Origin of the sequence: Arthrobacter sp. A5 (genome assembly GCF_051131705.1) — a bacterium.
Taxonomy (GTDB): Bacteria; Actinomycetota; Actinomycetes; order Actinomycetales; family Micrococcaceae; genus Arthrobacter_M.
Genome location: NZ_CP180316.1, coordinates 2,283,038 through 2,340,708, shown reverse-complemented (window position 1 = coordinate 2,340,708; position 57,671 = coordinate 2,283,038). Strand labels below are relative to the sequence as shown.

Below are 57,671 nucleotides of genomic sequence, written 5' to 3'. Positions count from 1 at the left end.
CCGGCTGGAAACCGCTAAACTGGAACTTGCTGCCGAGCCGGAGTTCGACCACACCATCGTAAATGATGACGTTCAACGGGCGGCAGATGAGCTCGTTTCATTGATGGGACTGACGCCCAATCCACGCTGATTGCGCTGTGCACCTACCGGATTTTTGGAGAATTTGTGGCTACCAAGCTTGAAGGCATTATCAACCCGCCGATCGATTCCCTGCTTGAGGCAGCGGATTCGAAGTACGGCCTTGTGATCTTTGGCGCCAAGCGCGCCCGGCAGATCAACGCCTACTACGCGCAGCTGCACGAGGGCCTGTTTGAGTACGTCGGCCCGCTGGTCGACACCCGGCTGAACGAGAAGTCCCTCTCCATCGCATTTCGCGAAATCAACGAGGGCATGCTGGTATCGACGCCCGTCGAGGCCGCGGAGTAACAGGTTCCATACGTGGCGCCGATGAGCGTTGTTCTGGGAGTCGGCGGCGGAATAGCCGCCTACAAGGTGGCATACCTGCTGCGGCTTTTCACCGAGGCCGGGCACAACGTCAACGTCATCCCGACCGAGGCGTCCACCCGTTTCGTGGGGGTGGCGACCTGGGAGGCCCTTTCGGGCAATCCCGTCACGAACAATGTTTTTGAAGGCGTCGAGAAGGTCAATCACGTCAGGCTCGGACACGAAGCGGATCTGATCGTGGTTGCCCCGGCGACCGCGGATCTGCTGTCCCGCGCCGCGGCCGGGCAGGCAGACGATCTGCTCACGACCACATTGCTGATGGCACGCGGACCGGTGTTGTTCGCTCCTGCGATGCACAGCGAAATGTGGGGGCACGCCGCCACGGCCGCAAATGTGGCGACGCTGCGGAGCCGCGGAATCACCGTGCTGGAGCCGGCGGTCGGGCGGCTGACCGGCGTCGACTCCGGCCCCGGCCGGCTGCCCGAGCCGGAGCAGATCTTCGCCGCCGCGCTGGAACTGATGGCTTCAGCTGGGACGGCGGAACGGACGGAGTTAGCCGGCCGGACCGTGACCATTACCGCCGGCGGGACCCGCGAACCGCTGGACCCCGTGAGGTTCCTGGGCAACCGGTCCTCCGGCAAGCAGGGTGTTGCACTGGCCACCGCCGCTCTGCAGGCCGGGGCACGCGTACGGCTGATCGCCGCACACATGGACGTCCCCGCGCCGGAAGGCGTCGAACTGGTCACGGTGGAAACGGCACTGGAGCTGCGCGAGGCCGCGCTGGCCGCCGCCGCCGGCTCCGACGCGATTATCATGGCGGCTGCGGTCGCCGATTTCCGCCCGGCCCGGCTGTCGGCGAGCAAAATCAAGAAACAGGACGACGTCGCGGATCCGGTCATCACGCTGGTCCGCACCCCGGACATCCTGGCGGAGCTGGTGCGCGAGCGTGAGAGCACCGGGCGCCGCCAGGTCATCGTGGGCTTTGCCGCGGAGACCGGGGATGAGCAGTCCGACGTTCTCGGTTATGCCCGCGCCAAATTGGAACGCAAGGGCTGTGATCTACTCGTCGTCAACCAGGTCGGCGCTAACCGGATCTTCGGTGCGGACGATACTGAGGTGGTCATACTTGACCGCCGCGGCACCGAGCCCGTCACGGCGGAGGGCAGCAAGACCGACGTGGCTGCCGCCGTCGTCGGACTGGTCGGCGCCGCGCTGACCGCACTGTAACCTGCACTGCCTTCTCGTCGGACCACCCGCCGTTACCAACCATGTCCTGCGCCGGAAGGCGCAGCAGTCGAGGACGTAGAGTGTACAAGTGACTTCAGCTAACCCCTTGCGCCTTTTTACTTCCGAATCCGTGACCGCAGGCCATCCGGACAAGATTTGCGACCAGATCAGCGACGCAATCCTGGACGCGTTGCTGGCCGAGGACCCCGACTCCCGTGTGGCGGTGGAAACCATGGCCACCACCGGGCTGGTGCATGTGGCCGGGGAAGTCACCACCGATGCGTACGTGGAAATACCCGCGATTGTGCGCAACACCATCCTGGACATCGGCTACGATTCCTCCGCCAACGGCTTCGACGGCGCCCGCTGCGGGGTGTCCGTGTCCATCGGGCAGCAGTCCCAGGACATTTTTGACGGCGTCTTTAACTCCTTGGAGGTTCGCGAAGGTACGGCGGTTGACGAGGACGACGCCCAGGGTGCCGGCGACCAGGGTTTGATGTTCGGCTATGCAAGCAACGAGACCGCCTCGTACATGCCCACGCCCATCTATCTGGCGCACCGCCTGTCTGAGCGCCTGACGGACGTGCGCAAGTCCGGGCTGCTTTCCTACCTGCGCCCGGACGGCAAGACCCAGGTGACCATCGGCTACGACGGCGACTTACCCGTCTCCGTGGACACCGTGGTCATCTCCAGCCAGCACGCCGAGGGCGCCTCGCTGGACCAACTGCGCGCCGACCTGCAGGAGTTTGTGATTGCGCCCGTCCTCGACGCGTCCGGGCTGGACCTTTCCGCCGTTAAGATGCATCTCAACCCGGCCGGGCCCTTTGTGGTGGGTGGTCCCGTGGGCGACGCCGGCCTGACTGGGCGGAAGATCATCGTTGACACCTACGGCGGCATGGCCCGCCACGGTGGCGGCGCCTTCTCCGGCAAGGACCCGTCAAAGGTGGACCGTTCCGCCGCCTACGCGGTGCGCTGGGTGGCCAAGAACATTGTGGCCGCCGGGCTGGCCAGCCGGGCCGAGGTGCAGGTTGGTTACGCGATCGGCGTCGCCCGCCCCGTCGGGGTTTACGTTGAAACGTTCGGCACCGAGACCGTCGACCCGCGCCGGATCGAAGCAGCCATCGAAGCCGTCTTTGATTTGCGCCCGCGGCCCATCATCAGGGCATTGGACCTGAAGCGTCCTATTTACGCCAAAACGGCCGCACACGGCCACTTCGGCCGCGACGACCCGGATTTCACCTGGGAGAACCTCGACCGGGTTGACGCGCTGAAGTCGTTTTTCGACGCGTAGGGCGAAGGTCCGGCGCCGACGGTAGTCGCGGCGGCGGTGAGTGGATGGAACCGCCCACCGGGAACGGGTGCCCGGGAAAGTTATGGACAGTTTTGCGTGGCGGCAGCGATGTCGCTGGTCTGTGGTTAGCTGTTGGCACGGGTCACGTTATAGTCCGCGTGTCCGCACATTGCGTCTGGTGGCTGCATTTATTCCGTGGGGTGAATCCGTGCCGCCAGTTTGTACGGTGATTCCGTGCAGTGAATCGTTGAACCAAGTCCGAGGAGTAGTGAAGGAGCTGATCGTGACGGCCGAGAGCGGCTCCGTGGTCCAGCCATCGTTGCTGCAGGGATTTGTGACGCAGCATCAGACCCCGGATCCCTACAGTGCGGTGGTGCTGGCCGATCGGCTGCCCGTGGGCCGGGTTCTGATCGAATCATCCCTGCCGCACCTGGACCGGCTATTTGACTACAGCGTCCCTGCAGACCTCGCCGACATTGCGCGGCCGGGCGTGCGCGTCAAAGTGCGGTTTGCCGGCCAGGACCTGAACGGATACCTCACGGAACGCGTGGCTTCCTCGGAAAGCACCAGGCTGACGCCGCTGGGCAAGGTCTTCAGCGGTGTCCCCGTGCTCACACCGGCTGTGTTCCGGCTGGCCGAGGCCGTAGCAGCGCGCTATGCGGGCTCGGTGAGCGACGTATTGCGGGTTGCCATCCCTCCCCGCGTAGCCAAACTTGATAAGCAGTATCCGGGACCGCTGTCCGCTGAACCCAAGGTAACCGGCCCGCAGCCTGCTGGATCGACCGTACCCGGTGATCCCCGTAACGTCGTCACGGCAGCTGTCCCTGGAGAATCTGCAGCTCCTGATGTTCCTGCGGTTCCGACCCTTCCGGTGACAACGCTTTTTCAGGGCTATCACAATGCGGACGCGTATCTCGGACATCTGGCCTCAGGCGGATCACCGCGCGGTGTGCTGTCCGCGCTGCAGGGCTTCGGCGCCCACTCCTGGCATCGGCAGCTCGCGCAGGCGATTGCCGGCTGCAGCATTTCGGGGCGCGGGGCCATCGCCGTTGTCCCGGATCAGCGTGATCTGCTGTTGCTTGAGCAGGCCGTCGCCGAAGTGCTTCCTGCCGATTCCTTCGTCCGGCTCACGGCCGAGGATGGACCCAGCGTGCGCTATCGGAACTTTCTCGGGGTCCTCAGCGGAGACGTGCGAGTGGTGCTAGGCACCCGGTCAGCTGCCTTTGCCCCCGTCGCCGATCCGGGGTTGTTCTGCTGCTGGGACGACGGCGATGATCTGCACGTAGAGCGCCGGGCTCCGTACCACCATGCCCGGGACGTGCTGCTGCTGCGGGCCGAGCAGGAGAATGCGGGCCTGCTGCTGGCAGGCCATACCCGCAGTACTGAAGCCCAACGCCTGCTTAACACCGGCTGGGCACAGCCCATTTACCCCGACCGGACGCTGTCCCGGGCCGTCACGGCCAGGGTGATCAGCACGGCCGACAGCTTCGAGCAGGAACGTGATCCGCTGGCTTCGGTGGGCAGGCTCCCGCAGCGGGCCTGGCAGACCGCCAAAGAAGGCCTGAAACGCGGTCCGGTCCTGGTGCAGGTGGCGCGGGCCGGCTATGCCCCCAGCCTGGCCTGCCAGCGCTGCCGGGAAACGGCCCGCTGCGTAGTCTGCCGCGGGCCGCTGATGGAGCTGCCGGCCCGGCACGGGCAAAGACCCGTGCTCCAGTGCCGCTGGTGCGCCTCTCCGGGGAACAACTACAGCTGTTCCACCTGCGGGTCGCGCGAACTGCGCAGGGTGGTTGTCGGCGCCGCCCGGACGGCAGAGGAACTTGGCAAGGCCTTTCCCGGCGTACCGGTGCTTTCCTCAGCCGGGGATCATGTGAAGGCACATGTCCCAGATAAACCGGCACTGGTAGTGGCCACCGTGGGCGCAGAACCCCTGGCCCCAGAGGGCTATGCCGCGGCGCTCCTGCTTGACGGGGACACCCTGCTCCGGCGGGAGTCCTTGCGCGCCGGTGAGGATGCGCTGCGCCGCTGGTTCAATGCCAGCGCCCTGGTGCGCCCAGCCAAGGACGGCGGTGTAGTGGTGGTGACCGCGGAGGATTCCCAAGTGGTCGGCGCCTTGGTGCGGTGGGATCCCGCCGGCTATGCCGACCGAGAGCTTGCATTGCGACTGGAGCTGGGACTGCCGCCGGCAGTCCGCATCGCATCCATCACCGGCCCGGAAGCAGCGGTCGGCGCGTTTGTCGGCCAACTCCGGCTGGCCTCGGAAATCCGGGTGGTGGGACCGGCACCGGTGGCACCCCGCCTGCAAAGCCGCAGCATCCCGGGCTCGGATGAAGAGGGACAGTATCGGACGCTGCTGTTCTTCCCCTATGCCATCGCCTCGGCTGTCACCACCGCATTGCGCGCTCTCAAGGCGGCCAACGCTGCCAAGCGAAGCGGAGTACCTGTCCAGATCAGGTGTGACGGCCTGGATGTTCTCTAGACCCTCGTCGGCACAACCGCTGGGCGCATGGGAATCGCTCGCACATCTTGGTGCAGTGACTTCGGTGACCGTCAATCGAGCGATGACGGAATTTGCCGCCACCTCCCCGATGACTTCGAGCGGCACATTCCATGATCGGTCCAGCGGGTACATCTGGCGGGATCGGGCCAAACGGACGATCGAAAACCTGAGCACAGCGAGGGGGTGCCGCTTTCACCAAGATAAGACGGCGGCGGTGTCATACCCTCGACCAAGAGATACGCCGAAATCTGAGCGCCCGGGGACTTAGTCTCATTCGAGCGGTGCGGCGTCGTCGGGGTAGAGCCGGTCGAAACCGTTCGCGGTGGGCTGTCGGTCCGCTGGTTCCCAGTCCGGTGGACGCAGCCATTGCCGCCAAAGATTGTTTCCCCCTCGTTTGGCGGCACCGTTGGCTGGTTGACGACGCCGTAGCCCGGGTCTTGAGCGCACTGGCCATCCGCGGAATCGCCGGTATCACGGAGCATTTGCGGATCCGTCGCGAATAAGAGGCGATACCGCCGGTCCCAGGACGGATCCCAAGGAGCACCGCTGTACGCGACCTGGGGTCTGAGGAGGATCGGTACGGAAATTCACGCTAAGGGGTCCGGTGGCTGTTGAATGCGTGGCATGGCGGTCGATTTTCTAAGTGATGAGCGGGCCGCAGGGTTCGGCAGATTCCCTGATGAGGTATCGGCGGAGGACCTGGAACGCTTCTGTTGGTTGGATGATGCCGATCTGTCGGTAGTTGGTCGCCGCCGGGGAATGCACAACCGGCTGGGATTTGCTGTTCAACTGACAACGGTGCGGGTCGTGGGCCGGTTTCTGACGGATCCGCGGGCTGTCCCTTGGCCAGTGGTGGATTCCCTGGCCGGGCAGCTGGGCATTGCGGATGCTTCCGTTCTCAAGCTTTACGCGCAGCGGGACAGACCGGTTATGAGCACGCTGCGGAGATTTCCGCCGTTTATGGTGATATGGACTTTGCTGATCCGGTTAAGTATGAGGAGCTGATGCTTTTCCTTGCGGCCCGGGCGTGGACGTCGTCGGAGGTGCCGGTGCGCTTGTTTGAACGGGCGGCGCTCTGGCTGCGTGAGCGCAAGGTCCTTCTTCCCGGCGTCTCCACGTTGACGCGTCCGGCCGGCACCGAGGGTGACACGGCGGCCGAGATGATGCGCCGGTTCACCACCGTACGGTCTTTCCTGCCTGCGTTGGCATCGGCGGCACCTTTTGGGGCCACCGCGGATGGTGCCCCAACGTTGGCGGCCCTGACAGCGTTGCCAAAGGTTTTGGACGGCCGTAAAAAGGACCCGAGCGAGGTTGATCTGTCCGTCCTGTCGCCGGCCTGGCAACGCCCAATCGGCACCGCAGGAGAGCTCGATCGCAGAGCGTACACGGTGGCGGTGATGGACGCCGTCCACAGGGCGCTGCGGCGCAGGGACATCTTCGTTGTGGGCGGGCGTCGCTGGGGAGGCCCCAGGGCGCGGTTGCTGAGCGACCCGGCGTGGCAGGCGACCAAGAACGAGACCTTGAGAGCACTCCAGCTGCCAGACGAGCCCGCGGAGCACCTTGCCGGTGTCCGTCACAGCTTGGATGCCCGCTATCGTGAGGCGGCCGGTCAACTGGCCGATAATCCTGCGGTACGCATTGATGAGGCCGGCAAGGTTCATCTCTCGCCCCTGGAGGCCAAGACGATACCCGAGTCCTTGACGCAGTTGCGGGGGCCGGTGTCGGCGATGCTGCCGCGGGTGGATCTGCCCGATGTGCTGTTGGAAGTGCATTCCTGGACGGGGTTCCTCTCGGAATTCAGCCACGTTTCGGAGGCCTCCGCACGGATGGACCAGCTCAGCGTCTCCCTCGCCGCCATTTTGGTGGTCGACGCGTGCAACGTCGGCCTGACACCGGTGGTCAAGGACGGCCACCCCGCGCTGACCCGTGGACGCCTTACCCACGTCGATCAAAACTATGTGCGCGCCGCCGTCGATGGGAGGCGGTTCGTGGTTCCGGTGGCCACCGTCAATGCCGGGGCGAATCCGCGCTACTTTAGTCAGGGCCGCGGCCTGACCCGGCTGACCTATCTCAACGACCAGGCCTCAGGCCTGGGTGCCGTCGTTGTCCCGGGAACGGTCCGCGATTCCCTACACATTCTGGATGGGCTGCTCGATCTTGACGGGGGCCAGCGCCCCGAGATGGTCGCCACCGACACGGCCTCCTACTCGGATCAGGTTTTCGGGCTCTTCACCCTGCTCGGTACCGGTTCTCGCCCCGCCTGGCCGGGCTTCCTGACCAACGGTTCTGGGGCGTCAATACCACAGCTGACTACGGGAAGCTGAACGCGGTCGCCGGCCGCAATTGGATCAACATGGACCTTATTACGGCATTACGACGAACTAGCCTGACATGCTGCGTCTTGCAGGATCTTTGACTGCCGGACCGTGCGCGCCTCGGAAGTTCTGCGGGTCACTCAGGGCGGCGGGACACCAACCCTGCTTGGAAAAGCGTTGGCGGAGTACGGCAGAATAGCCAAAACCGAGCATCTGCTGGACTTCATCAATCTATGCGGATATCCGCATAGATCGACCTATGCCGAGCCGGTAACTATGCCGAGGTGCTGGGAACGCGGGTACCAGAAGAGGCCCTGCCGCTGGGGTCCGGACAAGAATCGACTGTTCCCATATCGGCATAGTTTCCGTGGGAGGACGCTGGTCATGGAAGCAACGGTGCTTCCATGAAGGAGGCGAAATCTCATGTCTGGACCGAAGAGAAATGACGGTCAACTGGGTGCGCAGGTTGAGGGGTATCGGGCATGGTTGGTGCGGCGGGGCTACACGCCGGGCACAATCCGGAACATGCTCAAGGACATTGGGCGGGTCGGTCGATGGCTCTCTTCCGAGGGGTTGAGGGCCGAGGAGTTGAATGAGCAGGTCCTGAGCGGGTTTTTGTCTGCCCGGAAAGCAGTGGTAACTCGGAGATTCCCTGGCCCGCGGGCTTTGGTGCCACTGCTGGAATTTTTGCGGTACTCCGGTATTGCCCCGGCGGCATCCCCGTTGGCGACAGCACTTGGCGAGCTGATGGATGAATATCGTTCCTGGATGTTCCAGGAACGTGGACTCGCCCCGACAACGGTGCACCGATATGAGAACACGGCACGACGATTCCTCGAGGAACAGTGTCACAGTAGTGGTGTTTTCGTGCCGTCGGCCTTGACGGGGGCGGATGTCAATGCGTTCTTGCTACGGGAGTGCAACAGGGTGTCGGCCGGCTCGGCGAAGGGCCGTGTGGCTGAACTACGGGCCGTTTTGCGTTTCCTGTATCTGCAAGGAATCACCGAGCTGCGGCTGGGATCGGCCGTACCCCCGGTGGGTGGCTGGCGGTTGGCAACTCTGCCGCCACCGACAGTCTCGGCTACCGATGTGCAGTTGTTGCTTGACAGTTTTGACCGCAGCACGCAGCTGGGCGCCCGGGATTTCGCGATTGCGATGCTGGTGGCCCGTCTGGGGCTGCGATCAATCGAGGTCGCACGGCTGGAACTGTGTGACATGGATTGGCGTGCCGGTGAACTGGTGGTTCGTGGCAAGGCCCGCCGGCAGGACCGGATGCCGCTGCTCGCCGGAGTCGGTGAAGCCTTGGTGGCCTATTTGTCGTGTGGCCGGAACCCCGCCGATGCCGTTCATGTCTTCTTGACCTGCCGCGCTCCTCGGGGACCGATCCGTGCCGACTTGGTCGGAGACGTCATTGAACGCGCCTGCAAACGCGCGGGACTACCCAAGTTTGGCCCGCACCGGCTCAGGCATGCCTTGGCTGGTGAGATGCTCAAACAGGGCGCCGGCCTTACGACGATCAGCCAGGTCCTGCGTCACCAGGATCTGGCCACGACGGCTCTTTATGCCAAGGTCGACTTTGACTCGCTGCGCCAGGTGGCCCAACCATGGCCGGGGACGGCACGATGAGCGGGCTGGAGCAGGACCTGGCGAACTATCTGCAGCTGCGCCGTTCACTCGGGCACGAACTCGCTGAAAGCCACCGGCTGCTGCCAGGCTTTGTAGTGTTCCTTGATACCCGTGGATGCACGACGATAACCACGCAGGCGGCGTTGGAGTGGTCGCAGCAACCATCGACAACGGCACCTTCGAGCGTGGGCCCGAGGCGAATGACCGCGGCACGCGGATTCGCCCGCTATCTCTCCGGGATCTATCCCGGCACCGAAGTCCCGCCCTTAGAGCTGATGCCCCACCGCCAGCGATGGCGTCTGCCATTCATCTACTCCAGTACTGATATCGGAGCGTTGATGAGCCAGGCCCGCTGCTTGATTGACCAACCATTGCGGGCGGCTACCTATGAAACCTTGATTGGGTTGTTGGCGGCAACTGGGCTGCGCATTGGTGAGGCCATCAAACTTGACCGCACGGACGTGGACTGGAGCGAGAGAGTGTTGTTGATCCGCGAGTCCAAGTTCGGCAAGTCCCGGCTCGTGCCAGTGCAGGAGAGCACCATCCAGGCGTTGAAGAGTCATGCAACCTTGCGCGATGAACTGCAGCCAACATCAATCGACGCCAGTTTCTTCGTGTCCCTGACCCGCAAGCGCCTCAGCTACCAGGTCGTGCAGCATACGTTCCGGTGCCTGGTGACTGCTGCCGGAATCGGGGCCGATTCGCCCTCCGCCCCCAGAATTCATGATCTAAGACATTCCTTTGCCATTCAAACCTTGCTTGGTTGGTACCGCAGCGACGAGGACGTGCAGGCCAAGATCCCGTCACTGTCAACGTATCTTGGCCACCGCGAACCGGCTTCCACGTACTGGTATCTTTCGGCGGCGCCGGAACTGCTTGCCGTGGCCGCCGCACGTCAAGACGCGCAGTGGATGAAGGCACGCTCATGACGCTCATCGCCTCGACCCTGCAACTGTTCTTCACGGACCGCCTCGCCCAACAGCGCCAAGCTAGTCCCCGCACCATCGCCGCCTACCGAGACACCCTCAAACTCCTTTTGGAGTTCGTGTATGAACAGACCAAGAAATTGCCAGCTCGACTCGATTGGGACGACCTGGACGCGACCATGATCTCCCGGTTTCTCAACCATCTCGAGGACCAGCGGCACAATAGCGTCAGAACCCGCAATGTCCGCCTCACCGCGATCCGTTCGCTCTTCTCCTACGCGGCACTGCGCCATCCCGAACATGCGCTCCTGATCCAGCGAGTGTTGGCGATTCCGCCCAAACGGTTCGAAAAACGCATCGTCACTTTCCTGACGGCACCGGAAGTTGACGCCATGATCGCCGCCCCAGACCAATCCACTTGGGAAGGGCGCCGAGACAAGGCGCTGATGCTGTTGGCCATTCAGACAGGGCTGCGCGTTTCGGAGATCACCGGGCTGAATTGCAATGACGTGACGCTGGGGACCGGCGCCAACGTGCGATGTGAAGGCAAGGGACGCAAGCAACGTAAGGTTCCACTCAATGTCCCCGTCGAAGCGCTACTGCGGGCCTGGTTGAAAGAACGAGCAGTCCAACCCCAGGACCCACTTTTTCCCACACGCATCGGACGCCGCCTCAGCCGCGATGCCGTCGCCCTGCGCGTCAGCACTCATGCCAAGACCGCTACGCAACAATGCCCGTCACTGGAAGGCAAGACAATTCACCCCCACGTCTTCCGCCACACCTGTGCCATGTCCCTGCTCCAAGCCGGCGTTGATACCTCAGTGATCGCATTGTGGCTTGGCCACGCGGGAGTTCGTTCCACGGACGCATATATCCATGCTGACCTCACCATCAAGGAAAAAGCACTCGCCCTCGTGACACCCACAGCGGCAACCCCAGGACGCTACCACCCGACAGACAAGACACTGGCGTTCCTTGAAAGCCTGTAACTATGCCGATATGGGAACAGCCGATTCTTGTCCGGACCCCAGCGGCAGGGCCTCTTCTGGTACCCGCGTTCCCAGCACCTCGGCATAGTTACCGGCTCGGCATAGATCGATGTTGACGAGGGCTACCGCCGGCAAATTCATACCCAGCTGACGCTGCAGGAATCCAGACACGCCCTGGCCAGACTCATCTTCCACGGCAGGAGGGGCCAGATACGCCAGGCTGGGTCGCTACTCTTTCACCGCGGACTCCACCGGAACGCAGCATCGGCCCTTTAGAAACCCCGACGAGGACCGGGAGACCTGAGCGACAACATTGCCCTGAACCTATCCCGTCCCGTTTGGGGGAACCATCTGTGGGAGCCTGAGCTGACAAGAGTTCACTGTCATCTGGTCGCGCGGCGTCGACAGTGTGTTTCACGTCGCCATCGGTATTCCGTACGTGAGCATCGATGATGGACCAGACCGACAGGATAAGTATCTGCGAGTCTGCATCGCGCATAACACGTTTGGGAGGCTCGGATGCGTTCGCTGATGCGCGTACTCCAGTTCGTTACCATCATCTGCGTCGCGCTGGTGTTCGGGCTGACGCTGACACACGTGCTGCAAGCGCCCGGCAGCCGGGCATTGACGGGTGCGGAATGGCTTACGGTACAGAACACGTTCTACGGAGGCTTCGCGACAGTCGGCGGCACATGCGAGGTCCTTGGCGCCGTGAGTGCCGGCGCACTCGCCGTTCTCAGCGTGCTGAGCGGCAAACGACGCGACGCATTGATCGCGGGGATTGTCTGCCTCTGCTTGATTGGGACGCTCATCGTGTTCTTCGTCGGCAACCTACCGGTCAACGCGAGAGTCGCCGTGTGGAGCCCGGACACCCTTCCCGCTGACTGGCGGGACTACCGAAACACCTGGGAAACCTCTCACGCGATCTCGACGCTGCTGTCCGGGATTGGCTTCCTGGTCCTGACGGGGTCGCTGGTGTGGTCTCGTAAGAGGGCAGCAGCCGGCAGTCACCACGCAAGGTGACACTGCGGCTGGCGGCACGACGCGGACCGGTCGAGCCCATCGTCGCGATTGGGCGCGCGATCCTTGAGACGGCCAGAGATGCTGCGTGACGATAGAGCATAGGGCGATCCCGGGGCCGACGGCTACATGAGGCTGAACCTTCGGAAGCCACTATCATGGCCATCCGAGGAAAGAAACCTCGAATACCCGTTCGCGTTCGCACTCGTCGCACTGGCACCCATCGCAGCCGTGCCGCTCGTCCCCACCCCCGCCAGCACAGTGACCGCCCAAACCTGCCCGTAAGCCGAACTCTCAGCGGGGCTGCAACCTGCCGGGGCGATCTCGCTGAGGGATCGTCGACGGACACCCGCGGCGTTCATCGCGTGTAGGGCATCCATCGCGTGTAGTACGACGGTCAAGCTTGAGCGAGCGATGCCTTCTCTCGTGGATCGACCGATCTGTGACCGTACGGAAACACCCAACGGAACGTGCCGAGCAACGGGCGCTGGCACCAGCAATCGGTACTGCATCCGCACCTGTGGAATCCAGCCGTCTCCGCCAGACGAGTAACTATGGCCACCAAGACGTACGCGCCGATGACCGCTCCAAACCAACGCATCTTCCGAGAGTAACTCAGACACCGCCTGGTGTCCCGGAAGCCGAACACTGACCGGACGCAGGGGAACAACACACCTCTACGGAGTCGGCCCACCGGCGACAAGCACCGCCCCGGGTCGCACGCTGACCCGGGCGCCGACACTGCGAGCCTCCCGGCCCCGACATCCGTGGTCCCATAGGATCCCTGTATGACACCCGATCGAGGGCTCGCGCTCTTCAGGTTCTGGTTTGCCCTCCTCGGATTTCTGGCCGTACTTTCCAGCTGACACACCTGCTCCAGAATGTTCCCGGCGCCTCCGCGGGGAACATTCTTCAGCTATTTCACCATCGAATCAAACATCATCGCCTTCATCACCTGGCGATCGCCGGCCGGTACGCGTGCAAAGGCGAAAGCCCCCGCTGGCTTGAACTCCTGCGCGGAGCTGCGACCATCTACATGACCATCACGGGGATCGTTTACAACCTTCTGCTGAGCAACATCGACGTCAACACTCCGATCCCCTGGATCAACGTCGTGCTGCATTACACCATCCCGACAATCATGGTGATCGACTGGCTTGTTGACCTGCCCAAAACCAGGGTCCCTGTCCGCACCTCGCTGATCTGGCTCGCGTTCCCCCGTGCTCTACCTGATATACAGCCTGGTCCGCGGTCCCATCGTCAACTGGTACCCCTACCCATTCCTGGACCCCCGGGTCAGCGGTTACGGAACCGTCGCCGTCATGTCGCTGGTCATCGCGGCAGCAGCCTTCCTCTTTGCCCTCATTGTCGCGTTCTCCACGCGACTTCACATCGCCCCGACACCTGCGGGAGTCACCGGCACCACCGCCGCACCCCCTCAACCCGACGCCGGCACCATCAACTAAGCACCGGTCATTCAGAAGAGACCCGGCTGTTTCCGCCGGGTCTCTTCTCTCGCAGGACCCTGACCCGACACGGACCGGGGGCGTTCCTGGCGAGCCGATGTCCCGCTTGAGGAACGCTCTGCGGGCAGCCGATAACCGAGGGTCGCTGTTGACCGCCAGCCGCCGGTAAATGCATAGTTGAGTATGGTCGGCCAAACTGGACAGTCAGCGAGTAGCCCTCAGCGCGAGTTTCGTGCCGGCCGGCACAGTGCGTGACATCGTCCGCCACACCGGTGAAGGGTGGGAAGACCTTCGATTCGTTTACGCACCTGAGGGCTGAACGGACGTCCCGGTCGTCCCCCAAACCGATGGTAGGGTTCAACCCCTTGCGACTTGTTTGTCCCGCTCCTCGTCCTCCAGCCCGGCCGGCCAACGCCAGGGGAACAGCCGGTGCCGGCGGCCGACCCCTGGGCTCCTCCAGGCCACCCGCGTTCCACTTGCGGAACCCTTACCGGACACCCGCCGACTCACGCCACGTGCTTCGGTCTGGAGGTCAGGACCCTTGCGGCGGTTGGGTGGGTGGCCAGAACTTCCGTTCCGGTTCTTCCGGGCTCATGAGGGCGACGCTGTTGCCGTCAGGATCATCGACGATCGCGTAACGGGCACCCCAGAAGGCGTCATAGGGCCGTTGGTGGCCTTCGTATCCTGCGCCGGTCAACTCCGTGTAGATCTGGTCCACGGCCTCGCGCGTCGGTACGGAGAACCCGAGCACCGCACTGCCCCCGGTGGTCCCGTTCCAACCCGAGTCCCATTGGGGTACGAACTCGACGCTGTCCCATTCGATGAGCATGCCGTTTGGTAGTCGGGTAGCGACATGCGGGACTCCCGGCCGGGCGTCGATCGCCAGGCCAAGGCGACGGTAGAAGGCGACGGTGGCATCCATGTCCCGAACCACCAGATTTAATTGGCCCAAGACGGGCTCGTAAGACATCACACACCGCCTCCTCTCGGTTACCACAGCGTATGCGCAGGTGGACCTGACGGGAACATCAAGCGACCGTCCGTAAGGGAACCCCCCGCCGACATTATTGGTCCAGTACTTTTGGACGACGGTTCAGCGCACTTTTTGGACGACGGTACAGCACTTTTGACCGACCGTTGACCGGCAATTCAAGGCAGCCACGGAACAGCATCTGCCCTACCTTTGATAAGTAAGCTCCGTCGCGATGTCCAGCAGTTCCCTTGCAGAGTCAGCCCAACTGAACCGGGCGGCCTGCCGGACTGAGTCCACGGAGCACTGACTCCAGACGGCGGGATCTGCGAGTTTCCGGACCTGGGATGCGAAGGCTGCGGGTGAATCGGCCGGGACGTAGCTGGCAGCGGTGCCGCCCACCTCCCGGAAGATCGGCGTGTCGCTCACCACCACGGGCGTTCCGAGCGCCATGGCCTCCACCAGGGGCAGCCCGTAGCCCTCCGCCTTGGACAGCGTGACGAGCGCCGTCGTGCGCAGCAGCAGCTCGTCGTATTCGGCATCGCTCACACCGTTGTGGAAGATAACCTCCGCACCGGTGGGAATCAGCAGCTCCAGTTCGGTGCGCCGCGGCTCCGTGATGCGGCTGAGCAGATGCAAGGCGAAGCCGTCCAACTCCGCCATCCCCCGGATCAAGGTCTCAACGTTCTTGTACGGCATGAAGGAACCCATGTAGATCAGGGTCTTTTCCGGCGCCGTACCAGGGTTGCGTGGCATGCGGTCAGCCTGCGGAGCGTTGCCCACTATCCGCACCGGCCTCTTCGTCAGTTGGTGCCGGTGCATCAGTGCCTCGGTGGTCCGGCTGATGGTGGCGACCACATCCGCACGGTTGAGCAGCAGCCTCTGTGGCCAGTAGGCCTTGTGGTACAGCCGCCAGAGCACCCGCACCGGTGCCGGCAGAAAGCCCGGCGGTGCGGGGTGTTCGTAGTAGATCAGGTCGTGCAGGGTGAGCACCAGCGCGTATCTGCGCCCCCAGCTGCCCATCGTCTGCATCGGGCAGAAGACCACGTCGGGGTCGAGTCTGTTCACCTGCCGGGCCACGAACAGCTCCCGCGGGGACAGCGGGCTGTTGATCTTCAGATAGGGAACGTCGGGCAGCAGTGCGAGCTGGTGTTCGTCGCTGATCAGCATGGTCACGTCCGCCAGAGGCGCGACGGCGGCAATCAGGCTTGCGCCGTAGCGGCTGATGCCGTCGTGGTGGTCAGTGCGGGTGAACCGGGCGTCGATGACGATCTTCAGTCTTCTGGCAGGAGGCACGGTCTCTCCTGACTCAAGGGGAGTTCTCATTCTGTGCCTCCTGCGATCGGATGCGCGGCCAGGAAGCCCGTAATCGCTGCGGCTGCCGGGACCGGTGTTTCATAGTGGATCAGATGCCCGACGCCGGGGATCACCACCAGTTGTCCGTCCGGCAACAATGTCATCAGTTTGTGCTGTGTGGGCAGGGTGGCGATCTCGTCCTGGGCTCCGGCGATCAGCAGAACTGGCAGGGTCAGTTGTGAAGCGACCTGGCGGACGGTCCCTCCCACGGAGGCGCGGAAGGATTCGAGCAGCATGCCGCGATCGGCGAAGAGCGAGAAGTAGGAGTAATGCTGTTGGTGGATGAAGCGCAGCAGCGCCTTGTCCTTGGTCTTGGCCATGGTGATGCTCATCAGGTGCACGATGGTCTTACTGCGCAGCAGCGCATTGCCGGCCCGGGCAGGCAGCCGGGCAGAGGCCAGATAATAGGACTCGGCCAGCTTGGACAATATGCCCTTGGGCCCTTCCAACGCGGGTGCGGCAATTGGGTTGATCAGGATAAGTTCGCTGACGCTCCCCGGGTGCTCTGCGACGAAGTGACTGGCGACAATCGAGCCGAAGGAATGTCCGAGCAGGACGGTGTCCGGCCCGAGCTGCAGGCCGGCCATCAGGTCTGCGAGGAACCGACTGTAGGACGGCACGTCATGGGGCGCGTCGGTGAGTGGGGCCGATGTGCCGAAGCCGGGAAGATCCGGCATGATGACCCGTAGACCGGGGAGTGCCTCCACCACCCGCTCGAGTCCGTGGTGGTCACCGCGGAAGCCGTGCACCACGAGCAATGTTCGTGCTCCCGGAGCCGCCGGCGCTGCGGAGTACTCCCAGTATTCGATCTCTGCGCCTCGGATCGTCATGGTGTGCCGGCTGCGCCGGCCGTCCAGGTCGACCGTGATGTCCCTAAAAGCCAAACCGTCCGTCGCTTTCAATTTACCCGTGCCGGGTCGGACCCGGCGCGATGGCCGCGGTCCAGGGCCGCAATGTCGGCCATCGCGCCGTCGTCGAGCATAAAATCAAAAATGTTCCGGTTCTCCCGGATCCGGGCCAGTGAACTGGCCTTCGGAATGACAATATTGCCGAGCTGAACGTGCCAGCGCAAAACCACCTGCGCCACGCTGCGTCCCAGCGCAGCGGCGATCCGGGCCAGCACGGGATCCTCCAGCAGCTGGCCGCGGGCCAGCGGGCTCCAGGCCTCCGTGCGGATCCCTGCCTCCTGTCCGAAGGCGCGCACCTCGCTCTGCTGCAGCCAAGGGTGCAGCTCCACCTGGTTGACGGCGGGAACGACGTCGGTGGCGTCAAGGAGCCTGCGCAGGTGCTCGGGTTCAAAATTGGAGACGCCGATGGCGCGGACCCGGCCGTCGTGGTAGAGCCGCTCGAGGGCCCGGTAGGTCTCGATGTACAGGTCCTGCTCCGGGCAGGGCCAGTGAATGAGGTACAGGTCCACGTAGTCGAGCTCGAGTTTGTGCAGGGATTCATCAAAGGCCGCCAACGTGCTGTCGAAACCCTGGCTGTCGTTCCAGACCTTTGTGGTAACGAAAATGTCCTCCCGGCGCAGCGGACCGCCGTCGCCCGTGGCCTGCCGGACGGCTTGGCCGACACCTTCTTCATTGGCATACAGCGCGGCCGTATCGATGCTGCGGTAGCCGGCCTCCAGGGCCTGGGTGACGAGCGAAAAGCTGTCCGCGGCAGGTACCTTGTAGACGCCGTACCCCAGCTGCCCGATCTTCACGCCGTTGTTCAGGGTCACGTTGGGCACTTGTCGCATGGCTACGACTCTACCGAGTCGGAGGTCCGGATCGGTGCAACGCCGCCAGATCAGCCGGAGGTTGGAACAGGGCGACGGCGGGTGGCCGGGTAGGCCCGGCGGCTACGGCCTGCCGTCGACGGCAGCCGTGAAGGATGACGCCCCCAGTGAGTATCCTCAGCACGGGCCATTATCCTCACACAAGCTCAGTTAACTGTGTAAGCAAGACGGCCCCTATGAAGTCGTTGCTCGACGGGCGTAAAGTTGAGCCATGACTTGCGGAATCCGAGGTTGCCCGTCATGAGTTGTTTGTCATGCACGAGGTGTCTGTCATGACCAAGGTGCGGCTACGCTGGCTGCCGGCCGTTGCCGTGCCCGCTGCAATCGCCGCCGGTGCGCTGGTCGGGCCGTTTCAGGCGAGTGCGGCGGCCACTTTGCCGATAAAAACGCCGGAGCAACTGCTGGCGATGGTCGGTGCCAACACAGTGAAATCACTGTCGGGGAAACTAGAGCAGACGTCGGAGCTGGGACTGCCGCAGCTGCCCACCACAGGCCCTTCGTCCAATACAGGCGTGGCTTCGGCTCTCGATCTGCTCACGGGTCCGCATACCGCGCGGGTCTATCTGGCCGGTCCGACAGATGCCCGCGTGCAGGTGATGGATCAGCTGGCCGAGCGGGACGTGGTGCGCCACGGCACCGACGTTTGGCTCTACAGTTCAAAGGACAACTCGGCGACGCACGAGACACTTCCTGCCGCCGGCACGGACGGGAGAACGGCTCCCTCCACGCCTGAGCTGCAGACGCCGGATCAGCTGGCGCAGCGGATGTTGGCGGCCATTGATCCCGGCACGGAAGTGACTGTGGGGCAGGACACCGTGGTGGCGGGCCGGTCAGCCTATGATCTGGTGCTCAGCCCACGCAGTTCCGACACGCTCGTCGGATCGGTGTCGATTGCCGTGGATTCGCTCACCGGTCTGCCGCTGAGCGTGGGTGTGCAGGCCAGAGGTCAGGACAAGCCCGCCTTCCGGCTGGCATTCACGGACCTCATCCTGCAGGCGCCGTCGGCTGACTTGTTCACCTTCACACCGCCGCCAGGCGCCAACGTCACGCAACGGTCGCTCCCGCAGCAGGGGGATCGGTTGCCGCCGGGACAGCCCGGTACGCCCGGCGAACAAAGTGGCAGCGCGGCCTCGCAGCACACGGTTTCCGGGACCGGCTGGGATACCGTGATCGGACTGCCGGCGGCCGCGGTGCCGGCCGGTCTGACGGCGTCGCCGCTGCTGGCGCAGGCGGCTCGGACGGTCGACGGCGGCCGCTTGCTTTCCACAGCGCTGGTGAACGTTTTGCTGACCAACGACGGGCGCATCTTCGCCGGATCGGTTCCGCTGGAGCTGCTGCAGGCCGCAGCCGCCGCCCGGTGACGGCCGGCAGCCCGTCCGCCGAACTGGCGATAGAGACCCGGGGGCTGACCAAGCGGTTCGGTCATCAGATGGCCGTGGACGGCATCGATTTGGCAGTTCCACGCGGTGCGGTGTTCGGTTTTCTGGGACCGAACGGGTCCGGGAAGACGACGACAATCCGGGTTCTGCTGGGGTTGGCCGCCGCCACGAGCGGGCAGATGCGGGTGCTGGGACAGGACATGCCGCGCAACCTTCGGGAGGTGCTGCCGCGGGTCGGTGCTTTGATAGAGGGTCCGGCGTTCTACCCGTTCCTGTCCGGCGCCGCGAACCTGCACCGGCTCGACACGGCCGACAGGGATGCACCGTCGGGAACCCGCGGCGCCCGCGTACACCGGGCGCTGGAGCGGGTCGGTCTGACGCAGGCGGCAGGCAAAAAGGTGCGTGCCTATTCGCTCGGCATGAAGCAGCGGCTGGGCATCGCGAACGCCCTGTTGGCTCCACGCGAGCTGCTCGTCCTGGACGAGCCGACCAACGGATTGGATCCGCAGGGTACCCGGGAGGTGCGGGCCTTGGTGCGGTCGCTGGCGGCCGAGGGCACGACCGTCTTCGTTTCCAGCCACCTACTCGCCGAGGTGGAGCAGATGTGCACGCATGCGGCCGTGATGAGCGCGGGGCGGCTGGTGGCGCAGGGCACTCTCGATGAGCTGCGGGGGGTGGGGGCGTCCCGGGTGCAGATCCGAACGCCGGACGCGGACGGCGCGCGCCGTGTGCTGGCGCGCCTGGGTCTCGCGCCGGAGCGGGCGGGTCAGCCGGATAACACGGGCGACGACGGTGACGGCCTGGTCAGTGCCGCGCTGCCGGACCACACCGCACCCCGGGACCCTGCAGTCGCGCCGGACCACAGCGTAGCGCCCGACCACACCGTCGTGCGTGACCACACCATTGTGCGTGACCACACCATTGAGCCGGAGGCAATCGTCGCCGCGCTGGTGGGCGCGGGCGTGCGGGTGCGCGGGTTTGCCGTGCAGGGCAGCAGCCTCGAGGACCGTTTTGTGGCCTTGACCGGGGAGGGGTTTGATGTTGCCCAGTGATTCGAGGGTGCCCAGGGATTCGATATTGCCCAGTGATTCGACGGTGCCCGGTGATTCGAGGGTGCCCAGTGATTCGAGGGTTCCCGATGAGGTGCCCAGCGATGTGCCCCAAGAGTCGACCAGTGACCCGCCGGGGGACCTCTCCTTTGACCCGCTGGTCCGCCACAGCCGCACCGCCCCAGGGTGGGCACTGCTGGCGTCGGAACTGACGGTGCTGTTCCGGCGCCGCCGGACGTGGGCGATGCTGCTGGCGCTCGCGGCGGTTCCGGTGCTGATCGCCGTCGCAGTTCGGCTATCGTCCCCCGTGGCACCGGGACGCGGTCCGGCGTTCTTGGACCGGATCACCCAAAACGGCTTGTTCGTTGGTGTCACCGGGCTCGTGGTCTCGATCCCGCTCTTCCTGCCGCTGACCATCGGAGTCATCGCGGGGGACACCATCGCCGGGGAGGCAGGCCTCGGCACGCTGCGCTATCTGCTCGTGGCGCCGGCGGGGCGGGTGCGGCTGTTGCTGGTCAAATACGCCGGCGCGGCGGTGTTCTGCGTGGCTGCCACCGTGGCGGTCGCCGTGGCAGGTGTGGTGATCGGCGTCCTGCTGTTCCCTGTCGGCCCGGTAACGCTGCTCTCCGGCGACACCATCGGGGTCGGTCAGTCGGTGCTGCGGCTGTTGCTGGTGGCCGCTTACGTGACGGTCTCGCTGCTCGGGCTGTCCGCCGTCGGGCTTTTCATTTCGACCCTGACCGAAGTTCCCGTGGGGGCGATGGCCGCCACGATCGTCCTGTCGGTCGTGTCAGAGGTGCTCGACGCCCTGCCGCAGTTGGTGTGGCTGCACCCGTGGCTGTTCAGCCACTACTGGCTCGGTTTCGCCGATCTGCTGCGCCAACCTGTCGCGTGGGGTTCTTTCGCCGACAACGCCTGGCTGCAGGCCGGGTATGTTGCTGTTTTCGGGGCGCTGGCGTACGGCCGGTTTGCCACTAAGGACGTGTTGTCCTAGTCCGGGCCACGGCCCTATGCCGAATATCCCCGACGCGGCGCTGACATGACGTCCGGACCGTTAACGGCGTCCGGGTCCACGAGCGTCCGGGCGGTGGCCTCGTCCAGAATCAGGTCCGTGGCCAGTCCTGCGGCCAGCGCGCCACGCAGCCCGTTGATCTTGGATGCACCCGAGACCACGCAGACCCGTCGGCGCACGGTCCGGAGCATCTCCAGATCGGGCCCACTGGAGCGCTGGTTCACCACAATCCCGTCCTCTGATCCGTCCGCCCGGAAGAATACCGTGGCCACGTCACCCACCACAGCACTGGCGGCCAGCGAATCAAGGTCCGATTCGTCCAGGTAGCCGCCGGAGTAGACGTGGCTTGGTATGTCCGCATCGATGGAACCGACGCCGAATATAGCCATCGTCATCCGGGCCTGCAGATCGAGGATCCGCCGCACGCTGCGTTCGGCCCACATAAGCGTCTTGGTCTCCGCATGGTCGAAGAACGCCGGAACGGGAAACTGTTCAACCTTGGCTTCATAGGCATTGCCGAAGCGGCGCATAATTTCGCTGGCGTAGGTGATGCCGGTGGTCTGAGTGTTTCCCGCGCCGTTGAGTTGCACGATGGTGCTCCCGTGCGTGATCTTGCGCGTCAGGTGACGGCTGACCGTACTGAGCGTGGACCCCCACGCGACCCCAATGATGGCGTTGGATTCCACCAGCGGTCCGATCAGCTTAGCCGCCTGGACACACACCCGCTCCAGCACCTCCGCTTCGTTCAGCGTATCCAGCACCGGCACCACATGCACATCAACCTTGAAGCTGCTCCGGATCACCCGCTCCAGTTCCGGCGCGCTGCCCCGAGGGCTGCGGATCTGGATCTGCACCAGCCCGCTCTCCCGGGCAGAGGCCAACAGCCGGGAGACGGTGGAGCGGGAAGTCCGCAGCTCGCGCGCTATTGCGTCCATCGTGAGGTCCTGCAGGTAGTACATCTGCGCCGCACGAAGGCTGTCTGACTGTTTTGTCCGCGTTACCGGCATCGGGGGGATTCCGTTCTGCACGTTTGTGCATACCTGTTGACTATATTTTCCGGCTGTCTCAACAATAGTGGGAGAAGGCGCCCAAGGGCGCGAACTTCGGGACTCGAAGGGGTCATCGCATTGAGTATCACTGGATCGGCCGGCCCATCCGCCGGCGACACCGCGCAAGACGCCACGGCAGACAATGCCACAACCCACAACGCCACAGGGCGGCCCGGGATGGACCACCTTCGCAGCAGGCCACACGCCCAGGTCCTGATCATCGGCGGCGGAATCAACGGCGTCGGTACTTTTCGGGACCTTGCCCTGCAGGGCATCGATGTGGTGCTCGTGGAGCGCGGCGATTACTGCCAGGGGGCCAGCGGCGCATCCTCGCATATGATCCACGGTGGCATCCGATATCTGGAGAATGGTGAGTTCCGGCTTGTTCAGGAATCCGTGGTGGAACGCAATGGCCTGCTCGCTATCGCGCCGCATTACGTCAAGCCGCTCAAGACGACGATTCCTATCTTCAGCACCACCTCGGGTATTTTGTCCGCGCCGCTGCGGTTCCTGACGCACAAGCGGGGCAAACACGTCGAGCGCGGCGCGTTCCTGATCAAGGCCGGGCTGACCTTGTACGATTCCTTCTCCCGTAACGGTGGATCCGTGCCCCGGCACCAGTTCATCGGGCGGACGAAGGCGCTGGCGGAGCTGCCCGCACTGAACCCGGGCATCAAATACGCCGCGACCTACTATGACGCGTCGGTTCACAATCCCGAGCGGCTGACCCTGGATGTGCTGCAGGACGGCCAAAAGGCCGGGGCCAACGGGACAGGTGGAGCCGGGAACAGCCTGGCGCGCGCCACCAACTACGTCAGCGCAACCGCTGTGACGGACGACGGCGTCGAACTTACCGACCAGCTCACCGGAGACACGTTCACTTTTACCGCGGACGTGATTGTCAACACCACCGGGGCCTGGGTGGACCAGACGAATGCGGCCATGGGGGCGGCTACGCGGTATATGGGTGGCACCAAGGGCTCGCATATTGTCCTTGACCATCCGGAACTGCTGGCCGCGTGCAACGGACGCGAGATCTTCTTCGAGCACACCGATGGCCGGATCGTGCTGATCTACCCGATGGGGGACCGGGTCCTGGTCGGCACCACCGATGTGGATGCGGATATGTCCGAGATTCCCGTGTGCACGCCGGCCGAGGTCGACTACTTCTTCGAGCTGATCGGGCACGTTTTTCCCGCGATCACCCTTGACCGGGAGGACATTGTCTACAGCTTCGCCGGCGTACGTCCACTCCCACGGCATGATGAGACCCAGCCTGGTTTTGTCTCCCGGGACTACCGGATCGAGCGCAGCGACCGGACCATCGCCGGGAAGGCCGTTCCGACGCTGAGCCTGGTGGGTGGGAAGTGGACCACCTTCCGGGCGCTGTCCGAGCACATGGCCAATGATGTTTTGGCGATTCTGGCAAAGCCACGCCAAGTCAGCACCGCCAAGCTGCCGATCGGCGGCGGAGCCGGTTTCCCCCGGTCGGACGCCGACATCGAGCAGTGGATCCGCACCCATGCCACCGGAACCATAGATGCCACACGGGTGGCTGTTCTACTGACGCGCTACGGCACCCGGGCCATGGATGTCATTGCCTATCTGCAGGCGGGCGACGACCACGTCTTCAGTTCCACCCGGGAGCTGAGCAGCCGCGAGGTCGCCTTCATGGCAGAACATGAGCAAATCGGGCATCTGATCGACGTGCTGATCCGCCGAACCTCGCTGGCATTCCGCGGACTGGTCAGCACGGAACTGATGACCGAAACCGCCGAGGCCCTGGGCGCGTCGCTGGGCTGGGATGCCGCCCGGTGCGCTGCGGAGATTCACCATGCCCACGGTATTCTGGCCCGCTTCCATGGGGTCCAGGCGGAAAGCTTGATTGCCTGACCGCCTGGACGGGGCATGGGCACAAGAAACAGGCCGTCAGCACTCGGGCCAGCCTGACAACAGAATATAGCCGGACAACAGAATAAACCCCACAACAGAATAAACCCCACAAAAGAATAAACCCCACAAAAGAATAAACAGAGGAGTCAAAGATGTCTCTTGGAATTGTGTTCCTGTCTGAGGTGATGGGAACCATGATGCTTACCCTGCTGGGTTGTGGCGTCGTAGCGAACGTGGCGCTGAAGGGGACCAAGGGTAATGCCGGCGGGTTCCTGATGGTCAACTTCGGCTGGGGTCTTGCCGTGATGGCGGGTGTGTTCGTCGCCGCCAAATCGGGCGCCCAGCTTAACCCCGCGGTAACCATCGGCGTGCTGGTCAGCGGCGCGAAGGAATTCGCGCCCGGTGTTCCGGTGGATGCCGGCAGTATTTTCACCTCGCTGGGCGGCGAAATGCTCGGTGCCTTCCTCGGCGCGGTCGTGTGCTGGCTCGCATATAAGCAGCACTTCGACGCCGAGCCGGACGCGGCAGCCAAACTGGGCGTCTTCTCCACCGGGCCGGCCATCCGCAATTACGGCTGGAACGTGGTCACCGAAATCATCGGCACCTTCGTGCTGGTCTTCGTCATCCTGCTCTTCGGCAAGAGTGCCGCGAACCTTGGCCCGCTGCCGGTAGCCCTCCTCGTCGTCGGCATCGGCGCATCCCTCGGTGGACCCACCGGGTACGCCATCAACCCCGCCCGCGACCTGGGCCCGCGTATTGCGCATGCCTTGCTGCCGATCAGGGGCAAGGGCTCCAGCGACTGGAGCTACGCCTGGGTGCCGGTGGTCGGTCCGTTGATCGGTGGAGTGCTGGCGGGCATCGGCGTGCAGATCATGCCACTGCTGGTCAAGTAAACACAGGAGTACGTTAACAGCAGACCCACCTAAAATGCAGGCATAGCAGAAGGAAACAACGATGTCTCAATATGTAATTGCTATCGATCAGGGAACCACCAGCAGCCGCGCGATCGTTTTCGACCACGACGGCAACATCGTCTCCAGCGGGCAAAAGGAGCACGAGCAGATTTTCCCCAAAGCCGGCTGGGTGGAGCACAACCCTGTCGAAATCTGGGATAACACCCGCGAGGTGATCGGGACCGCCCTGTCCAAGGCGAACCTGACCCGGCACGATATTGCCGCCGTCGGCATCACCAACCAACGGGAAACGGCCGTGGTCTGGGACAAGACCACCGGCACGCCGGTGTACAACGCGATCGTCTGGCAGGACACCCGCACGCAGCCCATCGTCGATGAGCTGGCGGCCGACGGCGGCGTCGAACGTTTCAAGCAAAAGGCCGGCCTGCCGTTGGCCACCTACTTTTCCGGCACCAAGATCAAGTGGATCTTGGACAATGTGGACGGCGCCCGGGAAAAGGCCGAGTCCGGCGACCTGATCTTCGGTAATACCGACAGCTGGGTGACCTGGAACCTGACCGGTGGAACCGACGGCGGCGTGCACATCACCGACGTCACCAACGCCTCCCGCACGATGTTCATGGACCTGGAAACGCTGTCCTGGGACGATGGAATCCTGGCAGCGTTTGGCGTTCCGCGCTCGATGATGCCCGAGATCAAGTCCTCCTCCGAGGTGTACGGCACGGTGCACACCTCGCAGTTGCTGCGGGAGGTCCCCGTGGCCGGCATCCTGGGCGATCAGCAGGCGGCAACCTTCGGCCAGGCGGCGTTTGAAAAGGGCGGTGCCAAGAATACCTACGGGACCGGTAACTTCCTGATCGTCAATACCGGCGAGGAGATTGTGCACTCGAAGAACGGGCTGCTCACCACGGTCTGCTACCGGCTCGGCGACGCGAAACCGGTCTACGCGCTGGAGGGTTCCATCGCCGTCACCGGGTCCCTGATCCAGTGGCTGCGGGACAATTTGGGGCTGATTTCCAGCGCCCCCGAAGTGGAAAAGCTCGCCCGCACGGTGGAAGATAACGGCGGCGTGTACATTGTGCCGGCATTCTCGGGCCTGTTCGCCCCGTACTGGAAGGGCGATGCCCGAGGCGTCATGGTGGGGCTGACGCGCTTCGCCAACAAGGGCCACATTGCCCGGGCTGCCTTGGAGGCCACGGCGTTCCAGACCCGCGAGGTGCTCGACGCCGCCAACGCCGACGCCGGTGTTGACATGGAGGACCTGCGGGTCGACGGCGGCATGGTCGCCAACGATGCGCTGATGCAGTTCCAGGCCGACATCCTGGGGATCCCTGTCATCCGGCCGAAGGTCACCGAAACGACCGCGCTCGGTGCGGCCTATGCGGCCGGGCTCGCCGTTGGCTTCTGGAAGGACACCGAGGAGCTGGCCAAGAACTGGTCCGAGGACAAGCGCTGGGAGCCGAATATGGACGCCGGCGAGCGGGACCGGCAGCTGCGGTTGTGGAAGAAGGCGGTCACGAAGTCGATGGACTGGGTCGACGACGACGTAAGGTAAGTGTTCGGTGCCGCTACGCGGCGGCGGACCGCTGATTTCCGGTGCCGCTACGCGGCGGCGGACCGCTGATTTCCCGGCTACTGGCCTCGTTCCTCGGCCTCTGACGTCGCCTACATAAATCAGCGGCTCCGCCGCCGCTGTCTCCTCGTTGGGGATTCTGACGTCGCCTACCTAAGTCAGCGGCTCAGCCGCCGCTGTTTCCTCGATTACGGATTCGGCCGATGCGGTAGTCTGGCTGTATGGCTTACTTCCTTGGCTAGCCCCTTGCTGCGGCGATTTGCTGCGTCGAGGGGCTTTTGTGCGTGAAGAAGGCAATCCGCCGACAGGCCAATCATGAGTGTAAAGGCAGGGTACGTGAGCGTGCAGTCCCGGACTGAGGCAGAAAAAGACGAGCAGGGCGTCTATAACTTCGCACAGATGGAGGCCAAATGGCCGGCCGTCTGGGACGCCCTAAAAATCTTCGTGCCGCTGGACGACGGTTCTAAGGAACGCCGGTACGTGCTGGACATGTTCCCCTACCCCTCCGGCGATCTGCATATGGGGCATGCAGAGGCCTTTGCGATGGGCGATGTAGTGGCCCGGTACTGGCGTCAGCAGGGCTTCGACGTGCTGCACCCGATCGGCTGGGATTCATTTGGACTGCCCGCCGAAAATGCCGCGATTAAGCGCAACGCCCATCCCAGCGAGTGGACCTACGCCAACATCGACACGCAGGCCGCGTCCTTCCGCCGGTACGCCATCTCCGTTGACTGGTCCCGGCGGCTGCAGACCTCGGATCCGGAGTACTACCGGTGGACCCAGTGGCTGTTTAAGCGCTTTTACCAGCGTGGCCTGGCCTACCGCAAGAATTCCCCTGTTAACTGGTGCCCGAAGGACCAGACTGTGCTGGCCAACGAGCAGGTGGTCAACGGGGCCTGCGAACGGTGCGGCACGCAAGTCACCAAGAAATCCCTGAACCAGTGGTACTTCCGGATCACCGACTACGCTGACCGGCTGCTGGATGACATGAACGAGCTCAAGGGGCACTGGCCCGAGCGTGTGCTGGCGATGCAGCGCAATTGGATCGGTCGTTCCGAGGGTGCACACGTGCGTTTCGTGATCGAAGCGACTCCGGATCAGCCGGAGCACGAGGTTCCGGTCTTCACCACCCGGCCGGACACGCTGTACGGGGCGACCTTCTTCGTGGTGGCCGCGGATGCGCCGCTGGCCGAACAACTGGTGTCCTCCGAACACGCCGCGGCGCTGACCGACTACCGCGAGCAGGTGAAGAAGCTCAGCGAAATCGAGCGCCAGTCCACCGAACGTGAGAAGACAGGTGTTTTCACCGGCCGCTACGCCGTCAATCCGCTCAATGGCGAGAAGCTGCCCGTTTGGGCCGCTGACTATGTGTTGGCCGACTACGGCACCGGCGCCATCATGGCCGTGCCTGCGCATGATCAGCGCGACTTGGACTTTGCCCGGACCTTCGATCTGCCGGTCCGCGTGGTCCTGCAGACCGGACAGGATGACCCGGCCGTCTCCGGCGTTGCCACTGCCGGTGAGGGCACGCTGGTGAACTCGGGGGAACTGGACGGCCTGCCCAAGAGCGAGGCGGTTCCGGCCGCCATTGACATCCTGCGGCGCCAGGGCACGGGGGAGAAGTTCGTCAACTTCCGGCTGCGCGACTGGCTCCTGAGCCGGCAGCGTTTCTGGGGCACGCCCATCCCCATCATCCATTGCGGCGCCTGCGGTGAGGTGCCGGTTCCGGATGATCAGCTGCCAGTCACCCTGCCCGCCGACCTGCGCGGTGAGGACCTCTCGCCCAAGGGCACGTCCCCGCTGGCCGCGGCCGAGGCATGGGTCAACGTCGACTGCCCGCAGTGCCACGGTCCGGCCAAACGGGACACCGACACCATGGACACCTTTGTCGACTCGTCGTGGTACTTTTTGCGCTTCGTCTCTCCGGACTACACCGGCGGCCCCTTTGATCCGCAGAAGGCCGATGAATGGATGCCGGTGGGGCAATACGTCGGCGGGGTGGAGCACGCCATTCTGCACCTGCTGTACGCGCGGTTTTTCACCAAGGTCATCCATGACATGGGAATGCTCGACGCCGACGAGCCGTTCAGCGCGCTGCTGAATCAGGGACAGGTGCTGAACGGCGGCAAGGCCATGAGTAAATCTTTGGGCAACGGCGTGGATCTGGGCGAACAGCTGGACAAATACGGTGTCGACGCCATCCGGCTGACCATGATTTTTGCGGGTCCACCGGAGGATGAGGTCGACTGGGCGGATGTTTCCCCCTCGGGTTCAGCGAAGTTCCTGGCCCGTGCCTGGCGTCTTGGCAATGACGTCACCAGCAGCCCGGGGAGCGATCCCGCTGCGGGGGACCGCGCCCTTCGCTCCATCACTCACCGGACCATTGCCGACGCGGCCGAACTAATGGAACACCACAAGTTCAACGTCGTGGTGGCCAAGCTGATGGAGCTCGTCAATGCCACCCGGAAGGTCATCGATTCCGGCGCCGGCGGAGCGGACCCGGCCGTTCGCGAAGCAGCCGAGACGGTTGCCGTCGTCCTGAGCCTTTTTGCGCCTTACACGGCCGAAGATCTGTGGAGTGCGCTGGGACATGAGGCGTCGGTTGCCACCGCCGGCTGGCCAGCCGTGGATCCGACCCTGCTGGTGCTGGCGACGGTGACGGCTGTGGTGCAGGTGCAGGGGAAGGTCCGGGACCGGCTGGAGGTGTCACCGGATATTTGCGAGGAAGAGTTGCGCACGCTGGCACTGGCTTCGCAGCCTGTACTTCGTGCCCTGGATGGACGCGGGGTGCGTACGGTGATCGTGCGGGCGCCTAAACTGGTCAACATCGTTCCGGCCTAGACCCGCGGGCCGCCGTACGCCGGTGCTTTTCACTGCTGTCCGTTCCGCGGGATCCTCCAGCGGTACGGGCAGCGCCAGATAAGGAAGGCATGAGATGCCGCAGCGCGAACCGGCGGTCCTGACCTGGCTGCGCGATCAGCTGGCCCGGAAACGGCCCGGTCAGGAGCCCGTGTCCGCCGTGCACCCGTCGGTGGCCGTCATCACGGATTCCGCGGCGGCGCTTCCGCTCGACTGGACCGGATCCCTGCCCGACGACGGCCGGCTGGCCATCGTGCCGATGCCCGTTCTGGTGGGTGATGAGACCTTTGGCGAGGGCGTGGACGATCTCGGCGAATCGATCGCGTTGGCGTTGGCGGCCGGCAAACCGGTGCGGACATCGCGCCCCTCACCGGGTCAGTTTGAACGGGCCTTTCGTTCCGCCCGCGCGCGCGGCTTCGAGTCAGCGGTTTCGGTGCACATTTCCGGCGCCCTCTCCGGCACGGTGGAGGCGGCCTTACTGGCGGCGTCCCGCACGGATTTTCCGGTCGAGGTCATCGACAGCAGAACGGCAGGCATGGCGCAGGGATTCGGTGTCCAGGGAGCGCTGCTGGCCGCCGCCTCGGGCCTGGACCGCGCCGGCGTCGCCGCGGCTGCGACGGCCCAGCTGGCCGCGGCCCGGATCTACTTTTATGTGCCGAGCCTTGACCAACTCCGGCGCGGCGGCCGGATCGGTGCTGCGGCCTCGTTGCTGGGAACCGTCTTTGCCATCAAGCCTCTGCTGTCGGTGCAGGAGGGGCGGATCATCCCGCTGGAAAGGGTGCGCTCGTCCGCCCGGGCCGTTGCCCGGCTGGAGGAACTGGTTCTCGCTGACATCGCGGCTCGGCCCGCCGGGATGGCCAAGGCAGCCGTCCACCATTTCGGGAATGAGGCGCAGGCACGGGAGTTCGCCGGCCGCCTGGCCTCCGGAGTACCGGAGTTGTCCGAGATCATGGTCACCGGGCTGCCCGCCGTGCTGGCTGCGCATGCCGGGCTCGGTGTCCTCGCCGTCATTGTGGGTGAGGACCGTGCGGATACGGTCGTGTAGCCCAAATACAGGGACCGATCCCACCGGACCGTTTTGCGTCCCTACCGCCAATCGGCTGACCGCCCCTGCCGCACGAAGGTAGGTTAATCGGTTCCGGCTTGTCGCCTGGATACGAACGTGTCGCATGGATACGAACAAAAAGGAACTGGTTGGCGTCTTCGCGGCCCCTGTTCTTGAACTGGTCCTGCACAACCGGGGCGGCGCCCGGCAGCGGTCACAGATTGTTCCTCCCGCTCACTGCCCCACATTGACGTGCCTAGCATGGTAGTCATGGTCAGTCGGGCGAGGCATTGCGGCGCGGCGTCGGAAACGGGGCCGTTCCATCGTCTGAGCGCCCTATTGCAGCCCCCGTCCGTTGTGGACCCCGGGCTGGAGAACGCAGCCGTAGCGGCCACGCCTGCGGGCCCCGAGGCGGCTGAACTGTCGGCTGCCGGCGTGACCTACCGGGAGCTGCCCGGTCCCGCCGACAGGACGGAACATCCGGTTGCCGACGCCTCGACGGTCCTTCCGGTGCAACGGGAGATGGCAAGCAGTCCTAGCGGAGTACCTCCCATGTTTGGACGACTGCGCTGGCGGGTAGGCTCGGCCGCGTTGCTGATCATCCTTGCTCTGCTGGCCAGCGGCGTTCTGGTTCTGCTGCTCCCGACGATGGGCCAGCAGCTGGCACCCCAAGGCGTGGACGTTGGCCCGTCGGTGAAGGTGAAGGTCCCCGGCACCGGCGAATCGGGTAAACCCTCGGGGGAGCCCTCGGGGGAGGCGACGGTCCCCGCCGCCACGAATACGGACGCGGGGAGGACCGGCGGCGCCGCTGTCCTGGTCCACGTCGCCGGGGCTGTGGCACACCCGGGAATTGTGGAACTCCCCTCGGGAAGCCGCGTCTACGAGGCCATCGAGGCAGCCGGTGGTGAGCTGCCGGACGCCGCCGTGGAAGCCGTCAATCTCGCGGCAGTGCTGGCCGACGGGGAGCGGATCATCGTCCCTACCCGGGACCAGGCTGCAGAGGCACCCGCGGCGGGTGCTTCCGCCGGTACGTCGTCCGGCGTCAACCCGGCCGGCGCAAAGCCCTCCGCGGTCAAGGTCAATCTGAACAGCGCCGCTGTCCAGGAACTGATGACACTACCGAAGGTAGGCCCCGTGCTGGCACAGCGGATCGTGGATTTCCGGCAGCAGCACGGCAAATTTGCCAGCACCCAGGAACTGGACGCCGTTGATGGCATCGGTCCCAAGCTTCTGGCAGCTCTGCTGCCACTCGTAACGGTGTAAGGCGAGCCGCGGTCATGACGAAAGACCGGGCACGTCCGGACGACGCGGCGGCGGAACCGGAGGCGCCCAAAGCGGCCAAGCAGCCTTGGCAGCGCTACCTCCAGGCCGCGGTGGGGAGCGGACCGCGGACGGATCTGCCGGATGAGGCGATTCGTCCACCGGTCCCCTCCGCCCGGTCCATCAGGCGCCCCGCATGGCGGAGTCCGGAATTGGTCCGCCGTTTCGCTGCCCGGGCAAGGGCGGGCGCGCCGGGCGGACGGCAGAACGACGGCGGGCCGGGAACGCCCGGTGCGCTGCGACGGATTGACATGCGGCTGGTTCCGGCAACAGTGTGCAGCTGGACTGCGGCGCTGGCCGGCACCGCCATGCCGGCAACGGACGCAGTCCGCGCAGGTCTCGTGGCCTGCCTCCTTGGTCCGGCCATCTGGGTCGGTGCTCGCATGGCGCTGGCTCCTGGCCGGAGCCGGCGCCGCAGTAGGACGAGAAAGCCCAGGCAGTCAGGGCTGCTGCGCGCGATTCCGGCGGCGGTGCTCGCGCTCCTCTGCGTTGCCGGGGTCCTGTTGGTGGCCGGTGCGCAGGCCGGCTTCAAGACCCGAGGACCGATCGGGCAGGCGATCACCGGTTCCGTGACGGTGACGGCCGTGCTGCTGGTGCGCGCCGATCCACATCCCGTCAGTGGGCCAGCTTCCGGCGGGAAGGTGATCGTGGAAGCGCTCCTAACGGAGGCAACATCCGGCGGCCTACGGTTCGAGGCGGCCGCACCGGTGCTGGTGGTGGGCGGTGCCGACTGGGACACGGTGGTGACCGGGCAGTATGTTGCCGCCGCGGGAACGCTGAAGGCCACGGACGCCGGGGCGGATACCGTCGCGTACTTCGCCGCTAAATCCGCTCCCCGCGTGATCGCCGTTCAGCAGGGCTGGACCCGCTGGGCGGCGGAACTGCGCGCGGGGTGGAGGGCCGCGGCGCAGTCGCTGTCGGGTACCGTCCTGCCGGATGCCGCCGGCCTGCTGCCGGGCATGATCACCGGGGACCGTTCGGCCCAGCCGGCGGATCTCGACGCCGCCATGAAGCAGGTGGGCCTGACCCATTTGACCGCTGTCAGTGGAGCGAACTGCACGTTGATCCTCGGCGGTCTGATCTATCTGGCCCGATGTGTGCGTTGCCCGAGGTGGCTCGCGGCGGGACTGGCTGTGACCGGTCTCGCCGGCTTTGTCGCCGTCGTCGGACCGGATCCGAGCGTGCTCCGGGCGGCCTTAATGGGGGTAATCGGCATATTGGCGATGCTGTCCGGACGGCCAAAGCGGGTCTCCGCGCTTTTGGCCGTCGCTGTAGTGGGCCTGTTGCTGGTGGATCCCTGGCTTGCCGTAAATTACGCCTTCATTCTCTCCGTACTGGCCACCCTGGGCCTGCTGCTCGTGGGGAAGCAATGCAGCCGATGGCTGCTGGCGTGGTTCCCGCACTGGCTGGCGCAGGCCGTCGCGGTGCCGCTGACAGCCCAGCTGTTCTGCGCTCCGGTTATAGTTCTGCTGCAACCGCAGCTGATGGCCTATTCGCTGCCCGCCAACATGGCCGCGGCACCGGTCATTGCCCTGGTGACAGGCATCGGGACCCTGGGCCTCGTCGCGCTGGCGCTCGCGCCGTGGGCGGTACCGGCGTTGGTGTTCCTCTCCGGGATTGGTGCACAGTGGGTGGCCTTCGTCGCACGGTTCTTCTCCGGTCTGCCCGGTGCCGCCCAGCCGTGGCCGGAAGGAGTAGCCGGAGTTACCTCGATGGCGGGGCTTTCGGCCGTCACCGTCGCGGGGCTGTGGGGCACCGTCCATCACCGGCGGATTGCCGCCACGGCGCTCCGGCTGCGGGCCCGGTTACCGCCCCGGTGGCGGGGCGCGGCCGGGCTGCCCGGCGGGGTCGCCCTGGCCTCCGTCACCGGTGCCGTCCTTGCCTGGCTGCTCAATACAGCGGGCGCACACTGAAATACCGACGTTGCCTCCAGGGGCCGGCGGATGCAGCCGGGATTCGTCGGATAGGGAATGTCGCAGCACCATGGCAGGCTGGTTATATGACCTCTCTTATCCCATTGGCGCGTCGATGACCCCTCCCGCAGCAGGGCGCGGCACCAGCTCCGCCGCATCCAAGAGTCTGTCCCGGGCAGCGGTACGCGGCACCGCCGGGACGGTCCGGATGGTGAGCTGGCGCGATGTTCCGCCCGCCAGTGTGGTTTTGGTGCACGGGACGGAAGACTTCATTGCCGGTCGGGCGCTGGAAAACCTGCGCCGTAAACTCCGCGCGGAGAGCCCGGAGCTCGAGGTCACCACAGTGGACGCCTCCGCCTACACCGCCGGCCAGCTGACCATGCTGTCCAGCCCGTCCCTGTTCGGCGAAGCAAAACTCATCGAGGTATCGGCGCTCGCCGCCATGAATGACGATTTCCTGACCGAAGCACTGGCATACCTCAACTCGCCCGAGCCGGACGTCGTCGTCGCCCTCCACCACGGCGGCGGTACCCGTGGAAAAAAACTGCTGGATGCTGTCAAAGCCAGCGGCGCGCCCGTGGTGGAATGCCTCCCGCTGAAGAAGGACCAGGAAAAGGCGGATTTCGTCGGCGCGGAGTTCCGGCAGGCCGGGCGGCGGATCGATCCGCAGGCCGTGCGCGCGTTGGTTGCGGCGGTCGGGGCCAGCCTGGCGGAACTGGCGGCCGCGTGCAGTCAGTTGATCGCCGATGTTCCCTCCGCGGAAGGAGCCGCGTCGGTGTCCGCCGACATGGTGGATAAGTATTACGGTGGCCGTGTGGAGGCCACCGCATTCAGGGTGGCCGACGCCGCGCTGGCCGGGAACGCCCCTGTGGCACTCTCCTCGCTGCGCCATGCACTGGCCACCGGAGTGGACCCGGTGCCGCTGGTGGCGGCCTTGGCTATGAAGGTCAGGACGTTGGCCAAGGTGCATTCGGCCCGGGGGAGTTCGGCGCAGATAGCGAAGGACCTCGGCATGCAGGCGTGGCAGGTTGATTCCGCGCGACGGGACATCGGTGCCTGGAGCGCCGAGGCGTTGATCAGATCCATCCAGGTCCTGGCGGACGCCGATGCCCAGGTCAAGGGGGAAGCGAAGGACCCGGTCTACGCCGTGGAACGGGCCGTGACGGTGATCGCCACCTCCGCCCGCCGGCGGTAACGCACAAACTGGCCCTTTAACGAACTGTGGCCGACACCCGAAGGTGCCGGCCACAGCCGATGCATGAGCGCTACAGCGCCCGGATACTCCCGTGAAAGGGTAGCAACGGGTCCCTAGAGGGCGTTAACCTTCTTGGAGATGGCCGACTTGCGGTTTGCGGCGTTGTTGGCGTGGATAACACCCTTGCCAACGGCCTTGTCCAGCTTGCGGCTCGCGCCAACCAGGGCAACAGCAGCGGCATCCTTATCGGAAGCCTCGACCGCGACGTGTACTGCACGGATAGCGGTCTTCAGCTCGGACTTCACTGAGTTGTTGCGCTGGCGCGCCTTCTCATTGGTAAGAATGCGCTTCTTCTGGGACTTAATATTAGCCACGTATGAACTCTCTTTTTAAAGCGGACTTCGGTCGTAGAGGGCGTAGGTTGACCATTGACAGCGGCGTGGGGATGCTCGAATTACGGTGAACGTCCGGCCAACCTGTAGTGACCGCCGACCTGCACGGGCACACAGTCACCAATGCTAACAGATCACGGTAGTCAACCGGTCAACGCCGGCGAGTGCCACCACGGCCAGGGCCAGATAGGAGGCTTTGCGGGAAGTGCGCGGGCGTGGTGCGCGCACTTCATTCGCCGGGCCAACGCCATCCTCCGTGCCCCCGACGTTTCTGTGCCCATCCTTCGTGCCCCCCGGCCTCCCTGTCCCGATCCTTTCTGCTTTCCTTTCCGTCTCCATCCTTTCCCCGCTCATGCAGTGCCGAGGCCAGCAGCTCGGCCAGGTGCACACACTAGCGGCCGGCGGCGTTGCCCTGTTCGATCTGGGTCCGGCAGCTGAATCCATCGGCCAGCACCACATCGTCCGGCGCGGACTCGCGCACGGCGTCGAATCCCGTGACCGCGTGCTGGTGGCAGCGCGTCTGGATCAGGGCGCGCCGTGCCGGCGGCGGCGGCTCCCAGCCCGGGCTGTGTTCTGTGAGCAGCTCGGCCAACGTGACGGTCTGCTGCAGTGGTCCCGGCACCGGTGAAATATCTGTTGGGGTGTTCCCAGAACCCGGCTGCGGTTTCTCTTTTCTCATACGTGAGGATTTCGGTATAAGCCAATCCTGAGTGGTCATCGTGGGTATTGTGCAGAACGTCGTCGCCAGGGCGGCGGTTCGCGGCCATTTTGGTTTTGTTGTGGGTTTCTGGCGGCCTTGCCCAGAACCTTATGGCCGCTACCGTCAGGGATTCGCCCGAGTTCCTTGATGCCCACGTGGACCAGGCCCCCAGTTACGGGGTGTTCGTTGTGGCGGATGGCCAGTCCTCTAGCCCGGGTCCAGCTACGCCAGCCTGTACTGGGTGGGGACCTTGTACGTAGTGGGAGGTGGGAGGAAGCACAAACGTCGTCTCGAACAGGTTGGTCCACCGGGCCAGCCGCGCCATGGCCTGCTCGCTCACGCCGTCGTCGGCCAGGACGACGGCGACAGGGTTGCCCAGGCACGGGGTGGGGGAGAAGACATCAACTTGGGCGAACTGGTACTCGGTCAATTCAGGGGTCCCTTCGAGACGGCGGAGGCGCGCAATGCAGGCTACTGCCTATCACCACGGTCCGGCACCGGCGTCAACGGTCACTTGGGGGAAATTGGTCGGGACGGGGCTGCTGCAGCAGTTAGCCGGCGGATTCGCTCACGTCGGGTCCTGGTCGAAAAGCGCGGCAAGCTTCAGCAGTCCGGGCTCGATCCGCTCATTGGGAATGGAGGCGAACCCGATCCGCATGTAGTTGTTGGAGGCATGCCGGGTGGCAAAATACTTTTCGCCTGAATCGAACAGGATTCCGTTCCTCTTGGCCAGGACCCGCAGTTCCCGGGTGTCCACCTGGGCGGGGGCCTTGAGCCAAAGGCCGGTTCCGCCCGGCGGGAGCGTCTGCTCGTCGGGAAATATCTCGCGCGCAATTGCTGAGGCGGTATGCCAGCGGGTGCCCAGGGCCCGCCTGTAGGACTGCATCGACGTCCTGAAATCCCCGCTTTGGTACAGGAGCGCCACAGCCCGTTGAATTTGTCCGGGCGGCTGCCTGTGCTGGTAGCGCCGGGCCTTGCGCAGGATGGCAATGAGTGGTGACGGGCCCACCAGGAATCCGATGCGAATGCCGGGTGCCAGGACCTTGGACATGGTGCCAAGGTAGATGGTCCGCCCGTTGGGGTCCAAGGCCGCCATCGCCGGGGAGGGCTGCCCCTCGTAGCGCAGCTCCGAGTCGTAGTCGTCCTCGACAATGATGAAGTTGTGGCGTGAGGCGTCCCCAATAATGTCCAGGCGCCGTTTGGCCGTCAGCGTCACGTTGGTGGGGTGCTGGTGGCTGGGGGTCAGGTAGATCAATTTTGCATGCGAATATGATTCCTGCGGTATGGCCCCCTCGGCGTCCACCGGAAGGTACCCGAGGTTGGCGCCGGCCCGGGAAAAGACGTGACGGGCGTCGAGATACCCAGGGCTTTCCACGAGAACGGAATCGCCGTGATGCAGCAGGCTTTCGCCCAGAAGCTGCAGGCCCTGTTGGCTGCCAAGGGTGATCAGCACATTGTCCGGTTCGGTGAAGATCCCCCTCGCCGGCAGGATGAGTTGGCAGATGGTCTCCAGCAGCAGGGGATCGTCCATGAGCACGTCGTCCAGGCTGGCGTGGCGGTGCTCGTCAGTGGCCAGTGAGGCCTTCAGGGCCCGAATCCAGGCTGCCGCGGGAAAGTGCGCGGGATCGTGCTGGCCGGTGACGAAGGGATACTCGAAAGTCCACCATCGCGGTTCCCTGTCCAGCTCGGGCAGGGCTGGGGCAGCCGATGACGCCAGCTGGACCCAGTCGATCTCGGCATGGCTGGCGTGCACGCCGGGACTGCTGCCGTGGTCAACGCTGATGGGGCTGATTTGGTGGTTGACGAAGAACCCTGAGCGCGACTTGGCGACGATGAACCCGTCATCGAGCAGTCCGCTATAGGCGGCCTGGACGGTGGTCCTGGAAACGCCCAGGAGCTCAGCGATTTGCCGGCTTGAGGGGATCCTTGTGCCGGTGGGCCAGACGCCGGAAGCGATGAAACCCTCCACGGTGCGGCGAACGCGCAAATGCAGCGGTGTGCCGGGCGGGGCCTGGATCAGCGCTAGGTCGTTCGGCGTTTGCTGCCGTGTTCTTGCCATGGCCCGAGGATAGCAGCCCACTGCGCCTTTCTGGACTGGTGGAAGTCAAAATACTGGACCTTGTGAGGGCCATAAAAAGTCAGAATAATGTGACACAACCCACTTCAAAGGAAGAAGCCATGATTCCCAGAACGGCGAGCGTTGTCATCCTCTGATTACACCAATCACCCTAGTGACACTTGGGGTGCTACTGCTTGGCGGGTCAACGGCAACCATCTTCGGCATACCGTTGATCCTGCTGTTCATGTTCATCATGTTTCCGGTGACGAGCCTGCTAATGTGGATCAGCTGGCGGTTGTTTGACAAGCATGCTGACTACCAGCTGGACGAGTTTGAGGATGCGGCCGCGGAGGTGGCCCCATGACCATTGTCATGTTCGTCATTGTCCTGCTGCTCGCCGTCGGGATTGGCCTGTATTCACGCGTCGGTGCCGGCAAGTCAACAGCCGACTTCCTGGTGGGCGGCAGAAGCTTCGGCTCGGTGGTTGTGTTCATCATGGTGGTGGGGGAGGTGTACTCCATTGGCACCATCATCGGGTTCCCGGGCGGTGTCTATGCGCACGGCGTGGGATTCGCGGTGTGGTTCATGGGCTACATTCTCCTGGGGTACCCCATCGGCTACTTCCTGCTTCCACTGCTGTGGAAGGCCGGGCGCCAATACAACGCCATGACACTTCCAGACATTTTCCGCGGACATTTCAAGTCCCGGCCGTTGGAACTGACGGCCGCACTGATCGGTGTTGTTTTCCTGATCCCCTGGGCCCAGCTCCAGCTGACGGGGCTGGAGGTTGCCCTCAACGGACTGGGCCTGGGCCTGACGCCGTTGGTGACGGTTCTCATTGGCGTCGGAATTTCGCTGGTGTTTGTCCTGCTCTCGGGCATCAGGGCACCAGCCTTTGTCAGCTTCCTGAAAGACCTTGCCCTGATCGCCGTCATCTTGGTCGTCGCCGGCTTCGTGCTGAACAAGGTCCCCAACGTCGCCACCATCATCACTCACGCGAATGTGGGCTCGGAGCACACCACCATCCCCGGCGGGGCTCCGATGCTCAACACCATCTCCACCCTCCTGTTCCAAACCATCGGGTTCTACATGTTCCCGTTCGTCATCCAGGCGGTGCTCAGCGGGAAATCGCCGGTCAGCATCAGGTACACCCAGATCGTCATGCCCCTCTACATGCTGATGTACCCCTTCATCCTGCTCACCTCATTCTTCGCCATCTCGGCGGCGCCAGGCCTGACCGGGGCGGACACCAACCTTGCCTTCATTGAGGTGGCACGCCAGCTTCTGCCCGACTGGCTGGTGGGCCTGGTCGCCGGGGGAGCGGCCCTGTGTGCAATCGTGGTGCTCGCCGCGTCAGCGCTGGTCATCGGCACGCTTTTCTCCAGAAATGTTTTGACCAATATCAGTGAAGCCAGGCAAAAGCCCATGACGCAGGTGGTCATCTTCGTCTATCTGGCCATTTCCATCGTGCTGACGCTGGTGGTTCCCACCATCATGGGAACCCTGATCAACACCGCCTACTACGGGCTGACCCAGCTCATTGTCCCGGTCCTGCTCATGATCTTCCCGACCCGGGTACGTCCCGGCGCCATGGCCGCAGGACTCGCGGTGGGCGCCCTGACCTCCATTGGCATCTACCTCTCCGGAGCCACGCTGGGCGGGCTTAACATCGGGGTGCCGGCGCTGGCGGCAAATCTGCTGGTTGTGGGCATCGGCCGGCTGGTCTCCCCGGCCGCCGAGCCCACCCAATCCCTTGCGGCGCGCCGGCGCCGCATCCCTGCCGATTCCGGTGCCCCGGCCGGGTGGACCCACCACACGGCCCGGAAAGAGAGCGCTTCGTAGATGTCAGCTGCAATTTTCACAAACGGAACCATTCGACTGGACGCCTGGAGCGATCCCGTGGAGGCACTCGCCGTGGACCGCGGCAGAGTCCTCAGTGCAGGGTCGCTGGAGGAGGTGGAGGCGGCTGCCGGCCCGGCGCCCAGACGCATCAACCTCGACGGCGCCACAGTGGTCCCCGGATTAATCGAGTCCCACGTCCACCCCGTGTTTTTCGGACTCACCCGGAACTGGACGGACTGCCGTAGCCCGCTCAACGGCAGCATTTCAGATATCCAGGCGGCCTTTCGCCGTGACCTGGGGGCGCTGGCCGACGGCAAGTGGCTGCGCGGCTGGGGCTATGACGACACACTACTGGCCGAGGGGCGGCATCCCAACCGCGAGGATCTGGATGCCGTCAGCCGTGACGTGCCCCTGGTTGTCTCCCACATTTCGGGTCATTTTGCCGTCGCGAATTCCCTGGCACTTGATCTGGCCGGCATACATGAGGATCGGGCAGACCCATCGGACGGGCGGTTCGTCCGGGATGAACCCGGGAAATTGACGGGTCTGATGTGGGAGATGGGCGCGGTGCATGCCGTTCTTGACGCCATCCCGCCCGTCTCTGAACAGGACGTCAAAGACGCCGCCCTCTACGCTGCGGGGGTAGCCGCTGAACGGGGCATGACCTCCATTCACGACCTAGGCGTGGGGATCATGGCCGGCGACTTGGAAATCGACACGTGGCGCAAGCTGGCAGCAGAGTCCCAACTCTCGATCCGGGTGACCGGATACGTCAGGTCGGACCTCGCCCTGCGGTATTTGGAAGGGTCACCGGACCTTTTTGCCCGGCCTGCCGTGGGCAACTACAGGGTGGCCGGGGCAAAATTCTGGTCGGACGGTTCCATCCAGGGGCTTTCGGGTGCGCTCAAAGAGCCCTACTCCTGCCAGGACACCCAGTGCGGCGAGCTGCTGTATTCCCCCGAGGAGCTGGCAGGGCTCCTGCGCCGCATTGACGACGCCGGCGGCCAGTGCGCGGTTCATGCCAACGGTGATCTGGCCATCTCCACCGTGGCCGGGGCGTTTGCGGCCTTGCGCGGCAGTTCGAACCAAAGCGATCCGAGGCACCGGGTGGAACACCTGCAGATGGCGTCGGCCAAGGACATCGCGTCGCTGGTCGAGTCAGGCTCCGTGGCGTCCATTTTCGCCAACCACGTGTACTACTGGGGGGATCGGCACCGCGACCGGTTCATTGGTGCCGAACGTGCCGCCAGGATTGATCCCACCCGTGATGCGCAGGATGGCGGCCTCCACTTCGGCATGCATTCGGATTGCCCCATTACGCCGATGGACGCGCTGGCCACTTTCCGCACCTCGGTGACGAGGCTGACCAGCGGCGGTTCGGTCCTGGGTGAAGCGCAAAAGCTTGACCAGCGCAGCCCTGCATGCATTGACGGCCGACAGCGCATACCTGACCCACGACGAGGCCCATCTGGGCACCCTGACGGCCGGCATGGATGCCGACCTGACCATTCTGGACCAGGACATCGTGGGCCTTGCCATTGAACAATCCCAGAATGTTTCAGCCGTGGCGACCGTGGTGGGGGGTGAATTCGTCTTCAACCGTGGGGGTTTTTAGCAGCCTAGGGGGCGTCGAACCTGCCCGGGCCAGCCGGTGGCGAACCTGTCTGGAACCAAATAGGGCAGACTGGAGGTTCCCTCATGAAGGGGGTTCCCTCACGAAGGGGGTTCCCTCACGAAGGGGTTCCCTCACGACAAGGCGGCAACCGCATGCTCAACCTCCGGCGGGACCAGGACGGCTTCATTCACGTGGGCCGGCACTTCCCCACCAATATGTCCATCGCCATCACGTTCACCGACGGCACCCGAGGCGAATTTTCCAGCGCCCGGCTCAACGAGCTGTACACCAGGCCCTGGCCGCCTACCCCTGGGCAACAGCCTCGATGCGAAGGGCTTTGACCGGGCACCCGGGAAAATCCACCGACGCAACGCCGTCGGGCTCGTGCCCGTCAGCCCCTGCATGGCCAGGTAGCCACAGCGGGGCATGCCTGACCGGCAACGACCGGCCCGCTACGCTGTTCCCATGAGACCCCTGAAAGTGTTCGGACTGGACATCGACAAGCTGGGCGGCGGGCGTAACGGCCACTACGTGATGGAGGAATCCATGCGGGCGCATCCGCGCACACGCCGGACCTTCCGCTGGGTGAATTGGATCCTCGGCTTGCAAGTCCTGGTGGGGCTGAGCGCCATTGTCATTGCCCTGGTCCTTGAGGTCCGCGGCACGCCGGTGGGGTTTGCGTGTGGTTCCGCGGCGTCGTGGTGCTGTTGATGACGCTGACACTTTTCTTCTTCGCCTGGCGGGCCGAGCAGGGTTAATACTGGGGCGATCGACAACCTGATCAACAGTGCCGTCGACGTAGATGAGCTGGCAGGGCTTGCGTGTCCAATCGGCATATTCTATGGAGATGTCCTCACCCGCAACATTTCCGGCGCACACTGGGAGGTCAGGGGCAACGGATCCCCCTGCGTCCGAGTCACGAAAACCCTCGCCGTTGAAGTCGTTGAAGTCGTTGAAGTCGTTAAAGTCGTTCGACTTGTCTCCACACTGGCGAATTCCGCGAGTAGGGCGCTCGGAGGATCAATTTTTGTAAGCTTCAGCACATGACGTCCGGCCATGTGAAAATCACGGAATCTCGGGACTTTTGCGTCCGGGAGGCGAAGAACGTGAGCGCAAATTGGACTTGTCTTGGCCAAATACCATCCTTCAACGTGAGCAACTTTTCGTTCAAAAACGTGAGTAAAGCGTGGATTGACCCCTCATCGCCCGTCCCTGGCGGAACATAACCGCAGGTCAGAGCCGTATTCTTGTGCCCCGGACTGGAATCGAACCAGCGACCAAGAGGATCTGACCGGCTGAGTTTTGGGAGGTGTTGTCGGCTTCTGAAATCCGCGTATTTCCGCGGATTTGGGGTGGCTTTAAGCCCGTTGAAATTTCGGTTGGGATGGTTATTTTTGGTTGAAAAGGGGGAGTAAACGGGGAGTCCGCGTGAGTTGATGGCCACCAGTGCCTCAAGCCTGCCCACGTGGATCTGAAAAACGGGCTCGTCTTTGCGCCAGTACGAGCCGCTACCCGTCTCCCCGTATCCCCGTATCCCCGTATCCACGAATCCACGAATCCACGAATCCACGAATCCACGAATATCGTCCGGCAGGGCTGCTATGGATGGCGGCCATCAGGCGGCGCGGATGTGGCCCAGCCGAAACTCCAAGAGGAGGCCAGCAGAGGCGAGGGCTTGAATGAGAGGTTAGGTGGGCCCTGCCCAGCTGGAAACAGCGTGGCCACGATGAGGCCTCCAACTTTTTTTTCGACAAGTGCTTGACGTGCAAACGTGACCTCTATCATAATAATTTATGGGATCCCAAGACGGGATCCCATGATGGGATCCCATAAATTGCCGGTTTGACCTGGACCTCCTTCGGGCAGGACTGCAGGTATCCAAGACAAAGTCTTGGGGATCCATGCGGGCACGCGGGCCACAATGAGTGTTCCCCTGACGAGAGCGCCTTATCCGCCGATGAAAGTTGTAAGGAGGATCAAGTGAGCGAGAGCACAACGAAAAGCGACGATCGTCCGCTGCGTGAAAGTGTTCGTGACACCATTCGGGCCAGAATTTTTGAGGGGCACTACGTTCCAGGCACCCGGCTGGTCGAGCGCGATCTGGCCGACGAGTTCAATGTCTCCAGGCTCCCGATTCGGGAGGCCTTGCGTATGCTTCGCCAGGAGGGGCTGGTGAGTGAGAAGCCCAACTCACGAGGCATTGTGGTGAGCAGCCTCAGTCCGGAAGAGGTTGCGGATGTGTTCGATGTTCGACAGGCACTGGAGGTTCTTGCCTGTGAGCTTGCCTCAGCTAGAGCGACGCCGGAGGATCTCGCGTACCTTGGCGGTCTCCTTGACCAAGCCGATCTCGGACTTGAACAGGGATCAATTCTTGAAGCACAAAATGCCAACAACGAATTCCATGACGCCATCACCAGCATTGCGGCCAATGACTTTCTCCGAGCCGCCCTTGAGCCTCTCCAGGGTCGTATGCATTGGCTTTTCCGTCATGCCTCTGATCTTCCCGAGTTGATTCAGGAGCACCGGCGCCTTTTCGAAGCGATCGCCACCGGCGACCCAAAACACGCTGCACTTGTGTCATACGAACATATTCAGAAATATCGCAAGCAATATTACCAAACCCACTAATCCCACCCCATCCGCACACGAACTGCATCGGCCGGTACTGATCGAGTAGAGGTCGCGGGATTTGTGTACCCAAAAACAGGAGAAGCAATGGATGAATTAGCAGATCTGGTGATTGCAGACGCTACTGTGGTCAACGCCGATGGCCGCCGCAGGTCTCATGTAGTGGTCCGTGGCAGACATGTGTCCGCCGTGTTGGACGCCGATCAACCAGCGCCGCCTGCGGTTCGAACCATCAATGCGAGGGGGCGACTTCTCATTCCGGGCGGCATCGACGGTCATTGTCATGTTGCTCAGGTAACGGGGCAATTCCGGACTCTGGACGATTATAAGATGACTTCCACCGCGGCCCTCTGGGGCGGGACCACGACAATCATGGACTTCGGAATTCCACGAGATTCTTCGGAAACACCCCTTCAGGCTGCACGTAACAAAATAGGACTGTCCCGTGATTCTCGCTGCGACGTCGCGCTGCATGGGTCGGTGGTGAGCTGGGACGAGAGCGTACCGTCACAGCTGGAGGAAATGGCGGCTTTGGGGATCCGTTCCGTGAAAATGTACGCCACCAACCGTGGAACCACGATGGCAAACAACGACACTATTCTGCGGGTCATGCGGGAAATGGTCCGACTGGACGGATTGACCTACATCCACGCAGAGCATGACTCCATCATCATCGACTGCACCGAGCAGCACGCCGCTGCCGGTGAGATCGGTATTCGACACTTGCACCAGACAAGACCTGAACTGGCTGAAGAGCTTTCCGTCAAGGAAACACTTGCAATGGCCGAATACACCGGCGCTCCGGTGTATTTCGTGCACCAATCCACGCCGGGAGCCGTAGACCTGGTCACTGAGGCACGCTCCCGCGGGTTGATGGCATTCTCAGAGACCTGCCCCCATTATCTGACGTTGGACGATACTGTTTACGCGGGACATTTCCCCGAGTGGTACGCCTGTTGTCCACCCATGCGAAGCCGTGAGACTGTGCGGGCGGTACAAGGCAGAATGCTCGCAGGTGCAGTGCACACAATTGCCTCGGATCATTCTTGCTACGACTTACGCCAGAAGCGCGAGAAAAGCGACGACATCCGCCAGATGCCTCACGGCCTGCCCGGGGTGGAGACCAGACTTCCCGTTGCATTCACCACCATGGTGAAGGAAAACGGAGACGGCGCCGAAAGATTTGTCGAAGTATTCTCAGCCGGTCCGGCCCGTATCAATGGCATTCCGGGCAAGGGAGCAGTCGCCACGGGAAATGACGCCGATCTGGTCCTTCTTGACCCGACAGAATCACGGACCGTCGAAGGCGACAAGCTGCACATGGGAACCGATTTCTCCCCATTCGACGCCATGGAACTGCGCGGATGGCCACAGATCGTAGTCTCGGCAGGCCGCGTAGTCATCGATGAAAACGGCTTCCACGACCCTGGACCCGTTGGCCAATTCGTGCGGCGTTTCGGATTTGCAAATCAGGTCCAACACCGGCCAGAAATAGCCGCTGCCGTCAATGCCTAACAAAAATCACCGTCCAACACTGATTGACAAGGGAGTCACCATGGATAACGACAATGAGTCACTTGCAACGCTGGACCCAACGGGCCGGCTCTACAACGAGGACCTGGCGCCGGCCAAAGAACGAAAATGGGGCTCGTACAGCTTTTTCGCAGTGTGGATGTCCGCCATCCACAACATTGGCACCTACACCTTCGTTGCGGGTCTTTTCGTCATGGGTCTTACCGGCTGGCAGGTCCTGGCCGCCATCCTGATCGGCACCGGAATCCTCTTTGTCTGCATGAACTGGGCTGGGAAGATGGGACAGCGTACCGGCGTGCCATTCCCGGTTCTGGCAAGAATCAGTTTTGGAATCTGGGGTGCTAACATTCCGGCCCTTGTCCGTGCGGTCATCGCCATTTGCTGGTACGGCATCCAGACCTATTTGGCTTCGATGGCCGTCGTAGTCCTTCTCCTGCGCATCGACCCGGGCCTGCAGCATTGGCAGGACCAAAGTTTCCTAGGCCTGTCGCTGCTTGGTTGGGCCTGCTTCCTGCTCCTGTGGGTCCTGCAGCTGCTCGTCATCACCCGAGGAATGGAGGCGGTTCGCCGCTTTCAGGACTGGGCCGGCCCCATCGTCTGGGCCGTAATGCTCGGCATGGCTCTCTGGCTTTTCGCCATGGCGGGCTGGAACATCCCAATGGACCTCTCCATTCACCCGCTGAGTGGACCCGAGGCGTTTCGCGGAGTGTTCACCGGCGCCTTCCTTCTAGTGGCAACCTACGCGACCATGCTGTTGAACTACTGTGACTTCACACGGTTTGCCAAATCAGGGAGGTCAGTCGTCCGCGGTAATTTCTGGGGAATTCCCGTCAATTTCGCCGCCTTCGCCGCAATCAGCATCACAATGACAGTAGGAACCGTAGTCGTGTTTGGTAAGGCCATCACGGATCCTGCTCTTATCTTGGCTAAGGTACCGAATACCTTTGTCCTCGTCGTCGGCGCGCTCATGTTTATCGTCGCAACCATCGGCGTCAACGTGGTACTGAACTTCGTCTCGCCCGCCTACGATCTGGCCAACGTCTGGCCCAAAAAGATCACGTTCCGCCGCGGCGGTATCATCAGCGCAGTGCTCGCGCTACTGGTGATGCCGTGGAATCTTTACTCCAACCCGGTTGTCGTAAACTACTTTCTGGGAGGACTCGGCGCATTTCTTGGTCCGCTGTTCGGCATTCTCGCCGCTGACTATTTTCTGATCCGCCGAGGCATCGTCAACATCAAAGACCTGTACCGTTCCGATGAAACCGGGGAATACTTCTACACGAAGGGAATCAATCCCAAGGCCATCGCAGTATTCGTCCCGACCGCAGCCATCACCGCGATCATGGCGCTGGTGCCGGCCCTTCAGATCGTCGCAGCGTTCGCGTGGCCCATTGGCGTTGTAATATCAGCCATAGCCTATTTCATACTGATGCGGGGTGCGGTAAAGCGAGGTCATCCTCAGGGTGGCTTGGAACTTGAACCACAGCTGGCAGAATAACAATCTTCGTTGCCCCTCCTGTCATGCCCGACCTGCGATCGAAGGCCGATCCCGGCAGGAAGTCCTGGTTCCAGGGGCGCCAACCCTAAGCAAAAAGGGGGAGTCCGCCATGCTGAAAAGGGGGAGCGAAATTGGAGGAGAATTTTGACGAATTGGGGGAGTTAAAGACGAATTGGGGGAGTTAAAAGGGAGTTGGCACCAAGTGGGTCTGACCTGCGAGATAAAACCGCAGGTCAGAGCCATGTTGTGCCCCGGACTGGAATCGAACCGGCGACCAAGAGATTAACAGGCCTCACTCGAGAGGCCGTGGCACTCGCCGGCGCACATGGCCACTGGCATTCTGGCGAAAAGGCCCGCACTACGTCCAGCGGTGCCGGCGGCGAAGTCCGTCGGCAACCCGGCCAAAACGCTGCGCATTCAGGACGGACCCTTCGCGGCGCATGTCGGCCGCGGAGACCTGTAGGATGCGGTCCAGCTTCACTTCGGTGGGCCGGACCTTCGCATCCCAGGGCTGGGGTACGGCGCGGAGAGCGCGGATTCCGCGGACGACGGCGAACCAGGCGTCGCGCGCGCCGCGGCGGTTGCGCGCCGGGCGGGCCCCCGGTTCTTTGCCGGGCACCCAAACGTGGGAGACTTGTAGGAATGCGTGTCCGGCGCCCAGCTCGCGGCCACAACCCCTGCACGGCCCGGCACAACGTCCGGGTTCGTGAGTCCGTGCAACAGTGAGGAACCCCAGTGTCACCCATGGCCCGCACCGCCCCGGTGCCCGCCGCGACCGATCCGGCGATCATCAGGAACTTCTGCATCATCGCCCACATCGACCATGGGAAGTCCACCCTGGCGGACCGGATGCTTCAGCTCACCGGCGCGGTTGAGCAGCGGAATATGAAGGCCCAATACCTGGACCGGATGGACATCGAGCGCGAGCGTGGCATCACGATCAAGTCCCAGGCTGTCCGGGTGCCCTGGGAAGTGGACGGCACCGCCTACTGCCTGAATATGATCGACACTCCCGGACACGTGGACTTCACCTATGAGGTGTCCCGCTCGCTGGCCGCCTGCGAGGGCGCCATTCTGCTGGTGGACGCCGCGCAGGGCATCGAGGCCCAGACTCTGGCGAACCTGTATCTGGCGATGGAACATAACCTGACCATCATCCCGGTGCTGAACAAGATAGATTTGCCGGCGGCCCAGCCGGAGAAGTACGCGGCGGAGCTGGCCGGCCTTATTGGCGGCAAAGCGGAGGATGTGCTGCTGGTTTCCGGCAAGACGGGCGTCGGCGTTGAAGCGCTGCTGGATAAGATCGTGAGCGAGCTGCCGGCCCCGCAGGGGAATCCGAACGCTCCGGCGCGTGCGATGATTTTCGACTCGGTCTACGACACCTACCGTGGCGTGGTCACCTACGTCCGCGTCGTCGATGGACACCTCAGCCCGCGTGAACGCATCCAGATGATGTCCACCCGGGCCACCCATGAGCTGCTGGAAATAGGGGTCAGTTCCCCGGAACCCACCCCAAGCAAGGGTCTGGGCGTGGGCGAGGTTGGCTACCTGATCACCGGTGTGAAGGACGTCCGGCAATCCAAGGTCGGGGACACCGTTACCACCTTGTCCAAACCCGCCACGGAATCCCTGGGCGGCTACGAGGACCCGAAGCCGATGGTGTTTTCGGGCCTCTACCCGCTGGATGGTACGGACTATCCGGTGCTACGCGATGCGCTGGATAAGTTCACGCTCAATGACGCGGCGCTGGTGTACGAGCCGGAGACTTCCGCTGCGCTGGGCTTTGGCTTCCGGGTGGGCTTCCTGGGCCTGCTGCATCTGGAAATCACCCGTGAACGGCTGGAACGCGAATACAACCTGGACCTCATCTCCACGGCACCCAACGTGGAATACGAGGTGACCCTTGAGGACAAAAAGGTCGTCACGGTCACCAACCCGAGCGAGTACCCGTCCGGAAAAATCGCCGAGGTGCGTGAGCCGATGGTCTCTGCCACCATTTTGGCCCCGAGCGAGTTTATCGGCGCCATCATGGAGCTGTGCCAGCAGCGCCGCGGCGTGTTGGGCGGCATGGACTACCTGTCCGAGGACCGGGTGGAAATTCGCTACCGCCTGCCGTTGGCGGAAATTGTCTTTGATTTCTTCGACCTGCTCAAGTCAAAGACCCGCGGTTACGGCTCGCTGGATTGGAAGGCCGACGGCGGTCAGGTCGCCGACCTGGTCAAGGTGGACATTCTGCTGCAGGGAGAGCAGGTGGATGCGTTCAGCGCCATCACGCACCGTGATAAGGCCTACGCCTACGGCGTCATGATGACCGGCAAGTTGCGCGAGCTCATCCCCCGCCAACAGTTTGAGGTGCCCATCCAGGCCGCCATCGGCACTCGGATCATCGCCCGCGAGAGCATCCGCGCCATCCGCAAGGACGTGCTGGCCAAGTGCTACGGCGGCGATATTACGCGTAAGCGCAAGCTGCTGGAAAAGCAAAAGGAAGGCAAGAAGCGGATGAAGATGGTCGGCCGGGTCGAGGTCCCGCAGGAGGCCTTCATCGCGGCGCTGTCCTCGGACGAATCGAAAGACAAATCGAGGAAGTGAGCTTCGTGCACTCCAGCCGCACGCTTGTGCACCGCGCGCTTGCCGGGACGGTCCGGCATGCCTAGTGCTCTGCCGCTGGGGGGCCCTGCCCCGGCCGACGGCGTTCTGCCGGAGCAGGCGCTGAACGGCGCCACGGCGCGCATGTTCAGCCTGTACGCGCACATCCCGTTCTGCGCCGTGCGCTGCGGCTACTGTGACTTCAACACCTATACCGCCACGGAGCTCGGCGGCGGCGCGTCCCAGGATGCGTACGCGGCAACGGCGGCTTCGGAAGTGACCTTCGCCGCCCGCGCGATGGAGGAGTCCGGGTTGCCGGCACGCACGCTGGGCACGGTATTTTTCGGCGGCGGAACACCAACACTGCTGCCGGCGTCGGACCTGACGGCTGTTTTGGCCGCGGCGGTGGCCGCCTGGGGCGTCGTCGACGGGGCCGAGATCACGACCGAGGCGAACCCGGATTCGGTCAGTCCGGATTCCCTGCAGGAACTTGCCGACGGCGGCTTCACCCGGGTCTCGTTCGGCATGCAGTCGGCCGTGCCGCATGTGCTGCGCGTGCTGGACCGGACACACACACCAAGCCGGGTACCGCAGTCCATCGAATGGGCCCGGAACGCCGGACTCAAGGTCAGCGTCGACCTGATTTACGGCACCCCGGGAGAATCGGAAGCAGACTGGGAAACGTCCGTGCGGACGGCGCTGAGCTACCAGCCGGACCACATTTCAGCCTATGCGCTGATCGTCGAGGACGGCACCAAACTAGCCGCCCAGATCCGCCGCGGCCAGGTTCCCCGCATCGACGACGATGACCACGCGGTGAAGTATGCGCTGGCCGATGGAATGTTTGAAGCTGCGGGACTTTCCTGGTACGAAGTCAGTAACTGGGCCCGCACTCCGGACGACGCATGCCGGCACAATCTCGCGTATTGGCGCGGAGATGACTGGTGGGGGATAGGGCCCGGTGCGCATTCGCATATCGGCGGCGTCCGTTGGTGGAATGTCAAACACCCCGCGGCCTACGCCGGGAGGCTGGCTGCTGGACTGTCCCCGGCGGCCGGCCGCGAAACGCTGGACGCAGGGACCCGCGAAATGGAACGGATCATGCTGCTGACGCGTTTGTCCGACGGGATCGCGGTGAACACCTTGTCGACGGGCGCCAAGCACGAGATTGCCCGGCTAATAGCCGACGAACTGATCGATCCACGCGCAGCCTTCGCCGGTCACCTCGTGCTGACGCTGCGAGGCAGGCTGCTGGCCGATGCCGTGGTGCGCCGGCTGCTTGAGGACTGACTGGCCGCCCGGGCTCAGTGCATCAGACGCAGGCTCCACAGGTAGCGGTAGGGCTGCCCGCGGTTGACCTGCACCGCAGCAATAACGGAATACACCGTGAGGAAAATCCAGATCCCCACGGCCAGAAACGCGAAAACCGTCCCCGCCAGCGGCGCCACACCGGCAAGCAGCACGGCCATGATGTTCGCCACCGCCGCCACGATCGTCGGCGGCACGGTGAAATTCAATGCCTCCTTGGATTCCTGCGCGGTAAATGGACCCCGCTCACGGAAGACCAGATATATGATCAGGGACGGGATGAAACCCAAAATTCCGCCGCAATGGGCCATGAACGCCCACTGCCTGTCCTCCACGGGGGTCAGTGCGGGAGCACTCGCCGGCACAGCCTCGTACTGGGCACGCTCCTGCCGCCCCACGGGCGGCTGCGTGCTGTCGGCTTGGTCACCGCGCGCTGTCTTAGCCACTGGCTTTTTCCTCCGCACTGCGCTGAAAGTCGTTCCGGCCGGCCAAAATATTGGTGGCCGCTTCCTCTAGGATACTGGAACCGTCAGGAAATCGATGACTTCCTCCACCCGCCCGAGCAGCGCCGGTTCGAGATCCGCGTAGCTCCGGACGCTTCCGAGCAACCGCCGCCAGCCGATCGCAATATCGGCCGGTCCTTGATGCGGCCAGCCGAACGCCTGCAGAATTCCGACCTTCCATTCGACCGTGCGAGGCACCTGCGGCCACGCGCCGATGCCGAGCACCTGTGGTCTGATGGCCTGCCAGACATCCACGTAGGGGTGGCCCACAATGAGTACATTGTTCCGGGCACCCGGGGTCCGCATTGCCTCCGCGGCGATCCGGGTTTCCTTGGAATTGGGCACCAGGTGGTCCACCAGGATGCCCAGCCGCCGTCCTGGGCCGGGGGAGAAGTCACGGACCAGACCGGCCAGATCGTCAACTCCGTGCAGGGGCTCGACGACGATGCCCTCCACCCGCAGATCGTCGCCCCAGACTTTTTCGACCAGTTCGGCGTCATGCTTGCCTTCCACCCAGATACGGCTTGCCCGGGCCACCTGCGCCCGCATACCGGCGACCTTGACTGAACCGGAGGCGGTGCGCTGCGCTGTGACTGTCTTGCTCGTCCGGGGAGCGACCAGCTGAACCGGTCGCCCGTCCACCAGGAAGCCGAAGCCCAATTGGTATGACTTGGTCCGCCCGCGCCTGTCCTCGAGCACCACGATGTGCATGCCGCCGGACTTCTCAATCCGTACCACTGCGCCGACCCAGCCGCTTTGCACGTCCTCCAGCACAAGTCCTTGGGCGGCCGGAACCTCCGGCAGCACGGTGCCGACGGGGGCGGAAAGGTCCTGCGGACCCCACTGGTCATAGCTCACGGCACTGCCTCTCATAGCGGAATACTCATGCTAACAACCGCGCGCGGGAAAGGTATTAGACTTAGCAGTTGGACAGGCAGAGTGCTAATGCCGGCCGCGGAATGAAGCGCGGTCAGATCGAACCGGACCGGGCGGGAGGTGTGCCGATGAGTGAACCGCGCAAGCTGGAAGTCCTGCGGGCCATCGTCGAGGACTACGTCCATTCGCGGGAGCCGGTTGGTTCGAAGGCTCTGGTGGACCGCCATCACCTGGGGGTCTCCAGCGCCACCATCCGCAACGACATGGCTGCGCTGGAAGAGGAGGGCCTGATCACTGCCCCGCACACCAGCTCGGGTAGGATTCCCACCGATAAGGGCTACCGGCTCTTTGTCGACCAGATTTCGGCGGTGAAGCCTCTCTCCGGGGCCGAGCGGCGCGCCATCCAGGCGTTGCTGGACGGTTCGGATGACTTGGATGAAATTTTGGACCGTACCGTGCGGACGCTGGCGCAGCTGACGAACCAGGTCGCCGTCGTGCAGTATCCCCGGACGGCGACCGCCACGGTGCGGCACGTCGAATTTGTCCTGCTGGCGCCGCATCAGGTGCTGATCGTGCTGATTCTGGCATCCGGAAAGGTCGATCAGCGCGTAAGCGACGTCGGCCAGCAGCTCGATGAGACCACGCTCGCGCAGCTTCGTGGCAGGTTTCTGACGGCGCTGCTGGGCACCGAGCTGGCTGCGCTTCCCGCCACGCTAGCGGGAGTTCCGGCAAGTCTGCCAAGGGAAACCCGGCCGGCCGGGCTGCGGCTGGCCGCGGCACTGGCGCAGTTGGCCGTGGCGGCGCGCGAGGACCGGATCGTGATGGCAGGCACGGCGAATCTGGCCCGCTCCAACGTCGATTTCCCGCTGAGCATCGGCCCCGTGCTTGATGCCCTCGAGGAACAGGTTGTGATGCTGCGGCTGCTCACGGACATGGCGCAGGATGCCCGCGGTGTTTCCGTGAGCATCGGGCGTGAAAATCCGTACGACGCACTGGTGGAGGCCTCCGTGGTTGCCACCGGTTATGGCCCCGATGCGCTGGCAAAGATCGGTGTGCTGGGTCCCACGCGGATGGACTATCCGAACACGATGGCGGCGGTGCGGGCGGTAGCCCGCTATCTTTCGCGGATTTTGGCCAGCTAAGACTGACCGGACAGGTTTGCCCGGCCGCTTCACCGAAAGGTGATGTGGGCCGGTCTGACAGAAGACACAGAGAAAGTAAGAGACCTTGAGTAACCACTATGAAGCCCTGGGTGTTTCCCGCGACGCGACCGGCGAGGAAATTAAGAAGGCGTACCGCAAACTGGCCCGCAAATACCACCCGGATGTGGCCGAGGGGGGCGACGCCCAGGAACGCTTCAAGAACGTCAGCCACGCCTACGAGGTGCTCTCCGATCCGCAGAAGCGCCGCATTTACGACACCACCGGAAATGAAAACGGCACCGATAACGGCGCCGGGGCCGGTTTCGGCGGCCAGGGCTTTGCCTTCCAGGACATCTTCGAGACATTCTTTGGCGGGTCCAGCCAGGCAGGACCGGCATCGCGCACGCGCCGGGGCCAGGATGCGTTGATCAATGTGCGGATCGATCTCAGCGACGCCGTCTTCGGGGTCAACAAAAAGATCGAAGTGGAGACCGCCGTCGTCTGCCCCACGTGCAACGGCGGTTGCTGCCAGCCGGGGACGCACCCGACCACCTGCGACATCTGCCACGGCAGCGGCCAGGTGCAGCGTCCGGTGCGCTCCATCCTCGGACAGGTCATGACCGTCGCCCCCTGTGGCTCCTGCCAGGGGTTCGGCACAATGATTCTGGATCCCTGCAACGAATGCGCCGGCGATGGCCGCGTCCGCAGCCGCCGCACGTTGACCATCAAGGTCCCGGCCGGGGTGGGAACCGGCACCCGGATTCAGCTGGGCGCCCAAGGTGAAGCCGGTCCTGCCGGCGGTCCTGCCGGCGATCTGTATGTGGAAATCAAGGTCAATAATGATCCGTCGTTCCTGCGCGATGGCGATGATCTGCATGCTACGCTCAGCGTTCCGATGACCGCGGCGGCACTGGGCACCGAGCTGACCCTGGAAACATACGACGGCGAACAGCCCATCAGCGTCAAAGCCGGCCTGCAGTCCGGAGAAGTTATCCTGCTGCGCGGCCTGGGGGTGACCCACCTGCGCGGTCATGGCCGCGGGGACCTGCGGGTCCACATAAATGTGGAAACACCGAGCCGGATAGACGCCGCCCAGCAGGAGCTGCTCCACCAGCTCGCCGCGCTGCGCGGCGAGCAGGTCAGCGAGGGGAAGCTTGTCACCAGCGGCGGAATGTTCTCCAAGCTCCGCGATAAGTTCGGAAGCCTCTAGCCTCCGCATGATAAACCCGATCTTCTTCGCCGGACCCGCCGAGTTGGCCCCGCTGGCTGCTGGTTCGGTGTTTGTCCTGGGCGGACCGGAAGGCAGGCATGCGGTCACCGTAAAGCGGCTCGGCCCCGGTGAGGTGCTGGATCTGGTGGATGGAGCCGGACGTCGGGTGACCGGCATTGTCACCGTCGCTGGCGCCGGCGAGCTGAGCGTCCGGGTGGAGCGCGTGTCCACGGAGCCTGCCCCTGCTGTGCGTTTAATCCTCGCCCAGGCGCTCGCCAAGGGCGACCGTGACGAACTGGCCATCGAGACGGCGACCGAACTCGGTGCCGATGGCTTCATTCCGTGGCAGTCCGAACGCTCCATCGTCCGCTGGAAGGGCGAGCGGGCGGCAAAATCCCTGGCGAAATGGCGCAGTACCGTCAGGGCGGCAGCCAAACAGGCCCGGCGAGCCTGGATCCCGGATGTCTGCGGGGCGGTGGAGACCGCGGGGCTGCTTAAACGCGTCGAGACAGCCTCTCTTGCCTTGGTCCTGCATGAAGGGGCAGCCGACCCACTGAGCGGAACCGTGGGTCGGCTGCGCGCCCGTACCGGCGGAAGCGCCCGGGCTGGGATTGACATTGACACAGCTGGGATTGACACAGTGGGCAATGACATGCCGGCCAGTGGCACAGCCGGGAATGACCCCGGCCTGGATGACGCCGCGGCGAATGACGAAATTTTGATCATTGTGGGGCCCGAGGGTGGCATCAGCGGCAGGGAACTGGATCTGCTGACGGGTGCGGGCGCCGTGCCGGTCCGGCTTGGCCCGCATGTGCTGCGCTCCTCCACAGCCGGCCCCGCCGCCGTCGCCCTGCTCAGCGTTGAGCTGGGCCGCTGGTAGCGCTAGCTGAGCTGGGCCGCTGGTAGCGCTAGCTGAGCTGGGCCGCTGGTAGCGCTAGCTGAGCTGGGCCGCTGGTAGCGCTAGCTGAACTGGGCCGCTGGTAGCGCTAATGAGTATTTTCGTTGGTTCGTCGGGGGTTATGCTGCGGTCCCTGTTCGTGTTTGCTCAGGCGTTGCAGGTACTTGGTGAGGCCGCTGGCGGGTGTATTTCCAGGACCGTGCACCGCGGCTCCGTGATGGCGCCGCTTGCCATCGACGACTACACGCGCCGGCGGTTGCTGACGGGCCCGGACGATATCGGGCTGACGCTGGGCCACGAAGCGGACATCACCGGGACATCACCGCGTTCGAAGCGACGCGGCCGGCCTTCAGGCCGACGACTCTGCCCGTGCGGAGGTAGCTGGCGCCTGCTCCGGAGGTTTCTTGCCGGGATGGGGCAGATGCCCGGTTCAGCCGCTTAATTGTCAGTCACTCGAATGCCGGTTACTCAAAGGCCGGTTAAATGGACGGTTGCCGTGGAAATTTCCACGGCAACCGTCCATTTGCCCGGCAAAATGTGGCATGGTGCGCTTCAGAGGACGCGAAGCCCGGCCTGTAACAGCTTTCGCCGCAGGACTTCTGGGTTATTGACTGGATCCCACACCCACCTCACGACCCGCGGTCCCGTGTCCCGGATGCGGTCTTCGCGGATTTTCTCCTTCCGCAGAGCATCCGCCGGCAAGCCTCCCGCCGGGTATTCGTCATGGAGGTATTTGATCCAGGCGTCAAATTCACCACGAAACGCCAAGAGTCCCCAAAGTAAACTCTTTCCAGTAGAAGTCCATGTAACCAGCGCGGCCCTGATCGTCGCGGACCTCGTGCTGGAGTTCCGGTGCGGGGAACCGACCGTGTGCAGGTGGGCGCGGCTGAGCGATCCGCCGGGCGACCCGGAGAGTCCGTCGGCGAAGTCCAGCACCCGCTGCACCCGTCCGATGTGACTGGCGCACGCCAGCAGCATGGAAATTTCCATCTGCTCCTTGCGGACAGGAGCAGATTTCAGCCCCCCGGCAGGGGCGCCTTGAAAATTATCCGGTCCATGGCGGCAACACCCTCCCGAAAGGGGAAGCACCACTGCCAGATCCCGGGCCGCCCAACCGCGCTGGCACCGGTTTCGGACCGGGGCACCCGCTGCGGCACCCCGGTCATCGCGACGGCACCCGTTCTGGACCAGCGCACCTGATTCAGCATTCGGGAGGCTCCGGGCGCACCAGCAAAAAGATCAGCGCAGCTGCTAGACCCCATGTGCTGGTCCATAACGGGTGCGGCATCGTCAGGGTCCGCCCATGTCCGGCCACGTTCCGGCCCAATATTGAGCGTTCGCGGGGCGGCAGCATCGCCACGGGGCCAGCCACCAGGACTATCAGGATCCCTACCTGCCCGCCGGTGATACCGCCGGTACCGCATAAGACGCCCTCGCAACCGCATGCAAGCACTACCCCGCCGCCCAACCGCCTGGACCTAAACCCCCGACGAACCAACGAAAATGCCCACTAGATGACCTTAATGAGGCTAGCTGACTTTGATGAGCTTGCTGTCGACGCCGGCCTGATCTGCCGGATCAGCTGGGTCGCCGCTGTAGACCCTGAGCTCATAGGATCCGGCCGGAGGCTGAACGCTGAATTCAAATGGGCCAAGCTGGCCGGGCCCGGTGCCGATGATGGTGCTGCCCGAGAGAAACACAGACTTCTGGCCCTCCGGTGACACCTTGAGCAACTGCCACACCAATGTTCCCGAGGCGGAGATACCTTGGCCACTG

49 protein-coding genes and 6 pseudogenes (2 of these 55 running past the window's edge) are annotated in these 57,671 nt (G+C 63.9%); 40 read left to right on the top strand and 15 right to left on the bottom strand.

The genetic code is table 11. From position 1 onward, the window contains the following. From gmk to ACLLJI_RS10920, 14 genes and pseudogenes are all read left to right on the top strand, one after another. Positions 1 to 130: the 3' portion of a guanylate kinase gene (gmk, locus tag ACLLJI_RS10985; RefSeq protein WP_434612245.1), read on the top strand. It extends 491 nt beyond the left edge of the window; the window shows 130 of its 621 coding nt (coding positions 492-621); its start codon lies beyond the left edge, outside the window; it ends in the stop codon at positions 128 to 130. Between the two features lie 35 nt (positions 131 to 165). After that, positions 166 to 426 carry a DNA-directed RNA polymerase subunit omega gene (rpoZ, locus tag ACLLJI_RS10980; RefSeq protein ID WP_283559371.1) on the top strand — a complete coding sequence of 87 codons (261 nt, stop codon included), beginning with the start codon at positions 166 to 168 and terminating at the stop codon, positions 424 to 426. A gap of 21 nt (positions 427 to 447) precedes the next feature. Further along, on the top strand, positions 448 to 1,671 hold the full coding sequence (gene coaBC, locus ACLLJI_RS10975; protein WP_434612242.1) for a bifunctional phosphopantothenoylcysteine decarboxylase/phosphopantothenate--cysteine ligase CoaBC: 1,224 nt from the start codon (positions 448 to 450) through the stop codon (positions 1,669 to 1,671). An 88-nt stretch (positions 1,672 to 1,759) separates the two neighbouring features. Further along, a complete protein-coding gene (gene metK / locus ACLLJI_RS10970) occupies positions 1,760 to 2,962 on the top strand; it encodes a methionine adenosyltransferase (RefSeq protein ID WP_434612240.1) in 1,203 nt (400 codons plus the stop codon). Between the two features lie 268 nt (positions 2,963 to 3,230). Beyond that, the gene (locus tag ACLLJI_RS10965; RefSeq protein WP_434612238.1) at positions 3,231 to 5,438 is read left to right on the top strand and encodes a primosomal protein N'; all 2,208 of its coding nucleotides are present in this window, start codon (positions 3,231 to 3,233) and stop codon (positions 5,436 to 5,438) included. A gap of 636 nt (positions 5,439 to 6,074) precedes the next feature. Then, positions 6,075 to 7,875: pseudogene (locus tag ACLLJI_RS10960) on the top strand (Tn3 family transposase). Positions 7,876 to 7,885: 10 nt separating this feature from the next. Then, a complete protein-coding gene (locus tag ACLLJI_RS10955) occupies positions 7,886 to 8,182 on the top strand; it encodes a hypothetical protein (protein WP_434612236.1) in 297 nt (98 codons plus the stop codon). 15 nt (positions 8,183 to 8,197) lie between these two features. After that, on the top strand, positions 8,198 to 9,400 hold the full coding sequence (locus tag ACLLJI_RS10950) for a tyrosine-type recombinase/integrase (RefSeq protein WP_434612234.1): 1,203 nt from the start codon (positions 8,198 to 8,200) through the stop codon (positions 9,398 to 9,400). Beyond that, complete coding sequence (locus ACLLJI_RS10945; protein ID WP_434612232.1) at positions 9,397 to 10,329, top strand: tyrosine-type recombinase/integrase; 933 nt, start codon at positions 9,397 to 9,399, stop codon at positions 10,327 to 10,329. The genes ACLLJI_RS10950 and ACLLJI_RS10945 overlap by 4 nt, the downstream gene beginning before the upstream one ends. Then, on the top strand, positions 10,326 to 11,315 hold the full coding sequence (locus tag ACLLJI_RS10940; RefSeq protein ID WP_283562473.1) for a tyrosine-type recombinase/integrase: 990 nt from the start codon (positions 10,326 to 10,328) through the stop codon (positions 11,313 to 11,315). Before ACLLJI_RS10945 ends, ACLLJI_RS10940 begins: the two co-directional genes overlap by 4 nt. A gap of 114 nt (positions 11,316 to 11,429) precedes the next feature. Further along, a pseudogene (locus ACLLJI_RS10935) lies at positions 11,430 to 11,534 on the top strand (Tn3 family transposase); the annotation flags it as partial. A 300-nt stretch (positions 11,535 to 11,834) separates the two neighbouring features. Then, positions 11,835 to 12,338, top strand: coding sequence for an anthrone oxygenase family protein (locus tag ACLLJI_RS10930; protein WP_434612229.1), 504 nt, complete (start codon positions 11,835 to 11,837; stop codon positions 12,336 to 12,338). 1,033 nt (positions 12,339 to 13,371) lie between these two features. Continuing rightward, positions 13,372 to 13,494: pseudogene (locus tag ACLLJI_RS10925) on the top strand (Pr6Pr family membrane protein); the annotation flags it as partial. A 61-nt stretch (positions 13,495 to 13,555) separates the two neighbouring features. Then, the gene (locus ACLLJI_RS10920) at positions 13,556 to 13,801 is read left to right on the top strand and encodes a Pr6Pr family membrane protein (RefSeq protein WP_434612227.1); all 246 of its coding nucleotides are present in this window, start codon (positions 13,556 to 13,558) and stop codon (positions 13,799 to 13,801) included. Between the two features lie 532 nt (positions 13,802 to 14,333). Here ACLLJI_RS10920 and ACLLJI_RS10915 read toward each other — a convergent pair. The 4 genes from ACLLJI_RS10915 to ACLLJI_RS10900 form a co-directional block, all read right to left on the bottom strand. Further along, the gene (locus tag ACLLJI_RS10915; protein ID WP_434612225.1) at positions 14,334 to 14,771 is read right to left on the bottom strand and encodes a VOC family protein; all 438 of its coding nucleotides are present in this window, start codon (positions 14,769 to 14,771) and stop codon (positions 14,334 to 14,336) included. A 207-nt stretch (positions 14,772 to 14,978) separates the two neighbouring features. Beyond that, positions 14,979 to 16,049, bottom strand: coding sequence for a glycosyltransferase family 4 protein (locus tag ACLLJI_RS10910; RefSeq protein WP_434621446.1), 1,071 nt, complete (start codon positions 16,047 to 16,049; stop codon positions 14,979 to 14,981). A 44-nt stretch (positions 16,050 to 16,093) separates the two neighbouring features. Further along, positions 16,094 to 16,957: an alpha/beta fold hydrolase gene (locus ACLLJI_RS10905; RefSeq protein WP_434621443.1), complete on the bottom strand. Its 864-nt coding sequence runs from the start codon at positions 16,955 to 16,957 to the stop codon at positions 16,094 to 16,096. A 68-nt stretch (positions 16,958 to 17,025) separates the two neighbouring features. Beyond that, positions 17,026 to 17,865, bottom strand: a complete 840-nt coding sequence (locus tag ACLLJI_RS10900) for an aldo/keto reductase (RefSeq protein WP_434612223.1) — start codon at positions 17,863 to 17,865, stop codon at positions 17,026 to 17,028. Positions 17,866 to 18,176: 311 nt separating this feature from the next. Here ACLLJI_RS10900 and ACLLJI_RS10895 point away from each other — a divergent pair, with 311 nt between their 5' ends. From ACLLJI_RS10895 to ACLLJI_RS10885, 3 genes are all read left to right on the top strand, one after another. Next, positions 18,177 to 19,265 carry a LolA family protein gene (locus ACLLJI_RS10895; RefSeq protein WP_434612220.1) on the top strand — a complete coding sequence of 363 codons (1,089 nt, stop codon included), beginning with the start codon at positions 18,177 to 18,179 and terminating at the stop codon, positions 19,263 to 19,265. Between the two features lie 68 nt (positions 19,266 to 19,333). Next, positions 19,334 to 20,335, top strand: a complete 1,002-nt coding sequence (locus tag ACLLJI_RS10890; protein WP_434621440.1) for an ABC transporter ATP-binding protein — start codon at positions 19,334 to 19,336, stop codon at positions 20,333 to 20,335. A 154-nt stretch (positions 20,336 to 20,489) separates the two neighbouring features. Continuing rightward, the gene (locus ACLLJI_RS10885) at positions 20,490 to 21,326 is read left to right on the top strand and encodes an ABC transporter permease (protein ID WP_434621437.1); all 837 of its coding nucleotides are present in this window, start codon (positions 20,490 to 20,492) and stop codon (positions 21,324 to 21,326) included. Between the two features lie 14 nt (positions 21,327 to 21,340). Here ACLLJI_RS10885 and ACLLJI_RS10880 read toward each other — a convergent pair whose 3' ends face one another. Then, entirely contained in the window at positions 21,341 to 22,351 is a 1,011-nt protein-coding gene (locus ACLLJI_RS10880; RefSeq protein ID WP_434612218.1) for a sugar-binding transcriptional regulator, read from the bottom strand. A gap of 219 nt (positions 22,352 to 22,570) precedes the next feature. Here ACLLJI_RS10880 and ACLLJI_RS10875 point away from each other — a divergent pair, with 219 nt between their 5' ends. From ACLLJI_RS10875 to holA, 8 genes are all read left to right on the top strand, one after another. Then, positions 22,571 to 24,286 (top strand): glycerol-3-phosphate dehydrogenase/oxidase, encoded by a 1,716-nt coding sequence (locus ACLLJI_RS10875; protein WP_434621434.1) that lies wholly within the window; start codon positions 22,571 to 22,573, stop codon positions 24,284 to 24,286. Positions 24,287 to 24,438: 152 nt separating this feature from the next. After that, positions 24,439 to 25,179 carry an MIP/aquaporin family protein gene (locus tag ACLLJI_RS10870; RefSeq protein WP_283561839.1) on the top strand — a complete coding sequence of 247 codons (741 nt, stop codon included), beginning with the start codon at positions 24,439 to 24,441 and terminating at the stop codon, positions 25,177 to 25,179. 61 nt (positions 25,180 to 25,240) lie between these two features. Continuing rightward, positions 25,241 to 26,755 carry a glycerol kinase GlpK gene (gene glpK, locus ACLLJI_RS10865; protein ID WP_434612216.1) on the top strand — a complete coding sequence of 505 codons (1,515 nt, stop codon included), beginning with the start codon at positions 25,241 to 25,243 and terminating at the stop codon, positions 26,753 to 26,755. A gap of 354 nt (positions 26,756 to 27,109) precedes the next feature. Next, a complete protein-coding gene (leuS, locus tag ACLLJI_RS10860) occupies positions 27,110 to 29,614 on the top strand; it encodes a leucine--tRNA ligase (protein ID WP_434621431.1) in 2,505 nt (834 codons plus the stop codon). A gap of 94 nt (positions 29,615 to 29,708) precedes the next feature. Next, positions 29,709 to 30,677 carry a DegV family protein gene (locus tag ACLLJI_RS10855; RefSeq protein WP_434612214.1) on the top strand — a complete coding sequence of 323 codons (969 nt, stop codon included), beginning with the start codon at positions 29,709 to 29,711 and terminating at the stop codon, positions 30,675 to 30,677. Between the two features lie 339 nt (positions 30,678 to 31,016). After that, complete coding sequence (locus ACLLJI_RS10850) at positions 31,017 to 31,940, top strand: helix-hairpin-helix domain-containing protein (RefSeq protein WP_434612212.1); 924 nt, start codon at positions 31,017 to 31,019, stop codon at positions 31,938 to 31,940. Positions 31,941 to 31,954: 14 nt separating this feature from the next. Continuing rightward, positions 31,955 to 33,910, top strand: coding sequence for a ComEC/Rec2 family competence protein (locus tag ACLLJI_RS10845; RefSeq protein ID WP_434612210.1), 1,956 nt, complete (start codon positions 31,955 to 31,957; stop codon positions 33,908 to 33,910). Positions 33,911 to 34,118: 208 nt separating this feature from the next. Further along, positions 34,119 to 35,105 (top strand): DNA polymerase III subunit delta, encoded by a 987-nt coding sequence (gene holA / locus ACLLJI_RS10840; protein ID WP_434621428.1) that lies wholly within the window; start codon positions 34,119 to 34,121, stop codon positions 35,103 to 35,105. A 113-nt stretch (positions 35,106 to 35,218) separates the two neighbouring features. Here the strand turns inward: holA and rpsT are convergent, their stop codons facing one another. The 4 genes and pseudogenes from rpsT to ACLLJI_RS10820 all read right to left on the bottom strand — a co-directional run bounded on the left by rpsT (position 35,219) and on the right by ACLLJI_RS10820 (position 38,256). Then, positions 35,219 to 35,479: a 30S ribosomal protein S20 gene (gene rpsT / locus ACLLJI_RS10835; RefSeq protein WP_283561845.1), complete on the bottom strand. Its 261-nt coding sequence runs from the start codon at positions 35,477 to 35,479 to the stop codon at positions 35,219 to 35,221. 409 nt (positions 35,480 to 35,888) lie between these two features. Continuing rightward, complete coding sequence (locus ACLLJI_RS10830; RefSeq protein WP_434612207.1) at positions 35,889 to 36,119, bottom strand: hypothetical protein; 231 nt, start codon at positions 36,117 to 36,119, stop codon at positions 35,889 to 35,891. 343 nt (positions 36,120 to 36,462) lie between these two features. Beyond that, a pseudogene (locus ACLLJI_RS10825) lies at positions 36,463 to 36,627 on the bottom strand (PhzF family phenazine biosynthesis protein); the annotation flags it as partial. A 138-nt stretch (positions 36,628 to 36,765) separates the two neighbouring features. Further along, complete coding sequence (locus ACLLJI_RS10820; protein WP_283561846.1) at positions 36,766 to 38,256, bottom strand: PLP-dependent aminotransferase family protein; 1,491 nt, start codon at positions 38,254 to 38,256, stop codon at positions 36,766 to 36,768. A 172-nt stretch (positions 38,257 to 38,428) separates the two neighbouring features. Between ACLLJI_RS10820 and ACLLJI_RS10815 the strand changes: the two genes are divergently transcribed. From ACLLJI_RS10815 to ACLLJI_RS10775, 9 genes and pseudogenes are all read left to right on the top strand, one after another. Beyond that, on the top strand, positions 38,429 to 38,620 hold the full coding sequence (locus ACLLJI_RS10815) for a hypothetical protein (protein ID WP_434612205.1): 192 nt from the start codon (positions 38,429 to 38,431) through the stop codon (positions 38,618 to 38,620). Beyond that, on the top strand, positions 38,617 to 40,098 hold the full coding sequence (locus ACLLJI_RS10810; RefSeq protein WP_434612203.1) for a sodium:solute symporter family protein: 1,482 nt from the start codon (positions 38,617 to 38,619) through the stop codon (positions 40,096 to 40,098). Before ACLLJI_RS10815 ends, ACLLJI_RS10810 begins: the two co-directional genes overlap by 4 nt. Next, a pseudogene (locus ACLLJI_RS10805) lies at positions 40,099 to 41,713 on the top strand (amidohydrolase). A 152-nt stretch (positions 41,714 to 41,865) separates the two neighbouring features. Next, the gene (locus ACLLJI_RS10800) at positions 41,866 to 42,054 is read left to right on the top strand and encodes a hypothetical protein (protein ID WP_434612201.1); all 189 of its coding nucleotides are present in this window, start codon (positions 41,866 to 41,868) and stop codon (positions 42,052 to 42,054) included. Positions 42,055 to 42,178: 124 nt separating this feature from the next. Beyond that, complete coding sequence (locus ACLLJI_RS10795) at positions 42,179 to 42,424, top strand: hypothetical protein (RefSeq protein ID WP_434612199.1); 246 nt, start codon at positions 42,179 to 42,181, stop codon at positions 42,422 to 42,424. A 57-nt stretch (positions 42,425 to 42,481) separates the two neighbouring features. Beyond that, positions 42,482 to 42,760 (top strand): DUF6278 family protein, encoded by a 279-nt coding sequence (locus ACLLJI_RS10790; RefSeq protein WP_434621425.1) that lies wholly within the window; start codon positions 42,482 to 42,484, stop codon positions 42,758 to 42,760. A 933-nt stretch (positions 42,761 to 43,693) separates the two neighbouring features. Continuing rightward, a complete protein-coding gene (locus tag ACLLJI_RS10785; RefSeq protein ID WP_434612197.1) occupies positions 43,694 to 44,341 on the top strand; it encodes a GntR family transcriptional regulator in 648 nt (215 codons plus the stop codon). Positions 44,342 to 44,428: 87 nt separating this feature from the next. After that, positions 44,429 to 45,856 (top strand): amidohydrolase family protein, encoded by a 1,428-nt coding sequence (locus ACLLJI_RS10780; protein ID WP_434612195.1) that lies wholly within the window; start codon positions 44,429 to 44,431, stop codon positions 45,854 to 45,856. A gap of 40 nt (positions 45,857 to 45,896) precedes the next feature. Then, the gene (locus ACLLJI_RS10775) at positions 45,897 to 47,372 is read left to right on the top strand and encodes an NCS1 family nucleobase:cation symporter-1 (RefSeq protein WP_434612193.1); all 1,476 of its coding nucleotides are present in this window, start codon (positions 45,897 to 45,899) and stop codon (positions 47,370 to 47,372) included. 358 nt (positions 47,373 to 47,730) lie between these two features. Here ACLLJI_RS10775 and ACLLJI_RS10770 read toward each other — a convergent pair whose 3' ends face one another. Beyond that, a complete protein-coding gene (locus ACLLJI_RS10770; RefSeq protein WP_434612191.1) occupies positions 47,731 to 47,991 on the bottom strand; it encodes a hypothetical protein in 261 nt (86 codons plus the stop codon). A 116-nt stretch (positions 47,992 to 48,107) separates the two neighbouring features. Between ACLLJI_RS10770 and lepA the strand changes: the two genes are divergently transcribed. Together lepA and hemW are read left to right on the top strand one after the other, a co-directional pair. Continuing rightward, complete coding sequence (gene lepA, locus ACLLJI_RS10765) at positions 48,108 to 49,961, top strand: translation elongation factor 4 (protein WP_434612189.1); 1,854 nt, start codon at positions 48,108 to 48,110, stop codon at positions 49,959 to 49,961. A 57-nt stretch (positions 49,962 to 50,018) separates the two neighbouring features. Next, positions 50,019 to 51,248 (top strand): radical SAM family heme chaperone HemW, encoded by a 1,230-nt coding sequence (hemW, locus tag ACLLJI_RS10760; RefSeq protein ID WP_434612186.1) that lies wholly within the window; start codon positions 50,019 to 50,021, stop codon positions 51,246 to 51,248. 14 nt (positions 51,249 to 51,262) lie between these two features. Here hemW and ACLLJI_RS10755 read toward each other — a convergent pair whose 3' ends face one another. Beyond that, positions 51,263 to 51,712 (bottom strand): DUF4870 domain-containing protein, encoded by a 450-nt coding sequence (locus ACLLJI_RS10755; protein WP_434612184.1) that lies wholly within the window; start codon positions 51,710 to 51,712, stop codon positions 51,263 to 51,265. Positions 51,713 to 51,778: 66 nt separating this feature from the next. Then, positions 51,779 to 52,627, bottom strand: coding sequence for a DUF3097 domain-containing protein (locus ACLLJI_RS10750; RefSeq protein ID WP_434612182.1), 849 nt, complete (start codon positions 52,625 to 52,627; stop codon positions 51,779 to 51,781). 101 nt (positions 52,628 to 52,728) lie between these two features. Between ACLLJI_RS10750 and hrcA the strand changes: the two genes are divergently transcribed. From hrcA to ACLLJI_RS10730, 4 genes and pseudogenes are all read left to right on the top strand, one after another. After that, complete coding sequence (gene hrcA, locus ACLLJI_RS10745; RefSeq protein WP_434621422.1) at positions 52,729 to 53,787, top strand: heat-inducible transcriptional repressor HrcA; 1,059 nt, start codon at positions 52,729 to 52,731, stop codon at positions 53,785 to 53,787. Positions 53,788 to 53,872: 85 nt separating this feature from the next. Continuing rightward, the gene (gene dnaJ, locus ACLLJI_RS10740; protein ID WP_283562267.1) at positions 53,873 to 54,997 is read left to right on the top strand and encodes a molecular chaperone DnaJ; all 1,125 of its coding nucleotides are present in this window, start codon (positions 53,873 to 53,875) and stop codon (positions 54,995 to 54,997) included. Between the two features lie 7 nt (positions 54,998 to 55,004). Then, entirely contained in the window at positions 55,005 to 55,877 is an 873-nt protein-coding gene (locus ACLLJI_RS10735; protein ID WP_434612180.1) for a 16S rRNA (uracil(1498)-N(3))-methyltransferase, read from the top strand. 205 nt (positions 55,878 to 56,082) lie between these two features. Then, positions 56,083 to 56,276: pseudogene (locus ACLLJI_RS10730) on the top strand (3-isopropylmalate dehydratase small subunit); the annotation flags it as partial. 171 nt (positions 56,277 to 56,447) lie between these two features. Here ACLLJI_RS10730 and ACLLJI_RS10725 read toward each other — a convergent pair. The 3 genes from ACLLJI_RS10725 to ACLLJI_RS10715 all read right to left on the bottom strand — a co-directional run. After that, positions 56,448 to 56,885 (bottom strand): hypothetical protein, encoded by a 438-nt coding sequence (locus ACLLJI_RS10725; RefSeq protein ID WP_434612178.1) that lies wholly within the window; start codon positions 56,883 to 56,885, stop codon positions 56,448 to 56,450. 26 nt (positions 56,886 to 56,911) lie between these two features. Next, entirely contained in the window at positions 56,912 to 57,103 is a 192-nt protein-coding gene (locus tag ACLLJI_RS10720; RefSeq protein ID WP_434612176.1) for a hypothetical protein, read from the bottom strand. A 321-nt stretch (positions 57,104 to 57,424) separates the two neighbouring features. Next, positions 57,425 to 57,671 carry the final stretch of a Gmad2 immunoglobulin-like domain-containing protein gene (locus tag ACLLJI_RS10715; RefSeq protein ID WP_434612174.1) on the bottom strand. It continues 563 nt past the right edge of the window, so the window shows 247 of its 810 coding nt (coding positions 564-810); its start codon lies off the right edge, out of view; the stop codon is at positions 57,425 to 57,427.

Bases quoted from the DNA above. Each gene is read 5' to 3' on its own strand.
- ACLLJI_RS10900 (WP_434612223.1), bottom strand. From the start codon at position 17,865: ATGCGACAAGTGCCCAACGTGACCCTGAACAACGGCGTGAAGATCGGG.
- ACLLJI_RS10945 (WP_434612232.1), top strand. From the start codon at position 9,397: ATGAGCGGGCTGGAGCAGGACCTGGCGAACTATCTGCAGCTGCGCCGT.
- holA (WP_434621428.1), top strand. From the start codon at position 34,119: ATGGTGAGCTGGCGCGATGTTCCGCCCGCCAGTGTGGTTTTGGTGCAC.
- ACLLJI_RS10870 (WP_283561839.1), top strand. From the start codon at position 24,439: ATGTCTCTTGGAATTGTGTTCCTGTCTGAGGTGATGGGAACCATGATG.
- glpK (WP_434612216.1), top strand. From the start codon at position 25,241: ATGTCTCAATATGTAATTGCTATCGATCAGGGAACCACCAGCAGCCGC.
- ACLLJI_RS10875 (WP_434621434.1), top strand. From the start codon at position 22,571: ATGGACCACCTTCGCAGCAGGCCACACGCCCAGGTCCTGATCATCGGC.
- ACLLJI_RS10880 (WP_434612218.1), bottom strand. From the start codon at position 22,351: ATGCCGGTAACGCGGACAAAACAGTCAGACAGCCTTCGTGCGGCGCAG.
- ACLLJI_RS10720 (WP_434612176.1), bottom strand. From the start codon at position 57,103: ATGCTGAATCAGGTGCGCTGGTCCAGAACGGGTGCCGTCGCGATGACC.
- hemW (WP_434612186.1), top strand. From the start codon at position 50,019: ATGCCTAGTGCTCTGCCGCTGGGGGGCCCTGCCCCGGCCGACGGCGTT.
- ACLLJI_RS10930 (WP_434612229.1), top strand. From the start codon at position 11,835: ATGCGTTCGCTGATGCGCGTACTCCAGTTCGTTACCATCATCTGCGTC.
- ACLLJI_RS10810 (WP_434612203.1), top strand. From the start codon at position 38,617: ATGACCATTGTCATGTTCGTCATTGTCCTGCTGCTCGCCGTCGGGATT.
- ACLLJI_RS10890 (WP_434621440.1), top strand. From the start codon at position 19,334: ATGGCCGTGGACGGCATCGATTTGGCAGTTCCACGCGGTGCGGTGTTC.
- ACLLJI_RS10795 (WP_434612199.1), top strand. From the start codon at position 42,179: ATGAGACCCCTGAAAGTGTTCGGACTGGACATCGACAAGCTGGGCGGC.
- ACLLJI_RS10915 (WP_434612225.1), bottom strand. From the start codon at position 14,771: ATGTCTTACGAGCCCGTCTTGGGCCAATTAAATCTGGTGGTTCGGGAC.
- ACLLJI_RS10845 (WP_434612210.1), top strand. From the start codon at position 31,955: ATGACGAAAGACCGGGCACGTCCGGACGACGCGGCGGCGGAACCGGAG.
- ACLLJI_RS10735 (WP_434612180.1), top strand. From the start codon at position 55,005: ATGATAAACCCGATCTTCTTCGCCGGACCCGCCGAGTTGGCCCCGCTG.
- ACLLJI_RS10895 (WP_434612220.1), top strand. From the start codon at position 18,177: ATGACCAAGGTGCGGCTACGCTGGCTGCCGGCCGTTGCCGTGCCCGCT.
- ACLLJI_RS10725 (WP_434612178.1), bottom strand. From the start codon at position 56,885: ATGGAAATTTCCATGCTGCTGGCGTGCGCCAGTCACATCGGACGGGTG.
- hrcA (WP_434621422.1), top strand. From the start codon at position 52,729: ATGAAGCGCGGTCAGATCGAACCGGACCGGGCGGGAGGTGTGCCGATG.
- ACLLJI_RS10780 (WP_434612195.1), top strand. From the start codon at position 44,429: ATGGATGAATTAGCAGATCTGGTGATTGCAGACGCTACTGTGGTCAAC.
- ACLLJI_RS10800 (WP_434612201.1), top strand. From the start codon at position 41,866: ATGCTCAACCTCCGGCGGGACCAGGACGGCTTCATTCACGTGGGCCGG.
- ACLLJI_RS10950 (WP_434612234.1), top strand. From the start codon at position 8,198: ATGTCTGGACCGAAGAGAAATGACGGTCAACTGGGTGCGCAGGTTGAG.
- coaBC (WP_434612242.1), top strand. From the start codon at position 448: ATGAGCGTTGTTCTGGGAGTCGGCGGCGGAATAGCCGCCTACAAGGTG.
- ACLLJI_RS10940 (WP_283562473.1), top strand. From the start codon at position 10,326: ATGACGCTCATCGCCTCGACCCTGCAACTGTTCTTCACGGACCGCCTC.
- ACLLJI_RS10775 (WP_434612193.1), top strand. From the start codon at position 45,897: ATGGATAACGACAATGAGTCACTTGCAACGCTGGACCCAACGGGCCGG.
- ACLLJI_RS10820 (WP_283561846.1), bottom strand. From the start codon at position 38,256: ATGGCAAGAACACGGCAGCAAACGCCGAACGACCTAGCGCTGATCCAG.
- ACLLJI_RS10905 (WP_434621443.1), bottom strand. From the start codon at position 16,957: ATGACGATCCGAGGCGCAGAGATCGAATACTGGGAGTACTCCGCAGCG.
- ACLLJI_RS10855 (WP_434612214.1), top strand. From the start codon at position 29,709: ATGCCGCAGCGCGAACCGGCGGTCCTGACCTGGCTGCGCGATCAGCTG.